Below are 56396 nucleotides of genomic sequence, written 5' to 3' on the forward strand. Positions count from 1 at the left end.
GTTCACCCGCGACCTGCGTGGAGGCAGAAATATGCCGACCATCAGTACGGCTGAGGCCAACTTTTGCCCCCGAGGTTGCCGCATTGAGGGCCCGCTGGAAGTCGATATCTTTCGCCTTGTACCCTGGCGTATTGGCATTGGCGAGGTTACTTGCCAGCGTTTCGGCGCGTTTGGCACGTACGCCAACGGTATGCTGGTGAACACCTAATGCTTTATCAAAAGAAATGGACATATCTGCCTCCCAAAATCGTTACCGAATAGGAAGCAAAGGGTGTGCCAAAAGTTATAAACGAGGGAAATTAGGAGGTTGGCGATGGGCGATGGGCGATGGGCGATGGGCGATGGGCGATGGGCGAGCCAGATTGTTTACAAGAGCCTGACCATCCAAGCTCTTGCTTCTTCTCTGGGCTCTTCCTCTAGCCTCTAGCCTCTAGCCTCTAGCCAGTTTTACTTAAGCTTGTAGATAATCCCCGGGTTGCAGCGGATCATCTCGAATTTATCTGTCAGGCCCGTCAGTGACTCTGATGCCCCCAGCAGCAAATATCCTCCAGGGTTCAGGCTGGCTGCCATTTGGTTGAGTACCTTGGCTTTCATCTCCGGCGAGAAGTAGATCAGCACATTGCGGCAGAAGATCACATCAAACTTGCCTAGCAACGCATAGCTGTCTTTCAGGTTCTGCGGGCGGAAGTTGACCATCCGCTTGACCTTGTCATTCACTTTTAGGCGGCCATCACCGTTGTCCTCAAAAAACATCCGGCGACGCTCCATCGACAACCCCCGGCTGAGTGCCAAGTTGTCGTAGGCCCCTGAACGGCAAGTATCCAGCATAGTCTGTGAAATATCGGTCGCCGTGATCTGTACACTGCTTGCCAGCATTCCCGGCCTGCGGCTCTGGGTTTCCAGTACCGTCATGGCTATGGAATATGGCTCTTGCCCCGAAGAGCTGGCAGAGGACCAAATTTTGATTGGCCGCTTATTGGCAGCTAGCTCCGGCAGGATACGCTCTGCCAACACCGTGTAAGGATAGGTATCACGGAACCACAATGTTTCATTGGTTGTCATGGCATCGACCGCCGCGACACGCAATTCCCGGTTCCGGCCCGCAACCACCACCTGCAATAGTTCAGATAATGAAGATAATGAATACTGACTGACTAAAGGACTGAGCCGGCTTCTTACCAAGTACTGTTTACTGTCACCCAATACAATTCCGCACTGGGCTTCCAGGAAACGGCAAAATTCGCGGTATTCCTGATCGTTTATTGTTATCGCTGTCATCTACTGCTCTAGTATGATTTTCTTGTGCTCGAGTCTGTTTATAATGGCATTGCCTATTTAGGCATAGCGGCTTTTACTGCTGCGCCAAGCTCATCAGGGTTAAACTTAGGAATGAAGGCATTGGCTCCAACTCGCTCTACCATAGCCTGGTTGAACACCCCGCTGAGAGAGGTGTGCAGGATAACATGCAAGTCTTTCAGTTTTGGATCGTTACGGATTTCTGCGGTCAGGGTATATCCATCCATTTCCGGCATTTCGATATCCGAAATCACCAGCGCCAGTTGTTTGTAGATATCCCCTTCCTGGGCCATCTCTCTGAGCTTGATAATGGCTTCTTTGCCATCTTTAACCAACACACATTCACAACCAATAGCCTCAATCGCACGCTGGACCTGCTTGCGGGCAACACTGGAGTCGTCGGCGACCAATACGCGCTTGATGTCTGGCATGTCTTCAATCAACTCTTCCAATACCGTGCCGGTGATATTGGTATTGACCGGTGAGATCTCATCGAGAATTTTCTCTACATCCAGAATTTCAACCAGTTCATTATCAATTTCAGTTACTGCTGTCAGATAGTTCGCCTTACCCGCTCCTTTTGGCGGCGGCAGGATTGACTCCCAGTTCATGTTGATAATGCGCTCTACCGAGGAGACCAAGAAACCCTGAATCGAACGGTTGAACTCAGAAATAATCACAAAGCAATTGTCGAGATCGTCAATTGGACGGCCACCGGTTGCCAGGCTCATATCAATCACGGAAATTGTTTGCCCGCGAATATGTGCGATCCCCTTCACCAAAGGGTGCAAGTTAGGCATGGTTGTCAGCTTCGGACACTGAAGCACTTCCTTGACCTTAAATACATTGATGCCATAACGTTGACGTCGATTGAGCCTGAATGTTAGCAACTCTAGCCTGTTTTGACCGACCAGCTGGGTACGTTGATTCACCGAATCTAATATCCCCGACATATGAAGACGTCTCCTTGTTGATTGTTTTTATAATTTGATACGTGTTTACTAGAGAAACCAAAGGGTAAATCACATATCATAGCAAGTTAAAGCTGCTTTATTAAAATACCTGCGGTAAGACACAGTATCCCATTGTGACTGGCGACATTAAAGAGATAATTACGTGCTTAGCTACTCGCTTAACATCCACCTAATTTGTTTTATCGGCCTGCAGCTGTTTTTCTTTAGCAGCATCAGCCTCGCGTCAGCTAGCCAAGATACAAACCAGGATCTCACCCAACCAGCTCCTGCCAATATGGCACCAGAGGCAATCAGCCAAGCCGCGCAAGATCACGTCACCGAGTTAACCCGCGAGGCAAACGGCACCTTCACTATCACAGCACCAAACCTCGATAACCGGCTCCGCCTACCTCAATGCCCCGAACCTCTGTCGACCGACATCCCCAACAAAAATTCACTGAGTGGTACGGTTTCTGTTTTGGTTCGTTGCGAGCCTCTTAATTGGCAACTTTACGTCCCCGTGCGCGTCCAGCAGGTGCTTGAGCGGGTTGTTGCCAAAGCGCCGCTTCCCAGAGGGTCCGTGATCTCCGCAGCCGACATCACTGTCGAGCAAGTGGAACTGAGGCGGCAACGCGGTGCCTCTTTTGCCAGCCCAGAGCAGCTGATTGGCTCCAAAGTAAAGCGCCCCGTCCGGCTTGGGGAAATCATCTTGGCCAGCGACATCTGCCTGGTGTGCAGAAATGATGCCGTTCTTATCAAGGCCGGCAATGACGGTTTGTCTATTATTACCGAAGGCAAAGCCTTATCTGATGGCTCGCTGGGCGAGCAAATCAGAGTGCAGAATAATCGCTCGAAAAAGGTCATTACCGGAGTCGTCAGTGCTGTCGGTGAAGTGACGGTTCGCTATTGATACGAAATTACCGAAATTTTACGTACAATACCTAAAGGTTTTGCTATCGTTGTCGATAATACAGTAGCTATAGAGCCTAACTGCATGTTCAAGGAGTTTCTAATGCCTACTATCAATAACATACGCACTAACCAGCCATTAACCACTGGCGGGAATGTATCCAACGCCGAGGCTGGCAAAAGCAAACCGGCATCTGATGCTAAAACCAATACAGCCGAATCTGATTCCGTCTCCTTGAGCAGCCAAGGCCAATCTGTGGGTCAGATCCACCAGCAGCTGGCGACCCAGGAAGCTTTCGACACTGAAAAAGTGAACGCCATCAAAGAAGCGATTGCCAATGGCTCTTATGTCATTGATGCCGACAAACTAGCGGCTAATATGATCAAATTAGAAGATGAATTGAAAGGCCTTTAAGGAACAAGTGAGAGAGTATGTCTACGTCTATAGAGCAGCTTCTTGAACAGCAACAGGTAAACCTTACCTCTCTCACCGCATTGCTCGCGCAAGAGCAAAAAGCAATTGTCGAACGCAAGTCCGAGCAAATTCTTGAATGCGCTCAGAAAAAATCATCATTGATCGACAGTATCAAGCTCGTCGACCACCAATTATCTGTTCATCCAGAGCAAACTAGGCTCGCTGAGGACGGCGATCTGGCTCAAAAAGTCTCAGCCTTAAGGGCTCTTGCTGACGACTGCCAATCCACCAATGAAGTGAACGGCGAAGCCTTGATGCGCGCCCAGCTGAGCTTCCATAAACTGAATAATTTATTGCAGCAGAGCCGCGGCAAGCATCAAATGACCTACACCAGCGAGGGAATAACCCAGAATACTCGTACTCTGGGGACTGATCTAAAAGCGTAAAAAAACCGTCTTGTCGATTTATCCTGCCTAGAACATCACTTCTTGGCTTTGGGGAACCGAATACACTTCAACACTCCCTTTCAAGCGCTCCATCCGATTGAGATCAAGCTGCATTTCAGTCACATAGTTATCGCCAATCGGATAACTGCGGATCACTTCAGCACCACGGATACTTCCATCAACAGAGCTATCGTTAGTTTCATAATTCAACTGCTGATCATCCATCTCGGCCCGGGCTGTAATACGGATGCCGTAAATCTGCTCCGTCAACTCACGGTAAGCATCGAGCTTTGACGCCCGCATGGCACGCATGCGTTTTTCTTCTATGCTCTTCCCTGGCTGCTCGCTAATGGACGCATAGCCAACAGCGGTAATAATGTCTGTATTGCGCGTTTCAACCAAAGGCTGACAGCCGACAAGAAAAGCTAAAACAAACAGGCACCAATAACGCATTTTTACTCCTAAGGCTTAATTACTACTGTATTTCTATCATGGGACAGGGTCTCATCACGAATGATCCAGCCATTGTCCATCCGCATTCTGTTAAGACTGTCAAGATCGCGACCAATCCTGTCGGCAGGTAGGAATCCTTGCGCCGAGGCTATCACCACACGAGAGCGGATACCAATAATCCGGGCATTGACCAGCACACCGGCCGATTGGCGAAGCATAGTACCTGCCAGTACATAATCGACAGGCTGCTCGGATGATAACTGTTGCCAGTCACGGCTAAGGGCAAAGTCACCATCCGGGGTCACTTTGATACCACCTGTGACTTTGTAATCAACCACGGTATAACCACGCTGCTGCATTTGGTAAATCAGACCTTCCGAGACCGTATTACCCAACCAGTTCGTCTCGTCCATGTCCTGAAGGTCAACAAATGAAGTCACGGCCAGAGGTGTACGAGCAGTCAGATACTGATTCGACTCAATCAGCTTGTCAGCCATTCCCTGGATGAAAAAATCCATGGTATGGCGAGGCATTTCATCCAAACTATGTCGGCTACCGGTATAAGGCTCTTTACCGTTATAAATGGGAGAATAGGCACAAGAAGTTACCAACATTGCCATCAATACAATTACCCATTTTTTCATAATATACAGCTCCAATTGAAGAGAGACTTCAGACCCATAGCTTGTTATCGTAGATTCAAACAAAAACTTTATTGGTAAACACAAAAATTCAGGAATGCTCTTTGCATTATCCTTGGAATACTATGAAAGTCGCCATTCAATCTCACCATTGATAGTGGCACACTCGCTTCAATTCGTAAGCATCCAACGTAGAGTTTTAAAGCAATTTTTATACCGAAAGTGGACGAAATGATAAAAAAGATCCTCCTTACCCTCAGCAGCATCTGGCTACTGCTTGCCTTACCGGCAAGTGCCGCATGGTATGAAGTCACAGGCTCTGCTGTTGTGCTGCAAAGTGAATCACAAGCCCGCCAGACCGCGCTGGAAGATGCCGTGTTACAGGTTATCCGATATGCCGGAGCCGATCTTTCCTCATTCAACCGCGTCAAACCCTACCTGAAGAACAAACAGGATCATTACCAGTTCAGTGGCAGTGAATTACGTCAAATTACTGTCACCAAAACCAGAAAGAAAAGCGGCAGCCTTTATCTAACAGCCCAAATCGAAGTATTTCCGTCGGCAAGAACTTGCCACAAGGTACAATACAAAAAAGGCCTGCTGTTGGGTGAATTTGATATCCGCTCCCCCCAACACGCCTCGCTAGGTGGGATTTACCAGCTAGGGGACAATTTCACGTCCGTGCTGAAACGCCAATTGGAAACCCGCTCGCAAAGTTTCGTGGTTTCCGGTACCACCCGTGTCCAAATCAACCCGGGTTATCCTAGCCAAATGGTTATGCTCGCGGAAGATCATGATGCCCAGTACATCATCAGCGGTCAGATCACCGATTTAACCTCGACACTCGATCAAAAGTTGTTACGCAGCGATACGATCAATCGGCAATTTGCTGCCGAACTCCAACTTATGGACGGCAAAACCGGTGAAGTACTGATGCAAAACCAATATCGAGAAGTGGCAAACTGGCCATTTTCCCGCACCAGCCAAGTTGACACCGGCAGTGCCCGGTTCTGGCAGTCAGCATATGGCCAGGCTGTTCAGCGTGTTAGTCAAAACATGATGCTGGATCTGGAAAGCACGCTGGCTTGCCGTACCAACTTACCGGAAGTGGTTCGCCATTATGGCAATACCATCCATATCAACCAAGGTCGCAAGCATGGCGTGAAACAAGGTGATCAACTGGCGCTATGGCACAGTGCTGGCTTTATTGATCAAAACGGGATCCCAAGAAACCGTATGGTTCAAACCGACATCACCTTGGTTGTCGACCGGATATACGAAAAATCTGCCGAGCTCAGCATTGAACAGCCGGAGCTTGCCAGCAGCATCCAACCTGGTGATTTGCTAACCAAACAGATTGAAGATTGAGAGTAATCACTTAATTTATTGGTATTTTTTTGTATAATGGCGAAACCAAGCAGTGCTTGCTGCTCCCTTAGCTCAGCTGGATAGAGCGTCCCCCTCCTAAGGGGAAGGCCACAGGTTCGACTCCTGTAGGGAGCGCCATATTTCAAGGCCCAGTTATCATCAGGTAACTGGGCCTTTTTCATTAAAGATGAAAAAGCTAAAAACGAAAAAACCTCGCCTAGGCGAGGTTCTTTGAATTTGGTGGAGCTAGGCGGGATCGAACCGCCGACCTCTTGCATGCCATGCAAGCGCTCTCCCAGCTGAGCTATAGCCCCAAATTGTGAAAATGATAATAAAAACTTAGCTAAATCATGTCAATAGATGACTTTTTCTGTTTGTCATTAATATCATGATTCCGTGATTTTCGTCACACCACCAACCCGGGGCTATCTACGCGTCCAACCATCCAGCCAATACCGCCCAGCTAACGCCTGTACTTTTATAGCGATACCGATTTAATGCTGTCGAAGCTCAACCACATTTAGCAGACAGAAAAATGTATTAAATCTGATACATTCTATAAATTTTGAAGCGCGTAGATTGGCGCGTAGCCTGAAAGACGATACCTGTCTCGTGATGTCCGTTAGACTAAATCCGATGACAACAAACAGCCAAATCGATAAATGCCACATAAAATCAGATATTTAAAATAAACCCTAACAGCATGATAGAGTTAAAAAACTCCATCAGTATCTCCAATCTTCCTCACACAAAGCAAAGCACCATACCGCTCTTATTAATATTTGAAAAATATGATCTTAACCTACTATCAAATGGTAGATATACATGACAAGCAAGAAGTAACGAGACATACATCACATGCGTTTTATTAAGAAGGAGAGCGCAATGAAGAAAATCACCACATTTTTTGCTGCGATGATGCTTGCTGCCAGTTTCAGTTCAGGCGCGTTTACCCTAGCCGGAACAGATGCTGACTTACCAGAAGATGCTGTTAAACAGTGTGCAACAGCTAAAAGCTTCTGGGTCTGTATTGATAACTATAAGCAGATGAACAAAAAATAAAAAAAACGGAAGAGTTCTACTCTTCCGTTTCGTTCTCTAATTCCGATAGACCGGTATTAGCTGTTCGCTTCACGCTCAGCGATGAAGGCCAGTGCCATCCTGATTCGAGCAGCGACGCGCTCTTTACCAATCAGCTGCATCACAGCATCTACAGATGGTGATTGACCTTGGCCGGTAACAGATACACGTAGTGGCATACCCACTTTACCCATACCTAGCTCAAGCTCTTCACACGTTTCTTTGATCACGTTATGAAGGTTTTCAGTCGTCCACTCTTCAAGCGCTTCTACTTTAGCAAGTGCCAACTCTAGCGCACCTTTAGCCACTGGGCGCAGGTGTTTCTTCGCCGCACCGGCTTCAAACTCGCTAAAGTCTTGATAGAAGTAACGCGACTGCTCTGCAAGCTCAATCAGAGTATTACAGCGCTCACCGACCAGCTTGATCACATCCGTCACCGCCGGGCCTTGAGAAGAATCGATTTCTTTCTGATCCAAGTGCCACTGCAAGTACTTGGCAACATACTCAGGCTCTGCCGTCTTGATGTAGTGGTTGTTCAACCATAGTAGCTTGTCAGTATTGAACGCAGACGCTGACTTGCTGATTGAGTCAAGGCTGAACAGCTTGATCATTTCTTCTAGTGAGAAGATTTCCTGATCGCCGTGAGACCAACCCAAACGAACCAAATAGTTCAGCAGTGCTTGTGGCAAGTAGCCTTCGTCACGGTACTGCATCACGCTTACCGCACCATGGCGCTTAGACAATTTGGCACCATCATCACCCAAGATCATTGCACAGTGGGCAAACTCTGGGACTGGTGCACCCAGTGCTTGGTAGATATTGATCTGGCGAGGAGTGTTGTTGATGTGATCTTCACCACGTACAACCTGCGTAATCCCCATATCCCAGTCGTCAACAACCACACAGAAGTTGTACGTCGGGCTACCATCAGTACGGCGGATGATCAGATCATCCAACTCGCTGTTGGCGATTTCGATACGGCCACGTACGTGATCGTCAAATACAACCGTACCTTCTTTCGGGTTACGGAAACGGATAACAAACGGCGAATCTTCAGTCGCTGCTGCATTTGCCGCCACAACTTTCGGGTGGTTGGCATCGTAGCGTGGTTTTACACCTGCAGCCATTTGCTCTTCACGGATTTCGTCCAGCAGCTCTTTCGGGCAGTAACACTTATAGGCTTTATCTTCTGCCATCAACTGGTCAATAAGCTGGTTGTAACGATCAAAACGCTTGGTCTGGTAGTATGGGCCTTCGTCCCAGTTCAAACCCAACCATTCCATACCTTCAAGAATGGCATCGATCGCTTCCTGTGTAGAGCGCTCAAGGTCAGTATCTTCGATACGAAGAACAAATTCGCCACCCATGTGTTTAGCAAATAACCAAGAATATAGAGCCGTACGAGCACCACCAACGTGCAAAAAGCCTGTTGGGCTCGGTGCAAAGCGAGTTTTAACCGTCATTGAACAATACCTAATTAATGAAGGAGTATGCAGTGGATTCACTGCGATCAGAGGCGGGTATTTTACCACTGTCTGGTAAATCTACAATGACCCGTCAACAATCAGTCAATCTTTAAGGATTAACAGCGCGACCTAAGGCTCTCACTAACTAGTTTGAAGACATAGATAGCAATTAGTCCTTCAGGTTTTTCATCGCCCACAACATGAACTCTTGCTGTTCTTGTGCACTTAACTGTGAAAATGATCCTTGCAATATGTTCATTCGAGAGCTGCTATTGGTAACCGACATTGGCTGAGACTCACCTGAAGCAACCTTATTTGCCGTTGACGTTGAGACAGTTGAAGTAGTTGAGACAGACGAAACAGCGGCTATGGCATCAGCTCGTTGGTTATACGCCACCAACTCATTCTGGTAGTCCCTAAGATTCTGAAGTCCACCAGCGGTAAGCTTGTCGATGGAAAAATCAACCGATCTGTTTGCGTCGTTGACTAAAGTAAAGGACGGTGAGCGCTCAAAGGCTTTGGCATCAGCTATGGTTCTTAATTTTGGATAACTAAGCTCAAGCGGGCGATCAGAAGCCTCAAAACGGATGATAAAGGCTGGGGAGTTATATTTCCGATGCTTGGCATCTTCAGAGACCAGTTGCCCTACTTTGAAGAGTAGTTGGTTTGTTCCCTCCTCAATAAGCAATAGATTGTTGCCGGACTCAGCAGAAGCATCCTCGGCATCCGCCGAGTTTAAAATCAGTGGTTGGATTTCGCTCTGTAATGAGATCGTGGTTTCTGCATTGACACTCATAGCTCCGAATAGCAGGCTAGCAACTACAAATTTGTATAGTGGTTTCATTGTTCATCTCCCAATACGCACAATCAGCAAAAGGGCGAACACTTCGCCCTTAATCATTTTTCATCGTTATCTTAACTAGCAATTAGAAGTAGTACTCAACGCCAACAGATAGTTCATCATAGTCTGCTGACTTCCAACGCGTTTCCGAATCTACACCCAACGCTCCATCACCAAAGTCAAGGGTACGGGCACGGAAGTAGATCACAGCTGATGGGTCGACAAAGTACATGGCCTGTGCAGAAATAACATCATCAGAGGTATTCTTAATAGTCTTGCCATCCACTTCTAAGTCAAAGTTGGCAGCATAGCCGAGCTTGAACTGCCAATCATTGATGTTATACATCAAGCCAGCTGAGACACCGTCTTGTTTTTCATCTCGACCAGTCGCTGCAGAAGCTTCCATATATTTGTACTGTGCGAAGAAAGAGATACCGTTGTCAAACCAACCTTGGATACCGGCCAAGTAGGTATCGTTGTCCCAAGACGTACCTTCAGACTCGATATTACGGTTACCTTCATACGCTAAGTCAAACTGGACCGGACCGACTTTGTAATGAGCCGCCAAACCACCCCAGTAATCATCGCCTTCGCCTAGGCCAGCTTTGTCACCAGCACCAACTGCAACGTCGAAAGTCAGGGAGTCAGCATATAGAGGCGAGTCCCAGCGAATAGTATTCGACTGGCGGTCTTGATACTTGGCACCACCAATTGCCCCCCCCCAGTCCCATACGTCACCTAGGCCAGGGTTAGATGCAGGCCAGTCGACCAACTCATATAGCGGTGTTAGCACACGTCCGAAACGCACCTGACCAAGGCCGTCACTTTCAAACCCGACAAACGTGTCACGCTCACCAAGGCCGGCACCTTCACCACCGAAGCTTGGATCGACATAGCCGCCTTCGATTTGCCAAATGAACTTAGGGCCGAAATTTTTAAACTGCTTCGAACCACGGAAGCCAATACGTGACTCGTTGTTCAACTGCATGCCTCCAAGCTCATCATCCGTCGCAGAATTGCCACTGTCGTAATCACGGTATGCCGCCTGAACCGCAATAATGCCGTAAACTTCATATTTGGCATCTGACTCACTTGCCTGTGCCGGTACGGCAGCAACAGCTGCTGACATGATTGCAGCACTTAAAAGGGTACGCTTGAAAATCTTATCCATGAAAAACTCCTAATATTATAGCTGTTTAAGCAAAACCTCCTCAGTTGGCCGCCGAAGGAAGGGTTGCTCGAATTTCTATCATTTATTGTTCACGAATAAGGCTATCGGCTTTTTTCTCAGCGTGAAGATAGGTCAAGAAAAAACATGACCAGCTTCAAAATCGCACTTATAAAAAAACAGAAAAAACCATTAAAATCAATTAGATGACCAAAAATCCTAAAATTAACTCTAGCGCAGACAAAACGGAAAAGTGTGCACTTGTTCTCACATTAAAGTGAAAACCATCACGCAATTGACACTCCCTTAGATTTTTTTACAAAGTATTGTAATTAGTCACCTTTATTGACATCAAAAGGGTGATCCCGCTCTCACATCACCTCCCTGACTGAACTTTACCTGAGAAGCAGATTTAAGGGCTTTTGACGTTTTTGTCGAAGGAACTTTAGTTTTGTTTTTCTCACAACATAAATCAGCCACTATTCGCACAAACTCCCTCCCGCTAAACACACTGCAATAAAGGCTTTAATATTCATTAAAATCAGAATGTTAAAACCAAAACTTATTTACAGGTATTTATTCGTTGTGACTGAGCTCTTATTAACACCACGGCATCAGAAAATATGCTTCTATGCGCGGCAATCACCAAGTAAAATCGTGGTGCAAAATATCTTTTAGCTTGGACGTGCTACTGCTGGTAGCTATCAGGGAGAGAAAATGAAATTAAAGAGATTAGCCTTAGCTGTAGCCATGTTGTCACCGCTATCTTTTCAAACGTTAGCGGCTGTCAATCTCGATCTACCGGCCAACATTCGCCTATTGGCCGTCAATGAGGAAGAAGCGAACAAGGGATGGGATAGCTTTCTGAAGTCATCTGCAGAGAGTATCCGCCTGGAAGATGGACAAAACCAGATAGTCTACCAAATCGATCACTACTTTTATAAAGGTGACAAACAAAGCGAACGCTTCCGCTCCGGCCCTTTTATCCTGACTTTCGAGGCCAAAGATAAAGATTTGGTTTTCTCCATTCCGGATTTTCATGATGTTGTTCATGCCGAGGGATACGAAAAATCCCCGACACCGGTATTAAAGCGCAAAAGCGGGAGCGACTACCCCTTCAAACACGACAAGCTGGCGCTGCAGGGGCTTTCGATCAATCATGATTACGCCGAATATGTCCAGGCTTACAATAAAACAGGTGGGATCGCAGCGCTGGCCGCTGCTGGAGCAGTAATCTCTCAAGCCTCGGCACCAGCAAAGACAGCGCAGGTACAACAAACGGCAAAGCCAAACGCCCAAGCCGACCGCCCGGTGGCAGCCAAGGCACAACCAGCAACGGACACACACCAGCAACAGTCCGAACTTGCAGCAGAAAACTTGAAGTTCTGGTTCAACCAAGCCGACGAACAGACCCGCAAAGAGTTTATTAATTGGGCCATCAACAACCTCTGATCTCGCAGACCTCGTCACCATGGATAAAGAAGGGCTTGCCCTTCTTTTTTCTACTAAGACCCACCTAAATAAGTATTTGACCAACTATTTATTGTATTTATTGGCCCCCTCTTTCCGGCAAGAATCTTCCAAAAAAAAGCGGGAGCCGAAGGCTCCCGCAACAAAAAGGCTGTATCAGATTTGAATCCGATTAGAAACCGTATTCTAGACCCACTCGAACAACAAATGTTTCTGTCTGCTTGCCTTCAGACTTGATATCACGCTGGGCAAGACGTAGGTAAGGAACGAAACCGTTGTGAACATACATCAGCTGGCCAGAGACGATACTATCCTCATCACCCTGCTTCACACCCGCCGTTTTAGATTCCAAGTTTTCGGTATAGCCGACCTTCACACCCCATGGACCATTCCAGTACTGACCGATCACTACCCATGAATCCTGCTCGGACTTGTCACCCCCCTTCACGTCGCTCTCACCGGACTTGTATGCCGCCGCCAGACCGAAGCCTGCTGGTAGTGAAGCTTCAAAACCTACAAGGTAACCGAAGGTATCAGCAAACTGTGCATCAACTGCCGCTGTCTGGTAGTTATCGCCAGTGCTTATAGAGTTACCCGCGCCATCTGTACAGCCTGTATCCGATGCACAGATTTCCCAGGAAGCATCAGCGCCGTCTTTAACCTTACGATCGGTTTCAGATTCGAAGGCAGCATGTAGCGTCACCATGTCAGCTACACGGTAGTGCGCAGCCGCGCCGTACCAGTTGTTGCCGTCGACAGACTTGTCGCCGCGGCCAGTTGCCACGTTGAAGTTAAAACCGCTGAAGTTTGGTGAGTCGTAGCGAGCCATGTCGCCGTGACGGTCACGGTTAAACTTCACATCGCCGCCCCAGTCCCATGATGCGCCCAAACCTGGGTTAGCATAAGGCCAGTCGATAACTTCGTACATTGGCGTCAGCATACGGCCAAAGCGTACTTTACCCCAGTCACCCTGAACACCTACGAAGGTATCGCGGTTACCCAACGTACCGCCTTTGCCATCTTCGCCGACGTAACCGGACTCAACCTGCATAAAGATATTGACGTTGTCGAACATATCTTTGCCAGCACGGAAACCGATGCGTGACTCGTTCTCGTAGTCGTAACCGGTGTATTTATCTTCTTTCGCACCAGTCGCAATAGTTTTTTCTTCAGCGTCATAGTTAACGATAGAGATAGCAGCAACGCCGTAGACTTCGACATTGAATTCATTGTTCTCGCCAATCTGGTATGCATTTGCAGACATAGACATCATTGCTGCAGCTGCAACTGCAGTACCTAATACTGAACGCTTGAACATCTTTTCCATGGAAAACTCCTAAAAATACTAGCTGTGTTTACTTGTGCCCAGAAGGTTGGCCGCCGAGGGCAACAAGTAACTCTCCCAATATGCGAACTGCTCAACTGCAGCCCGCTATATTTTTTTAACTTCGATTGAACTATTTTTTTCAACCTCTGTCCTTCTTCCCCTTTAAGACTACTTTCACATCAAAAAACATCAAACAGAACTTAATTTATTGTTTAAAAAATATGACTCAGTGCAAACTTTCTGGCGATTAGTGATCCGGATCAAATCGCACCCTAAACAGACACCATCAAAACAAAAACACAATAAAAACAACAATATATACTTACAAATTCATTAGAAACTAATAGTTACCCTATCAAAGCCTCCATTGCCACAAGAATGTTTTTAGCATTTTTTTGCCAAATACATACTTATTTACACCGATGAATTCGCATCAAAAAATAACAACCAGTCATTTTACAGTCGCAAAAAAAAAGGCTCTAAAGACATTGCTTTAGAGCCATTATCGTTAATTTCGTCAATAAATTATATTTTGACGTTTTTGACGTTTTTACCGAGCCATGAAATCAATAAGCTGTTGCTCGTCCCAAATTTCAATGCCAAGCTCTTGAGCTTTAGTAAGTTTTGACCCAGCCGCCTCACCCGCAACCAGTAGATCGGTCTTCTTAGATACACTGCCCGTCACTTTCGCACCCAGATTTTGCAGTGCGGCTTTGGCATCCGAGCGAGTTAATTGTGACAAGCTGCCTGTTAGCACGACCGTTTTACCATCAAGGGGTAGCTCAGCAGCATCATCGCGCTTTTCAATTGCCGGCCAGTGAATACCAACCTCAATAAGATCTTTAATCACCGTCAGGTTGTGCTCCTCGCGGAAGAAGTTGTAGACATGTGCCGCAACAATCTCGCCAACGTCCTGTACTGCCACCAGCTGCTCTTTGCTCGCCGCTTCAATGGCAGGCAAGGACTCGAAATGCATCGCAAGGTTTGCTGCAGTCGCCTCACCCACCTCACGGATACCCAATGAATAAAGGAAGCGAGGTAACGTAGTCAGTTTTGATGAAGACAGTGAGTCCACCAGCTTTTGCGCTGACTTTGGTCCCATTCTTTCCAAGACGGTTAAGACACCCGCTGATAACTTGAACAGATCTGCAGGTGTCGCCACCATTTCACGATCAACAAGTTGCTCAATGATTTTTTCGCCACAGCCGTCAACATCCAACGCTTTACGAGACACAAAGTGCTTCAGTGCTTCTTTGCGCTGCGCCTGACAGAACAGTCCGCCAGAACAACGAGCCACCGCTTCACCCTCAACACGCTCAACTTTGGACTCACACACCGGGCATGCTTCTGGGAATACAATGGGCTTGGCATCCGCTGGGCGGCGAGACTCAACCACAGAAGCTATCTGTGGGATCACATCACCGGCACGGCGGATAATCACCGTATCTCCCACCATCACACCTAGGCGGGCAATTTCATCGGCGTTGTGCAGTGTGGCGTTGCTTACCGTCACACCGCCAACAAAGACAGGTTCCAGTTTTGCAACCGGGGTAATCGCTCCGGTACGGCCAACCTGGAACTCGACATTGTTTAGCGTCGTCAGCTCTTCCTGGGCGGGGAACTTATAGGCAATCGCCCAACGCGGGGCCCGTGCAACAAAGCCTAGCTGCTGTTGGATGGCAATATCATCGACTTTAATTACCACCCCATCAATTTCATAAGGTAAAGACTCACGCTTTTCACCAATTTCCTGATGGTAAGCGATCACTTCATCCATGCTGGCCAACTGGCGGATTTCCGGACACATAGGCAGCCCCCATCCTTTAAGCTGAACCAGGCGATCATATTGACCCGGGGCAAGCTCCAATCCTTCAACGACACCCACCGAGTAAGCGTAAAAACTCAAAGGTCGAGTCGCAGTAATTTTAGAGTCGAGCTGACGCAAACTTCCTGCCGCTGCATTACGCGGGTTGGCAAACGTCTTTTCACCTTTTTTCAAGGCTTTCTCATTCAACGATTCAAAGCCTTTTTTCGGCATAAAGACTTCACCGCGCACTTCAAGGCGAGAAGGCCAGCCTTCACCGCGAAGCTTTAACGGGATAGAGCGAATGGTTCGCACATTCTCGGTAATATTTTCACCCGTTGTACCATCCCCCCGGGTCGCGGCTTGAGCCAGAACACCATTTTCGTACATCAGGCTCACCGCCAAACCATCCAGCTTCGGCTCGCAGCAGTAAGCGAGAGATGACTCAGACAGCAGGCGATCCAACATTCGCTTTTCGAACGCATGAAGATCATCGTCATTGAATGCATTGTCCAGTGACAACATTGGAATTTCATGGGTGATCTGGGTAAAACCGTCCAGCGGTTTGCCACCCACTCGCTGGCTCGGTGAGTCAACGGTCACTAGCTCTGGGTTTTCCGCCTCAATCGCCAGCAGCTGCTGCATCATTCGGTCATATTCCACATCCGGTATTTCCGGATTGTCTTCTACGTAATAGCGGTGACCGTGATAGGCAAGAAGTTCGCGCAACTCATCGAGCTGCTGCTGAATGTCGTGGCTCATATGTGTACCTGTACTGATACCAAGCAAAGTGCCCTAGGGCCGCTTGGAGAGGGTATAAAAAACAAGGCCCCTTATACCTATATGTATAAAGGGCCAATTTGTGTTCGTTAGACGCTACAAAAGTTAGCTTACAGTATAGCGCTGTGCTTTGTCGCGATAGCCGCTGATGCGGTGCGGTGTGATAAGGTTTCGCTCATGATCGAGCACATCACCACCTAAACTGTCTGCAATACGCTGGACAGTTTGCAGCATTAAATTGAAGTTCTGATCGGCACGGCCAATCTCGCATGGCAGCATCAGATAAAATGCTACGCCCGGAGTTTCAAAGCTTTCACTACCGCCTTCAGGGAAGTGGGCCGGGTGAACCATGTTGGTTACCGTAAAGATTGCAGGCCCTGTTCCCGCCGCATCGGCATGGCGGTGATACACCGAGTTTTCACCAAAGATCAGATGGTTTTGCTCAAAAGCGTTAAACAGCCGGCTGCCACGGAACATCTCACCATTACGGGCATGGACATTCAGTACCAGGTAATCTGGCGGTAGTACTTCTTGCTCGGCGGGCTGCTCTGGCTCTTCAACCAGCAAAGTTTGCTCCATAACTGGCGCTGCAGCTGGAGCAGTAACAACCTCTTCAGGTTTTTCAGACTCTTCAGGCTTACCCTTTTCATCTGCCTCAACCTTGTTGGCAGGATCAGTTATCGCAGACTCGGTAGCAGAAACAACTGGCTCTGCACTTTCAAGTTCGGCTTCAGCTGCTTGAATAGGCTCCTCCAGCGTAACCTGCTCTGCAGTGGCAACATTCAACACAGGCTCAACCTTCTCGGTCACCTTCACTGCTGGCTCTGGAGTGACCGCTTTGGGTGCCGTCTGCTCTTTAGCTTGTGCTTGCGGCTCTGATACTCGCTCAGATTCTGGAACCGTTTTTGGCTCAGCCACAAGTTGCTTGGCAACTTCCTGCTGATCGATGGCTACTAATACAGGCTCTGGCGCATCGACTGCCGTCATCGCCTCTGAGCTCGGGGCGCTTTGCCCTTGAGTAGGAGCAATGTCTTTCATTGCAGGACCGTCCAACAACGGATCAGCATCCAATTTTGCACCAAAGTGCAATTCGGGTTCTTTCCTTTCATGACGAGGTGCTTCAACCGGTGCAGTTTCGGAGCCCACGACCCTGACACTGCCCACACCATCCTTATCAAAACCTTCCGAATCTCGGGAGGACTTGTCCAACTTACCCAGTGGCTTCTCACCAAACTTTGCAGGCTTTTCCTTTCTACTGCTCCATAGGCCATGAAGCAATAATCCTGCAATGGCAAGCGCACCGACAATAATAAGAACCAGACGCAATTCCTGCATACGAATACTCTGAATTAACTTGTAACCCACTACCGGGTAAATCAACATCTAGATTACAGCCACTGATCGCCAGTGGGTAACCTCTACTACTTAGCTTGGTACTTTTTTATCATAGCCACTCATCTAACAATGACAAAAAAGTGCAAATTAAAAAGCCAACGACAGCCCTTCACTGAAGTAGTGTACATCAGTCATTATGGACTTAACTTTACTCTAATGTATCAAAACTCAAATCAGAATGAGAAGGTGAAAGTCGTTATTCGTGCAAGATAGTGCTGCCGAGCACAAAAATGAACAAGCTTTGACCATTTTTGCCGTCTTCCGACCGGTCCCGAGCGGCGTTAATTTGCTTATAGCTATTAATCACCGTTACTATCAAGCCAAGAATGATTACGTCTTTAACCCTTTTTCGACTTGCCAAGGAGCCTTTATGCAATCTACCCGGCAGCCCCGCCCCCAGCTAACAGCCCCATTAAGTGGTGCCGGCTATTTCTTGCGAGGCATTTCACTTGCGACCCAACCCGGAACGCGTCGCTTTGTCCTCTTCCCGTTATTAATCAACATTGTGCTGTTTGGCACCGCCTTCAGCTTGGTGCTTAGCCAACTGGGCACCTGGATTGACGGCTGGATGAACCAGCTGCCAAGCTGGCTTGATTGGCTGTCTTATCTGCTGTGGCCACTGCTTGCTATCGCGACTTTGGTCACTTTCTCCTACTTATTCAGCACCATTGCCAACTGGATTGCCGCGCCATTCAATGGCCTGCTCGCCGAGCACCTAGAAGCGAAACTGACAGGTCAAAAGGCTCCTGATACTGGAATCACCGGGGTGATGAAAGATCTACCTCGGATCATGCACCGCGAATGGATCAAGCTGAAATACTACCTGCCAAAAGCGATTGGCCTATTCATCCTACTGTGGATCCCGGCCATTGGTCAGACCGTAGGCCCAGTGCTTTGGTTTTTGTTCAGTGCTTGGATGATGAGTATCCAGTACGCCGACTACCCGTTTGACAATCACAAGGTTCCGTTCCCTGCTATGCGAGATGCGCTAAAGACCAAGCGTGGCACCTCGCTGAGCTTCGGCAGCCTGGTTATGCTTTGCACCATGACCCCAATCCTCAACCTGTTCGTGATGCCAGTGGCTGTGTGTGGCGCGACGGCGATGTGGGTCGATCACTACCGCGAGCAGCATAAGGCTTATTGATCCGGCAATAGGCTATCGGCCATAGGCGAGCGGGAGGAAGTCGCTCGTCTACCCATAGACTATAATTTCCCCCTCCAAACGACTTGCCCATACTATGCTCTTTGCTCTTCCTATCGCCCAGAGCCGCTCTCGCCTATAGCCGTAATATTAAGGTATTCACCCCACTCACCGCTCACTCTGCTTGAAACTTGTTCGGCGATACCAACAGTCCCATATAACAATAAGATATAACCACAAATTACTTTGCAAACCTCGTTTAAGAGTTATGCTTAACGTGTCTTATGTTTTTAAACGCGTTACGAAGGAACGACAACAATGAGCAAGATCTACGAAGATAACTCCCTGACAATTGGTAATACTCCCCTCGTTCGCCTTAACCGAGTAAGTAAAGGAAACGTCCTGGCTAAGGTTGAATCCCGTAACCCGAGCTTCAGCGTTAAATGTCGTATCGGCGCCAACATGATTTGGGATGCCGAGAAGAAGGGTATTTTGAAAGAAGGTGTTGAGCTTGTTGAACCAACAAGTGGCAACACAGGTATTGCTCTTGCGTTTGTTGCTTCAGCCCGTGGCTACAAGCTGACCCTTACCATGCCAGAGAGCATGAGTCTGGAGCGTCGTAAGCTACTAAAAGCATTGGGTGCAAACCTTGTTCTGACCGAAGCGCCAAAAGGCATGAAAGGTGCTATCGAAAAGGCAGAAGAAATCGTCGCGTCTAACCCAGACAAGTACTTACTACTTCAGCAGTTTAACAACCCTGCCAACCCTGAAATTCACGAGAAGACAACAGGCCCAGAAATATGGGATGCCACAGACGGTGAAATTGATGTCTTCGTCTCAGGTGTAGGAACCGGTGGTACGCTGACAGGCGTAAGCCGATACATCAAACAGCAAAAAGGCAAAGCAATTACAACCGTTGCAGTAGAGCCTACAGAGTCACCGGTAATCACCCAGGCGCTAAATGGCGATGAAATCAAACCAGCTCCGCACAAAATCCAAGGTATCGGAGCTGGCTTTATTCCTGGCAACCTAGATCTTGAATTAATTGACGAAGTTGAGCGTGTTAGCTCAGAAGATGCGATTGATATGGCCCGTCGCCTAATGGAGGAAGAGGGTATCCTTGCAGGTATTTCTTCTGGCGCGGCAGTAGTCGCAGCAAATCGCATTGCAGAGCGCCCAGAATTTGCAGGTAAAAATATCGTTGTTGTGCTACCAAGTTCAGGTGAGCGTTACCTGTCATCGGCACTGTTTGCTGGTATCTTTACAGAAAAAGAAACCCAACAGTGATCACACTTTGAGATGTTGACGTAACGATTGTTACCCAAAAGCCTCCCATTGGGGGGCTTTTTTGTTGCATTTTGACCGTAGCTTTAATATAAATCGGTTGTGTTTTATTTCTAGCTTCAAAATAAAGCGGTCGAAAAATGGACGGCTGGAGGTTAGAACAGGGAGAAAAGTCACAAAAAATTGACTTGGATTAATCTCAAACACCGAACTGTTGGGTAGTTTATAATCCCAGATAGCGAGCTTAGCATAAACAGGTTAAGCTTACTTTCAGTTACGTTAATATTAAATAAATAATATCTATATCGGGGTGAAAAATGTATCAGAAGCAAGTTGAGATCACTGCAGAAAACGGTCTACACACTCGTCCAGCTGCTCAGTTCGTTAAAGAAGCTAAAGGCTTCGACGCTGACATCACAGTGACTTCAAACGGCAAAAGCGCAAGCGCTAAGAGCCTATTCAAGCTTCAGACTCTAGGTCTAGTAAAAGGCACAGTAGTAACTATCGCTGCTGAAGGTGCTCAGGCTCAACAGGCTGTTGACCACCTAGTTGCTCTAATGGACGAACTGCACTAATCCGCAGTCTGTTTATTACTTCCCCTAGTTTTAAGTCAATTTAAGGTAAGGCTATGATTTCAGGTATCCTGGCATCTCCTGGTATTGCTTTCGGTAAAGCACTACTACTGCAGGAAGAAGAGATTGTTCTAAACAAAGCTCCTGTCGCTGCAGACCAAATCGAGAACGAAATTCAGCGTTTCTTCGATGCTCGAAAAAAATCTTCTGAGCAACTAGAAGTTATCAAAGAAAAAGCACGTGCAACCTTCGGTGAAGAGAAGGAAGCCATCTTTGAAGGCCACATCATGCTGCTGGAAGATGAAGAGCTTGAAGAAGAAATCATAGCCTTCATTAAAGACAACAATGCTTCTGCAGATCTTGCAATTCACTCTATCATCGAAGAGCAAGCTTCTACTCTAGAATCATTGGATGATGAATACCTAAAAGAGCGCGCAACGGACATCCGTGATATCGGTAACCGCTTTGTGAAAAACGCACTGGGTATCAGCATCGTAAACCTAAGTGCGATCAACGAAGAAGTTATCCTGGTTGCTAACGACCTGACGCCTTCTGAAACCGCGCAAATCAACCTAGATTACGTTCTTGGCTTCATCACTGATATCGGTGGCCGTACGTCGCACACCTCTATCATGGCGCGTTCTCTAGAGCTACCTGCAATCGTAGGTACTAACGACATCACAGCTCAGGTTAAGAACGGTGACATGCTGATTCTTGATGCAATCAACAACACGATTGTTATCAACCCATCTGAAGCTGAACTAACCAAATTCAAAGCGATCCGTGACGCGCACGTTGCCGAAAAAGAAGAACTGGCTAAGCTAAAAGACCTGCCAGCTATCACGCTTGACGGCAAGCAAGTGGAAGTTTGCGGTAACATCGGTACCGTTAAAGACTGTGACGGCGTTAACCGCAACGGTGGTGAGGGTGTTGGCCTTTACCGTACCGAATTCCTGTTCATGGACCGCGACGCGCTTCCTACCGAGGAAGAGCAGTACGCAGCTTACAAAGAAGTTGCGGAAGCAATGCACGGCGAGCCAGTGATCATCCGTACTATGGATATCGGTGGTGACAAAGATCTACCGTACATGGATCTGCCACAAGAAATGAACCCATTCCTAGGCTGGCGTGCGGTTCGTATCAGCCTTGACCGTCGCGAAATCCTACGTGACCAGCTACGCGGTATCCTACGTGCATCTGCACACGGTAAGATCCGTATCATGTTCCCGATGATTATCTCTGTTGAGGAAATCCGCGAACTGAAAGCTGCGATTGAAGAGTACAAAGCTGAGCTTCGTGCTGAGGGCCACGCGTTCGACGAAAACATCGAAATCGGTGTTATGGTTGAAACCCCTGCAGCAGCAGCAATCGCTCACCACCTGGCAAAAGAAGTTGAGTTCTTTAGTATTGGTACTAACGACTTAACCCAGTATACTCTTGCTGTTGACCGTGGTAATGAGCTGATTTCTCACCTTTACAACCCACTATCACCTGCTGTCCTAACTGTGATCAAGCAAGTTATCGACGCTTCTCACAAAGAAGGCAAGTGGACAGGTATGTGTGGCGAGCTAGCGGGTGATGAACGTGCAACCCTACTACTACTAGGTATGGGTCTGGACGAATTCAGCATGAGTGGAATTTCGATTCCTCGCGTTAAGAAGATTATCCGCAACGCTAACTTTGCTGATGTTAAAGCAATGGCTGAGCAGGCGCTTGCTATGCCTACTGCTGCTGAAATTGAAGCTCACGTAGAAAAATTCATCGCAGAAAAGACCATCTGCTAATATAGCTGCAGATAGAATAAAAACGCTTAGGAGCAACGATATGGGTCTGTTTGACAAACTTAAGAAGCTGGTTTCTGATGACAACACTGAAGCTGGTGCTATCGAAATCATCGCACCACTTTCTGGTGAAATCGTAAACATCGAAGATGTGCCAGATGTTGTTTTCGCAGAGAAAATCGTTGGTGACGGTATCGCTATCAAACCTGCTGGCAACAAAATGGTTGCACCAGTAAACGGTACTATTGGCAAGATCTTCGAAACTAACCACGCTTTCTCTATCGAGTCTGACGACGGCATCGAGCTATTCGTTCACTTCGGTATCGACACTGTTGAACTGAAAGGTGAAGGCTTCACTCGCATCGCTGAAGAAGGCCAAACTGTTAAAGTTGGTGATACTATCATCGAATTCGATCTAGCTCTTCTAGAAGAGAAAGCGAAATCAACTCTGACTCCAGTTGTTATCTCTAACATGGACGAAATCAAAGAGCTGAACAAACTTTCTGGCGCAACAACTGTGGGTGAAACTCCAGTTCTTCGCATCAAGAAGTAAGATTGTCACAATCTTTGCCAAAAGCGCTGCCCCCGGGCGGCGCTTTTTGTTTATCTGGCGATTGGCGATTGGCGATTGGCGATTGGCGATTGGCGATTGGCGATTGGCGATTGGCGATTGGCGATTCAATAAGTCTAGCTTTAAGTAACTAGAGTCAATAAAAAAGGAGGTAATGTAAGCATTCCCTCCTCCTTTCAAATTTCCCAGCGCCAAGCTCTTACCAATAGCCTAGCGCCTATGGCCTTTGGCCGCTTTACAACGAATTCAGCATCTCAACCGATGGTGCGAAGAAGTAAGCACCGGTTACCGCGGTAGTGAAGCGCAGAAGCTGATCGGTTTTGCCGTCTGTGTGGCCGTACATGCTCTCTAGCATCGCTTTGAAGTTATGCTGGGTGTGACAGTAGGCAATGAACAGCAAACCGTGGTCGCCGCTTACAGAGCCGTATGGCAGGCTGTGGCGAACAATCTTCAGGCCCTTGCCCTCTTCCTTAATATCGACGCGGCCAACGTGAGAAGCAGCCGGGACATCTTCCAGCTCTACAGAATCTGGCTTGGTGCGGCCAACCACTTTTTCCTGAGCCTGGATGTTCAAGCGGTTCCAAGCCGGCAGGTTATGGACAAAACGCTGCAGCATAACAAAACTACCACCAGCAAAATCACCGTCTTTGATCAGGGCAACATCCTGGCGAGCTTCCAGCGTTTTCGGATTCTCTGTGCCATCAATAAAGTCTGTCATATCACGAGAATCAAGGTACTTGAACCCGTAGGTCTCATCCATGATTTCTACATGCTCGGCGATTGGCGAGATGAACTGGCGCAGTAGATAGAAATTCAAGTCATGGCGGCTTGAATTAAGATGAAGCAACACATCGCCACCAGTTGCAGGCGCCGTGACCTGGCCCTCACCTAGCGGGGCAAAATCATCAAACTCTGCCGGCATACCTTTTTCTAGCGATGTCCAAAACGTCTTGCCAAACGCGATACTCGCACGTAGCTCGGCACCCGGCTGTTGACTGTTGATCTCTTCAACCAAGGTATGGACTTGCTGACAGCGCTCTACAAGTGCCTTGTTATCACCTGTTGCCTTCATGACAACATATAATGCAAATGGTCCTGCTTCAGGCAAAATCAAAGGTTGTGCCGTAGCCATATTTTTCTCCTAGTTTATTATCATTGCTTTACCAGCGTTATACCGCCTAAAGTATATCGATAATACAGCACGGAAAATTGATCATTGTCAGCAGAGTGGGGTTACATAACTCAAATCAATGTGTGTCTCATAGTGATTTTCAATAACTTTAGCTACCACTCCGAGCACATTTCCGCCTCATTGCCGTCGTTACTGAACGAAATAGACGCTGAAAAATGCTGAAATGTTCAACTTGTGTCTATTTTGACCTGCTAAGCTGGATTAAAATTTATACAAACACAACACATTAGCTGATACCAATAACAAGGATTAGATCATGGAGACAGGTTCATCATCATTTCCGACCAAAGATGTGGCAGGTTCCCTCTATCAAGCCAAGCAGACGCAGAAACTGGTAGATATCCACCAAAACAGTGCAAACAAATTTGAGGACGATCCGAAAAAAGATCCTGACACTGTGGTGATTTCAGCCGACAACAAAGCCCAGACCCAGGAAGATCGCCTGATCATCAAAAAGAAAGTGGCTGATGCGATTAACGAACACCGGCCAAAACCTGATTTCTACAGCCAGAGCATCACCCCAGATCCTGGAACAGGCAGTGGCAATGTCCTTGATACCTCGGTGTAACGCTTAGACCCAGCCGTAAATACCAAAAAGCCCGCATTTTGTGCGGGCTTTAAACATTGAGAGGCAATAACAACTTTATACCGATGTCACTTCCACCTGAAGCTTCACTTGCTGGTCGCCGTTGTTATCCAAACCTTCAAACATGGTTGGCGCATTCAATCCAGTGGATAGCGTTGGAGACACCAGCGTCCGCCAGCCACCATCATCTAAACGCTCCTGGACTTTGAACGCAATTTTCACTTCTTCCGCCGAGACTTCCAGTAACTCTGCGCTACCGACCAGCTCGCGGCTGCTTTCTTCGCTGTCGATGTTACTACCGAAAAAGACAGTTTCTTCTCCAGGCAACAGTGACAGCGATGTATTCACCGACTGAGTGCTGCCAGATGCGCCAGTCAGTTCGAAATTCACATCTAGTAGCCAATCGGCCATGGCTAACGGGCTTAGCAGTGCGCTGAACAGCACCAACCCTTTACCCCAATCATTCATCGTACTTACCTCTCTACGGGCTTGTCCACAAATGTATTTCTGACCCTGGAGCTTCTCAGCAGGTACCCTCCAAGCCAGAACGTCAGCAGCAGGCTGACTGCCCGGGTCCAGCTGAAGGCCCCGTGGGTCAACATCAGCTGATACATTTGCAAAACACAATCTGTGGCATAGCTCAGCATCAGGATCCCTTTCCCATGCAGCCATACAAAATTAATTAGTTTTTTATTCTTGTGTCGGTATCCGGCCATCCACATATAGATAAGTGCCGGAAGGCCTATCAACATTGCCAGATAAAGGTTTTCTCGCAATGGATACAAAATTTCCAAGACCTGGGCACCTTGCTGGCGGCTTGCACCAGCCATGACAAAAATGACCCAACCTTTGGCACTGAACAACCAGCACAGCCACAACATGGCAGAAGGTTTCAACAAGCCATGCTTGTCATAGGCGTCTATCGGATATATCACTTACTGTCCCCGTTTCTCACTGCTGCTTATGCAATGGAGGTTTACCCTTGCTATTTCAACAGCCAGTATTACGTTTGGCTGCGTTGGGCATAATTCTATCTTCGGGAGCCGATATAACAACACTGTTCAGTACTAGGCACACCTTAATCTATCTGGTCTCAACTACCAGCCAAAGTGGTAAATTCTGTGGTTCAACGCACTGTTTGGGTGTTCGTCTTGTCGGAATGATCACGTTTTGTGGGATGAGATTGACGAAATTTCTAGTTTTCTTACAAAAGTCACATCAAGAATAATTATGCGCAAATGCTAATGCTTTAGTGGAATAACCATTAATATTCATTATGTTAACGGATATAACCACAAAACACCCTCTGTTCACTTTCTGTTCATATGATGTAAGATTCCTACCTCTTTTGAAGGAGGTAAATTACAGCAATGTGCCAATGACGCTTGTCACGGTATAATCTGGCTGTATGAGTGATGTAGAGGACAAATGATGGCCATCAAGAAGAGTCAAGGGACACCTTCCCCGGAAACCCAAGCTGAAGCAATGAAGATAGCCCGTTCGACACAGAAGCCGGGACAGACCAAAGAGCAAACCAAACTGATCGCCCAGGGGATCCAGCACGGTATTGAACAATACAAGAAACAGCAAAAGGCCAAAGCCCGCGAGCGGGACAAGCTACGCAAAAAGCAGGCAAGAGGTAGAACACAAGACATCGAGCAAACCGCAGCAGACGCGCCAGCGGTAGAACAAGTGGTTGTCAGCAGACAGCATTGGCTACCTTGGCTGTTGCTTATCGTTTCTTGGGCAGGCTTTATTGGCTTTGTTCAATTCAATTAACTCTCATAGGGAGTCAAGGATGATCCAACCACAAGGTTTTCGTTTTATTCCTCTCGCAGTGCTTCTCACTGTGGTAACAGGCTGTGGCAGCCCAGACTCAACCTACCGTGACACGGTTAGAGTGAACCAAATCTGCGGTGAGAAGCCGAACTGCGTCAGTACGCTAGATAACCGTAGGGAGCATGCCCTGGCACCTTTTACGCTCAGTCAAAAAGGCCTGGCGCAATGGGCGCATATCGAACAACTGGCACTCACCCTACCAGGCGCCTCCCTTGCCAAAAAGACCGATGACTATTTTCATATCGAGTGCACCAGCAAAGTCTTCCGCTTTGTTGATGATTTTGAGGTGCAGCGGCAATCAGGCCAACTGACCGTCCGCTCGGAATCCCGCACTGGCTATTCCGATTTCGGTGTCAACCGTGAGCGCGCCGAGGCATTCAGGCAACTGTTGGCACAAGAAGGATATCTGATGGATGGCAAGTAGTTACAACAGTAGCTACACCACAACAATTTATTGAAAGTAATTCTCATTTAGATCTAAAATAAAAGCAGTTGCTTGATGGAAGATCGTTATGAGTATCGCCAGTTATTTGTTGTTCGGTATCTTGGGGCTCCTTATCATGCTCATCATTCAAGGGGTAGAAGCTGTTGTAATGGCTCCTGAAGCTTCCTCAGGGCTCATTTTATGGTTACTGCTAGATGGTATCTGGTTAACCTTGATTGCCATCGGTCTATACCAATGGTGTAAAAGCAAACCGCACAAGCATTAAAAAAGCCATGCAACAGATGCATGGCTTTGTTTATACCGGCGAACTGAACGCTGCCGCTAGATATTTTTGTCCTTGCCCAGCGACAATAGCCAGACACAAATCACAGCTACCGCAGCAAAACCAGACAGGATGATAACAGGCATGGCCGCATAGCCCAGTACATGCCAGAAGATTGATTCTAATGTACTCATTGTTGCTCCTTATCTGAGGCTTACTGCCAGCCTTCAATGCCCGACATATCAGGCAATTTGTGGGCAATGCCCTTGTGGCAATCTACACAGGTCTTGTCGCCCGATGCGAGCGCCGTCGAGTGCTGCTTGGCACTGCGGCTACCCTGCTCGGAAAAGTCCATGTATTCGAATTCGTGGCAGTTACGGCACTCCTGCGAATCATTTTCTTTCATCCGGTGCCACTCGCGGTTGGCCAGGTGACTCCGACGTGCCTCGAACTTCTCCTGAGTGTCAATGGTTCCCATTGCATGGGCCACCAGCTCTTTCGAAGCCTGTACCTTACGCACAATTTTGTCTGTCCAGTTGTGGGGGACGTGACAGTCAGAACAGATTGCACGTACGCCAGAGCGGTTGGCATAGTGGACCGTTTCTCGGATTTCTTTGACAATCGGTGCATGGCAGCCAGCACAGAACTCTTCGGTGTTGGTTGCTTCCATACCGGTGTTAAATGCGCCCCAGAACAGCAAGCCGCCCATAAAGCCCATGAACAAGACCAGGCCGACAGCCACTTTACTCGGCGAGGAGAACCTACGCCAAAATGCTTTCAATAGTTTCATCTTATAGCCCCTTTAGCACTGATGGCTATAATTAGCGCAACGCATCAACACGCTGGAAATCATTTTCAACCAATGGCTTAGCATCAGCCTGTGGTACGTGACACTGCAAGCAGAAATAGCGTGCCGGTGACACATCAGACAGCACCTGGCCTTCACGCGGCGACTGGTAGTGCGTTACGCTGATCTTGGTGGCACCCATTTCATTGGCGTTTTTCCAGCTATGGCAAGCCAGGCACTTGTTAGCATTTTTCGATACTTCGTAGTTACGGATCGTGTGCGGTACCAAAGGTGGCTGGTAAACATAATCGCTGTCGATCGTACCCTGATCACGCGGGTAACGCTTCATTGGGTCCGCCGCACGGGTCGCTTCCAGCTCGCTGGCACCACGCAGTGACTCAAGACCACCGATACCACCTGGGTTGTGCAGCTCTTCTGCACTGTGCACAGCACCAGCCAGCATCATGCCAAATGCCATTACTGCTAGAACTAATCGTTTCATTGTTTTCTCCGCCTTCAGGCTAAATTTGGTAAAGGCAGGGCTGTCCAGCAAGCGACCAGACAACCAAGCTCTTCAATTTAATGCTATTTATACTTTGGTGATCTTCACAGGGCACTTCTTGAAGTCGGTCTGCTTGGATAGCGGATCGGTTGCATCAAGAATCAACTTGTTCACCAAAATACGGGCATCAAAGAATGGAATGAATACTAAGCCCGCAGGTGGACGGTTACGGCCACGGGTCTCTACGCGGCAGCGCACTTCACCACGGCGAGAAGCAACCAGTACTTCATCACCACGACGCAGGCCACGAGACTCAGCATCATCTGGGTGGATGTAACAAAGGGCATCCGGTACCGCTTTGTAAAGCTCTGGAACACGACGCGTCATGGTGCCAGTGTGCCAGTGCTCTAGAACACGGCCGGTTGACATCCATAGGTCATATTCTTCATCTGGCACCTCCGGTGCTGGCTCGAACGGGGCAAAGATAATGTTTGCTTTGCCGTCTTTATGGCCGTAGAAACGGAAGCCTTCACCAGCCGGTACGTAAGAGTCATGGCCTTCCGCGAAACGCCACTGGGTCTCTTTGCCATCAACAACCGGCCAACGCAGGCCGCGTACCTGATGGTAAGTATCGTAAGGTGCCAAGTCGTGTGCTTTACCGCGACCGAATGCCGCATATTCTTCGAACAGGCCTTTCTGCACGTAGAAGCCTTGCGCTTTGGCGTCATCGTTCAATGGCTGGGTTTCAGACATCGGGAATTTATCGACCTGGCCGTTACGGAACAGGATGTCGTACATGGTTTTGCCACGATACTGTGGTGCTTTTGCCAGTAGCTCTTCGCCCCACACTTCCTCGACCTTGAATCGCTTGGAGAATTCCATGATCTGCCAAAGGTCAGACTTAGACTCGCCTTGGGTTTCAACCTGCTGGTACCATGCTTGGGTGCGGCGCTCGGCGTTACCGTAGGCGCCTTCTTTTTCTACCCACATAGCGGTTGGTAGAACAAGATCAGCTGCTTGTGCTGTTGCCGTTGGGTATGGGTCTGAACAAACAATGAAGTTCTCTGGGTTACGGTAACCCGGCAGACGCTCTTCGTTGATGTTCGGGCCAGCCTGCATGTTGTTGTTACACATTACCCAGTAGGCATTCATCTTGCCGTCTTTGAGCATACGGTCGTGCAGTACCGCGTGGTAACCCGGCTTAGGCGGGATCGTCCCTTCTGGCAGTTTCCAAATTTTCTCTGCAACTGCACGGTGCTTAGGATTCGCCACGACCATGTCGGCTGGCAGACGGTGAGCAAAGGTACCCACCTCACGCGCTGTACCACAAGCCGATGGCTGACCCGTTAGCGAGAATGGGCTGTTACCAGGCTGCGAGATCTTACCGGTTAGCAGGTGGATGTTGTAAACCAAGCTGTTCATCCACACACCACGGGTGTGCTGGTTCATACCCATGGTCCACAGTGACATCACCTTGGTATTTGGATCAGCGTACTGCTTCGCTAGCTCGATCAGCTTCTCTTGTGGTACACCCGACATTTCAGACGCTTTCTCGACCGTGTACTCGGCCACAGAGGCTTTGTACTCTTCGAACGTCATCGCGTGCATGGCACCAGAGTTGGCGTTCTTCGCTTTCTGCTGGCGGGGATCTTCGTCACGCAAGCCGTAACCGATATCGGTATCAGCACGCTTGAAGTTAGTGTGCTTGTTCACGAAATCCCAGTTAACTGCATCATTCTGGATGATGTAGTTGGCAATAAAGTTACCAATCGCCAGGTCGGTCTGCGGCTCGAAGATCATGCCGTTGTCAGCCAACTCGAACGAGCGGTGGTAGTAAGTCGACAGTACGTTTACTTTAACGTGTGGGTTGCTCAGGCGGCGATCAGTCAAACGGGTCCACAATACTGGGTGCATCTCCGCCATGTTCGAGCCCCAAAGCACGAACGAGTCTGCATTTTCGAAGTCATCGTAACAGCCCATCGGCTCATCGATACCGAAGGTACGCATGAAGCCAACAACCGCAGAAGCCATACAGTGACGGGCGTTCGGATCGATGTTGTTAGAACGGAAACCTGCTTTCATCATTTTCGATGCAGCATAGCCTTCCATTACTGTCCACTGGCCCGAGCCAAACATACCTACGCCAGAAGGACCGTGCTTCTTCAGCGCTTCTTTCCACTTCTCGGCCATCACGTCGAACGCCTTATCCCAAGATACAGGCTGGAAGTCGCCGTCTTTATGGAACTTGCCGTCTTTCATGCGCAGCATCGGTGTCTGTAGACGATCCTTGCCGTACATGATTTTCGACAGGAAATAGCCTTTGATGCAGTTCAGGCCTTTGTTTACAGCAGCCTCTGGGTCCCCCTGAGTCGCGACCACACGGCCATTCTGCGTACCGACCAGTACTGAACAACCCGTACCACAAAAACGACAAGGCGCTTTATCCCACTTAATTTTGGTTTCGTCAGAACTAACGATTAAGTTAGTTGCTGATGCTGGCAGCGAGATCCCCGCTACGGCTGCTGCCGATGCAGCGGCGTTTGCTTTCACAAACGCACGTCTTGTCATTTTCATGAATCTTCCTCAGATTGCGAGTCGAAGTGTTCGATTTGGTGATACACTAAAAACGTGGTTAAAACGTGTTCTAAGTTATTGATTTTATCTATGGTGTCAGTCACGTAGCCCTGGTTTTCGGTTTCCAGAACCACAACAACCTTCCCTTCTTCACTGTCGCCGTAAATTTCTGCATTCGGCATTGCTGCGATCTGCTCTTTGACAGAGGCCAGATACTCTGGCTTTACATGAACAACCAAGCTGGAAATGTGTACTTCTTGTAATGCCATCGCTAATTCTCTTCGTTATCGTGATCCACCATGGCGATCGCCGATGCCGGGCATACCGACACACATGCGCCACATCCTGTGCAAACTGAGGTATCCAGTTCAGGGCGGGCAACACCGCCCAATTGCAGTTTGAACCGAATCGCCATCACCCCGCAGGCATCGCCACAGCTTCGGCACTCAATATTCTGGTGGGCCAGGCAACCCTCATTAACCTGTGCCACCAAAGGCCATGGCTGCTCTGACTGCGGCTGAAACAACGGCTCGGGACAGGCCTCTGCACAGCGGTAGCAGAATGTGCACTCACCACGCTGAAAGTCGACAGCAGGAAAACCTCCGTCGCCTTTGGCAATAATCTGTGTTTCACATGCATTGATACACTTGTTGCACCGGGTACAGGTGTCGGTGAAGGTTTCTTCATCGACTACCCAGGGCATTCGCTGCAGGTCAGGCTTGCGACGCCGCGTCAACAACCGACGACGGGAACGATCAAACATTGACTCAATCCTTCGTAAAATATTATTAATAAATAGTGATTACGGGCAGCAGCTTGGCTATAAAGCAAGGTGTACCAATAAACCGCTTAAATGAATTACAACAAATATTCACAAGCTGTCATTTTTTTACACGACAAGTGTAAATCCCGTAATAAATGCTTAAATACCTAGTAAGGGCTAATTAGGGGCTAAATTTGTCTTGGATCAATAAATTCAAATGCGCGCCCTCTCACTATAAAAAAGCCAAGTTTTCTATCTGGTGGCTAGCATTTATCTCAATTGCATTGAAAATCACCATTCCATTACTTAAATATAGACCAGACATAAACAGAAAAACGTTTTCTCTTTATCTTTAAGATAGCGATTTAAAAGGAAAATCTGTGAAAAACAGGCCGCTCAAACCCGTCACCACAACGATTGCCAGGGCTATGCTCGCAATCTTGCTTCTTTCTGTGGTTACCACCAGCTTTGCCCTGCTTACCCTTGCATCTAGCTTGAACGATGCCGAGGCGGTCAATGTGTCCGGTTCATTGCGCATGCAGAGCTACCGACTGGCCTACGATATCGAGACTCAATCCCCCCACCTGGAAGCCCACTTGGATATGTTCGAAAAGTCCTTGTTCTCGCCATCCATGGCAGCATTGGAGCACTGGACGGTTCCGACCAATATCAAGATGCATTACTACAACCTGATCGGCCGCTGGGAAGATTTGCACCCCTTGCTGCATGATGGCAATGAACGGCTTTTTCTCAGCGAAGTGGCTAATTTTGTCGACCGGATCGACCAATTTGTCTTCGAATTACAAGAATTTTCGATCATCAAACTTCAGGTATTGTCAGTGGTTGGCGGGCTGGGACTGAGCCTGATCCTTATCGCTGCGCTGTTCACCATTCACTTTACCCAACGCAAGATCGTCACCCCGCTCAACCAAATGGTCACGGCTAGCGAACAGATACAAGAAGGAAAATTCGACCTCACCCTTGATGTAAAAAGTGACAACGAATTAGGTATTTTGGCCGGTACCTTTACCACCATGGCGACGGAGCTCGGCAAGCTATACCGCAACTTGGAAATGAAAGTTGATGAAAAAACCCGTCGCCTGCGCCAAGCCAATGACTCACTACAAGTACTCTATGATTGCTCACAAGAGCTCTCGCAAAGCCGCCTGAGTACCAAGAACTTCGCAGTCATGCTAGACACCCTGCTTGATATCGAGGGGCTGACCGCCGCCAAGCTAATTATTGAAGAGAACAGCGGCAACAATACCGAAATCACCGCAGGCGAGCCCTCGGGCAATAACTGGCATTACCATGATCTAGATCTCGATGGCCAGGTACTCGGTCAACTGTGGTGGCAAGACACCCTGCCTTGCCCCGATAAAAGCTTGATAGAGAACATTTCCCGTACCTTAGCCCGGGGGATCTTCTTCAATCGGGCACAAAAGCAGTCGGAGCAATTATTATTGATGGAAGAGCGTGCTACGATTGCACGTGAACTTCACGATTCTTTGGCACAATCACTGTCTTATCTCAAAATCCAAGTTACCCTGCTAAAAAGGCAACTTGGCCAAGGTGAGCAGCAACAGGCCATGGCGATCATCAGTGATATTGATCAAGGCCTATCAGGCGCTTACACCCAGCTAAGAGAGCTATTGGGTACTTTCCGCCTGACTATCAAAGAAGCAAATTTTGGTGAAGCACTGGTAGAGATGCTAAAACCATTGGAAGAGCAGAGTAACGCTTTGCTGATTATTGATAACCAACTTTCATCACTGAGTTTGGATGCCCACCATCAGGTGCACTTACTGCAATTGATCAGGGAAGCAACTCTAAACGCAATCAAGCATGCGCAGGCAGACGAAATCATCATTACCTGCCGGCAAGAGTTAGATACGGTCACAATTACTATCAGCGATGACGGAATAGGTTTTAACCCGGCCGATGAAAAGCTCAATCATTATGGCCTAGCAATTATGACCGAGCGGGCATCACGCCTTCACGGTACACTGGAAATAAATACAACCAAGGGCACTGGCTGCGAAGTCACCCTTCAATTTCAGCCCGAATCCCAAGGATAACAATATGACGTGTTGGAAAATTATGATTGTCGATGATCACCCATTAATGCGCAGGGGGATCAGCCAGCTTCTCAGCTTTGAAAGCGACTTCGAGATGGTTGGCGAAGCCAGCAACGGTGCCGATGCCGTTCTGCTCGCCCAGGAGAAGGAACCCGACTTGATCCTGCTTGACCTCAACATGAAAGGCATGTCGGGTCTTGATACCCTCAATGCAATGCGCGCCGAAGGGATCCAGGCCCGAATTGTCGTATTAACCGTTTCCGATAGCCGCTCCGACGTTAAGGCCTTGGTCAACGCCGGCGCCGATGGCTACCTGCTAAAAGATACCGAGCCGGATCAGCTTATTGCCCTGCTTAAACAAGCGATGTGTGGCGGACAGGCTTTCAGTGATCTGGTACGTGAGTACCTGGCAGACAGCGCTGAGCAAGACTCCCTACTCGACTCTCTGACCGACCGTGAAATGCAGATCCTAAAAGAAGTGGCTAAGGGTTATCGCAACAAGCAGATTGCCGACAACCTGTTCATTTCAGAAGCAACCGTAAAGGTCCACATGAAGAGCTTGCTGAAAAAACTGCAGGTAAAATCAAGAACTGCCGCCACAGTGCTTTATCTGGAATCACAAGGTCAGTAATGGGAAAAGCCGGGACTTTGGCCGCTTTACTGTCGGCAATGGTATTGGCGGGGTGCAGTACCTCGCCCCTATTAGCAGACGCGAGTAACGTGGCTTTGACATGGGATGCCAATGACATACACAACACCTGTAAAAGGCGTGGAACGCTTATCGGCTCTCAGGGGAGTTGGTATAACTATTGGCTAATCAGTGACAGGGATCTGACTCAGGGCGCGCTCAACCAACTGCGCAACCAGGCTGCTGAGCTAGGAGCCAATACGGTTTCATTGTATAGCCCGCCAGACTTTTCGACGTCCGTGACGTTAATTGGCAATGCCTATTATTGCGAATAGCACAGATATAAAAAAACCGCACTCTGCGGTTTTTTTTTTAACTCGAGACGGAAGAGATAATATCCCTTTCTTTCGATTCAACCCAGTGAACATCAAAGGGTCCCCAGTCGCTTAGCTGATAATAGCCATCATTGTGACGCTTACCATCTTGGACAAAGGCCAATTCAATGCCAAACCCCGGCAGGGCTTTAAGCACATCCTGAATGGTACGACGTGGCCAACCGGTAATTTCAATCAGCTTAGGAACATTGGGACGATCAAGCTGCTCCACAAGCAAAGCAAGATAAAGACGACGGGCAAAAACCGGATTCAATTCCATTGAGACCTCCATAATTTGAGGTTTTTATTATTCCGACTTCTGCCTGCAGGGTGTTGAGTTTGATCAATATGAGGGAGGATTTCCCTGTTTTGGTCGTTATTTTCGGTGATCGCGGTCGCAAAATTTAGGAACGTGTCATTTGAGAAACAAAAAAGACATGTTTAAACAACAACTTGAAATATCACACAAAAATAAATCTCTAGCCAAATTGTAGGCGCAAATGATTAATGCGCCCACTGTGAACTCAGGCCCTAAACTAGAAAGTGTAACCGGCGGTTACCATAAACACCCATGGGTCAATATCGGTGCTGATCTTCTGGGGCTCGCCACCAGCCTTGAACTTCACATCAGTGCCGATATCGGCATACCACACCGAAGCACCGAAGAACCAGTTATCCTTCACCTGGTAATCGATACCTACATTGGCGGCAAGGCCCCATGAATCTTCCAATTTAAGATCACTCAACTGGGCACTTTTACCGGTACCATTAAAATCTTCATTGAAGAAAGTGGTGTAGTTGAGACCAGCACCGACATACGGGCGGAATTTGCTACTGCTGTCCATAAAATAGTACTGAAGCATCAGTGTCGGTGGCAGGTGTTCAACGTCTGCAATTTTACCGACACCGTTTAGCGAAACACTGTGCCTGAACGGGGTTGCCGCCAGCAGCTCAACACTGATGTTGTCTGTCAGCATATATCCCACAGTAATACCCAGCTGGGTATTTGAATCGATGCCAAACTCACCGAGACCAAGTACATCATCACTGCTTTCGTTCGGAACCACCGTTGCCGTACCGGCACGGACCAAGATGTCACCTTGCTTGTGTGCCATAGCCTGAGGGGCAACCATCATTGCGGCCAGGGTAGCGACGGCACATAGATTCTTTTTCATTATTATTGACTCCATTCCTTTTGAATCCCGACATGGGGAAAAATTGGGCTTCACGTTAAGCGGTTCAAAATGTAACCATTTAGAAACACAACAGTATTGATTGAAATCAATTTATAAAAATTAGTGATAACAAATAACTTTTGATACAGATCAATTACTTAAAACAGCTGCTTTGCACGAAAGATGTGTGTAGCAAAAAATGTTTCCAACCCTACCCAAAAACATTTAAATGGCTCGCAGAAATAGCTGTCCATCAATAGCCATCACGACAGCAAAAAGGACTTTTTTGTTACTGATAATTATGCACTGACAGGCTTATCAAATGCTCATTCGCGTAGTTTGTCTCCTATACTTTGGGCAAACCCACCTTCCCCTAAAGGCACCGCCATGACCCCTGCTTTCTGGTGCATTATCACCATGATATTGATTAACTATTTACTGGCAGGCGTCGGCGGCTGGTTAACCGTCCGCCAAACCGGCAAGCTTGATATCAACCAACCGCGAATCCAAGACCGAGAGCTCACTGGTGCCGCCTCACGGGTAAAAGCTGCCCAGGCCAACGGTTGGGAAATCCTGACAGTATTCTCGAGCTGTGTGTTCATCGCCCACTTGGCAGGGGTACCCGCCCATGAATCCGCCCTCCCCGCGTATCTGTTTATCATCAGCCGGGTGCTTTACTTCATTTGCTATGCCTTTAGGCTCAGCCCATGGCGAACTATCGTATTCGTGATCGGGATCCTGGCCAATATCTGGCTGATTAAACTGGCTATACACTATGGCGGCTGAAGCCGTTGCACCCCATGGCTATTCCCGCTATAAAGGGAGACCAAGTTCACAAAATAAGTCAGCCAGAATAACTATGAGTACAATTGCTTACGGCATCAAAAATTGCGACACCATCAAGAAAATGAAGAAGTGGCTAGAAGCCGAAAACATTGAATACACCTTCCATGACTACCGTGCCGATGGCCTTGACCGTGGCATGCTAGAGCAGTTTGAGGCCGAGCTAGGCTGGGAAGCCATGGTCAACAAGCGCGGAACGACATACCGCCAGCTGAGCGACGAGCAAAAAGCCGGTCTTGATCAGCAAAGCGCAATCGAATTGATGCTGGAGCACCCGGCAATGATCAAGCGCCCGCTGTTGGTTCACAATAACAGCTACCATCTGGGCTTCAAGCCAGCCCAGTACCAAGAAATCTTCCAAACGAATTAAGAAAGGATACAAGGATGTCAGATAGCCCGGTTCTCGCCCTGGCGAAAGACTTTATCAGCCGCCAGTCAGTGACCCCTGAAGATGCTGGCTGCCAGGACGTGATGATCGAGCGCCTGGAAAAGCTCGGTTTTAACATCGAAACCATGGTGTTCGAAGATACCACCAACCTCTGGGCCCGCCGCGGCACGGAAGCTCCGCTGTTTGTTTTTGCCGGCCATACCGATGTGGTACCAGCCGGTAGCCTTGATAAGTGGCATACCGCCCCCTTCGAGCCAACCATCATCGACGGCTACCTTCATGGCCGCGGCGCAGCCGATATGAAAGGCTCGCTGGCCTGCATGATTGTGGCGATTGAGCGATTCCTTGCCGAAAACCCTGATCACAAAGGCTCTATCGCTTTGTTGATCACCTCGGACGAAGAAGGCCCGTTCATCAACGGTACGACCCGTGTGATTGATACACTGGAAGCCCGTAATGAAAAAATCGACATGTGTATTGTCGGTGAACCATCAAGCACCCATGCTGTGGGCGATGTGGTGAAGAACGGCCGCCGTGGTTCGATTACCGGTGATGTCAATATCAAGGGCACCCAGGGTCATGTCGCCTACCCTCACCTGGCCGATAACCCGGTTCACCGTGCTATGCCGGCACTGGCCGAACTGGCCGCGACAACGTGGGACAACGGCAATGCCTACTTCCCACCGACCAGCTTCCAGATAGCCAACCTGTCTGCCGGCACTGGCGCATCGAACGTGATCCCGGGCGAGTTCCACGTCCAGTTCAACTTCCGCTTCAGCACCGAGTTGACCGCCGATGATATCAAGCGCAAGGTTCACTCGGTACTCGATGCCCACGGCCTTGATTACGACCTGGCCTGGACTTTCAGCGGCCACCCGTTCCTGACCGACGAAGGAAGCTTGCTTGATGCCGTCGTGGAGTCTATCGAGGAAGTGAACCACAAAAAACCGGAGCTACTGACTACAGGCGGTACCTCCGATGGCCGTTTCATAGCCCGTACCGGTGCGCAAGTTATCGAGCTCGGCCCTGTCAATGCAACCATCCACAAAGTGAATGAGTGTGTGAAAGTCGCTGATCTGGAAAAGCTGACCGACATGTACCAGAAAGTGATGGAAAAAGTCCTTTAATGGTTAGCCACCCAAGCCAAGCCCGGCAGCACACTGCCGGGCAACTGACCGGGCAAGAGACCAGTCATCTGGTCTCTGTCAATCCTGATGGCGGGCATCCTTTTGTCCACCAGCAAATGCTACCCGCCTTTGAGGCATTAAAAGAAGCAGCCAACAAGGCTGGCTTTGATCTCCAGATTGCCAGCGCCTTTCGTCCGTTCGAGCGCCAGCTGCTAATTTGGAACAACAAGTATTCCGGCAAACGGCCGCTGCTTGACAGCAACAGCCAACCGATTGACCCAAGCTCCCTTACTGAGCTTGAAAAAATCCACGCGATAATGCGTTGGTCAGCCCTGCCCGGCGCAAGTCGCCACCATTGGGGCACCGATATTGATGTCTATGCGGCAAACTGCTTGCCGGAAGGCGTGCAACTACAGCTTGAGCCATGGGAGTACCAAACCGGAGGCCACCAAGCCGAGTTCAGCCAATGGCTCAGTAGCAATATGGCACGCTTTGGCTTCTACCTGCCCTATGCAGAAGATCGCCATGGCGTCGCATGCGAACCCTGGCATATCAGCTACTTCCCGGTTAGCAAATATTTACTTTTACAGCTCACACCAGACCTGCTCAAGCGCACACTTAGCCAATTTGAGCTTGAAGGAAAGTCGCACATCCTGGAAAACCTTGATAGTCTCTATAGTAGGTACATAGAGAATATCTGTGAGGTGTAAATGGAATGGCTACTCAACCCGTGGGTTATCAGCATCATCGTCGTCAGCGTGGTGGTCAGTAACATTGCGGCGCTGAAATACACCGCAAACATGAAATTTGGCTACAAGGACAAAGTCAAATACATGTACGACAAAAACAAGCGCGAACAAGAACTTGATGAGCTGATCGAAAAGCAAGCAGCTAATGACGAAGACCAAGACTTAAAAAAACTCAAAGATCAGGCATAAAAAAACGAGAGCATCACGATGCTCTCGTTTTTTTATATCTAAATCAGTCTGACTCAAAGCTATTCGGAGCAATGAGTTCTAAGTCAGGTTATCTAGAACAAAGAGCAAGCGCGGAGTTTACGGATGTAAATGAGCACTTCCGATGCAGGTATCGCATTAACTGGCGACGATAAATCAATTAAGCTCGAGGGAGATAGTCTGCGATACCCACCCACTTATAGCTCGTCAGCTCTTCCAGTCCCATCGGACCACGAGCATGCAACTTCTGAGTCGATACCGCCACCTCTGCACCTAGGCCAAACTGTGCGCCATCGGTGAAGCGCGTTGACGCATTCACATAAACTGCCGCAGAACCTGCTGCATTAACAAAACGCTCTGCCGCCATCAAATCATTAGTCATGATCGCATCAGAGTGGCTGGCGTTATGCTTGCGCATATGGGCAATTGCCTCTTCCACATCTTTAACGATCTTGATACCTAGCGTGAAGCTCAACCATTCAGTGTCAAAGTCCCCTTCAGCGACACGGCGCAGGCTTGCCGCTTTACCTTCAAGCAGCTCGTAGGCATTCTCGTCAGCAACCATATCCACATTGCTGGCATTCAGGCGTTCCGCCAAACGAGGCAAGAAGGCTTCTGCCACTTGCTCGTTAACCAACAGAGTATCCAGAGCATTACAGGCCGATGGGCGCTGTACCTTGGCGTTCTCCACCACATCAAGGGTACGAGACAGATCTGCCGTTGCATCTACATACACATGGCTGATACCAAATCCACCGATGATCACCGGAATCGTGCTGTTTTCCTTACACATCTTGTGCAAGCCAGCACCACCACGCGGGATGATCATATCGACATACTGATCCATCTTCAGCAACTGGGAAACCAGCTCACGGTCTGGTTTTTCAATATACTGTACCGAGGCCGTAGGCAGCCCTGCTTTCTCTAGCGCTACCTGGATCACTTTGACCAGTTCCATATTTGAATGGAACGTCTCGCGGCCACCGCGCAGAATACTGGCGTTACCCGTTTTCAGGCACAACGCAGCAATATCAATGGTGACATTCGGACGCGCTTCATAAATCACCCCCACGACACCAAGAGGGACACGGCGGCGGCTCAGGCGCATACCGTTTTCCAGTACCTTGCTATCTAGCTCGGCACCAACCGGATCATTTAGGCTGATCACATTGCGTACGTCGTTGGCGATACCGGCCAAACGGTCGGCATTGAGCAAGAGGCGGTCTACCAAAGCATCGGTCATACCTGCATCTTTTGCCGCTGCAATATCTTTGGCGTTGGCAGCCAGAATGACGTCTTGGTTGGCTTCCAGCTCATCGGCAATCACCGCCAATGCACGGTTTTTCTGTTCGGTTGCTGCCGTTGCCAGTTCAAAAGCAGCCTGCTGCGCCGCTTGGCCCATCAGTTCAAGATTCATGTTCTTTTCCCTTACGTTTCAATAGGTGTTAGATGACTACCAAGTCGTCACGGTGTACAGCAACAGGGCCATATTCATAACCCAACACCTGATAAATATCCTGGCTGTGTTTGCCGGCAATTTTCGCCAAATCTTTACTCGAGTAACGGCTTATACCCCGTGCCAGCAGCTCCCCCTGAGCATTGAAAACCCGAGCCACTTCACCACGCTCGAACTCACCTTTTACTTCGGTGATCCCTTTCGATAGCAAGCTACTGCCCCGCTGTTGTACTGCCGCCGCTGCACCTTGGTCGATCACAATATCACCCGCTGGCGGGGGACCAGCCAAGATCCAACGCTTACGGCTTTCAAGCGGTGATTCCAGTGGCAAGAAGCGTGTGCCGACCGAAATGCCTTGGGCCAGATCAGCCACCACATCCGGGCGACTCCCTGCAGCGATAATCACTTCGATACCAGCACGGCGGGCAACATCCGCAGCCTGCAACTTAGTGGCCATACCGCCAGTACCAAGTCCACCAACACTGCCACCGGCAATCTTGCGCAAGGTTTCGTCGATGGTATGAACCTCGCGGATCAGCTCTGCCTCAGGGTTATTACGCGGATCGGCAGTAAACAGGCCCGGCTGATCGGTCAACAGCAGCAGCTTATCGGCACCAGCCAAAATACCCACCAAAGCCGACAAGTTGTCGTTATCACCCACTTTGATTTCAGTCGTCGCAACCGCATCGTTTTCGTTAACAACCGGGATAATGCCGTTATCCAACAGGGCGACAAGCATATCGCGGGCATTGAGGTAACGCTCACGGTCGTCTAGGTCAGCACGGGTCAGCAGCATCTGCCCCACGTGCAGGCCATAGATACCGAACAGGCTTTCCCACTCTTGGATCAGGCGGCTCTGGCCAACCGCAGCCAGCAGCTGCTTGCTCGCCATGTTTTTGGGCAGCTCGGGGTATCCTAAATGTTCGCGGCCGGCGGCAATCGCGCCTGAAGTTACAATAATGACCTTGTGGCCCTGCCGACGCAGTTGTGCGCACTGGCGAACCAACTCAACCATATGGGCACGATCCAGCTTTAGCGTACCGCCAGTCAATACGCTGGTACCCAGCTTGACCACGATAGTCTGTGAACTGTGCCTAACCTCTTGGTTTTGAGACCCATCTTTGGAGTCTGCGGTTACCAAGCCCTTGTTTTGCTCATTTAGGATATTTGTCTCTGCCATGGGGATAAAACAAAAAGAAAAGTAGAATGATGTTGTATCAATACCCTTTATAAATCACAAGAAAAATGCGCCAATCAGGCGCATTTTTCTTCATTTAACGTAAGGCTGGAAATCAGGCTACGCTACCAAGCTCTGGCTCCTTGAGCACTTTGGAAGGAGATAATGTCAACTCGAACTCATCTTGCAGCAAACCTTCTAATTTCGGATAAAAATCTTCTAACGTTTGCTGTACCGCTTTCTCATGTTTGGCGGGTACCGGATCTTTGACCCATTCGCCAGCACCGTCATAACGACCGAAGCCATAATGATATTCAAAGCCTTCGTTATTGGCTTCCATGATAAACCACCAGCCCCAGAATTCGCGCTCTTCGGGTGCCTTTTTGGCGCTGACACAGCTCGACAGGCAGTCAAAGAAAAAATGCCCTTCAGAAGACAGAGGCTGACGCAAGTAGGGTCCCAAGGCCGTCAGCTTAGTCATCAAACGCCCGTGCGGCGGGAAAGTTTTTTCTGTCGTCATAATCATCTCCATCCCTAGCAATAAATTACCTAATCCATTTAAGCTGTAAACCGCTCATTTGGCAACAATTTATTTACAACTAATGACACTGCCTACTCTGCTAGCTTTTCCTTCAGCCAATCAACCACCGTTGTCATGGCACGGTGGTAACCATCGTGCAGCGGCTTATCCGGCAAGGTGATCGCCTTTCCACCACGGCTCGACATCGCAATAAGCTGGTTATCAAACTCCGAGCAAACAGGATCACTTTTCAGGCCAATTCCCAGCATCGGCACATCAATCTTACGGCGGCCCAGCAAGCCCTGGTGTTTGAGTGACCACGCAGGAAGGTGGGACACCAGGCTGGCCTTCGACACCCCATGCTTGCCAAGGCGCGATGCAATCATATCAAGGTACATCCGTGGCATCGCATCCAGCCGCTTAGGATCGGCCAAACCACTGTGAATAATACCTCCGATGCTGATACAGGTTTTCAGGCGAGTCGGCTCAAGGAAACCAAGCCTTATCGCAGCATTGCCGCCAAATCGAAGGCCCAACATGGCAACCCGGGTGTGATCAACCCAAGGCACATCTTTCACCTGCTGCAACAAGGCTTGGTGCAAGCGACTGGTGTCTTCCGTCAAAGACCATTGGCTACTGTGACCGACAGACGGCATATCTAAAGTAATCATCGCAAAGCCGGCAGGCCCGAGGTATTTTTGGTACAGGCGAAGCAGATCAGACTGAAGGGTATCCAGGCCGCCGCTGACGATTACCGTCGGCAATAACTTGTCGGTACAAGGCAGGTGAATGAAAGCCTGGAAGGTTTTATTTTCGTATTTGACATCAATGGTACGCATCTGGTGCGGCATATTGTCCATGGCATCGCGATAGGCTTGATTCGCTTGCAATTCAGCCTGGGCTGCCAAATCATCTCCTTTCAGGTGGGGATAAGCCGCGATACTGTAATACATACTGGCGGTAATGAGTTGCTCGGCCGCCTTTTCCTTTTCACCTTGATCCAATAAAGCGCGTGCCGCTTTATGGTACATCCCCCCCGACTGGCACCACTCATATACCCAGTTGCCCGGCTTGTAGCCAATAACGGTATCGAGCAAATCATCGCGGGTACGCGGGGCTTCGGAGTTGGCGATTCTTGCCAGAATAGCCTCAAGTTCAATCGGATCGATGCCCTGCCAGATCCACTGCGGACGGCGCATCACCCGGTACCAGCCGATCTCGGTATCGCCATCCAGCGCATTGTGGATTGGGGCATCGACAACATGTGCCAACTTCACCAGGCTCGATGTTTCTTTGGACGTTTGCCTTGGGGCAAAGAGCTTTTCGGAAAGATTGGTTTTGGACGGTTCAGACACGTTCTGCTCCATATCGGTTCACACATACCTACTATGCAGGCCCGAGCACTTCCGGTCTATAGCAAAAGCACGTTATTCCGGTTGGCCTTGGGGATGTGCTTATTGTGGTTATATTTTTGAAGTATACCACCCAACAGATACTTACTGCATGATCAGGCAGACAAATCCCACTTGTTGCAGAAGCAGTACTGAAGATATTCAGGAGTCAGCTATGCTTTTACTTACCTATCAGTACTTCATACGGTGGTAAGTATGCGATATGCCCTATGTCTTTGTGCTTCGCTTTTTTTCTCTTCGTCAGTCCTCGCTTTTGGTAGCGGTGGCTCCCTGGGGGGCAACCCCGGAGAGGCATCCGGTGGCGTCAATGCCAAAACCCCACTTTGCCTTGATGTAATGGGCGAGCGAATTCCCGACAGCTACCAAACGAAATACCTACGCCAATGCAAGATAACCGGGAATACCATGGTTGATCTCATCAACTTCAACAACTATTACCGCAACAAACCCAATGGCGAATCGCTGTCGGACATTAAAGCCAAAGCCAGCTAATCTCCCGGAATTGCAGGCATAAAAAAAGGAGCCGATGGCTCCTTTTTTAGTCTTTAGTCGCTTTAAGCGATATTATTTTTTCGCGATTGGATCAACGAAAGTCACGGCCATATCCCATGGCTGCTCGATCCAAGTTTCCTGCGGGATGTCTACCACATAGTCATCAACCAGGTGCTTACCTGCAGGCTTCGCACATACCGTCACGAATTTCGCTTTCGGGTACATGTGACGGATCATTTCCGCTGTACCGCCAGTGTCCACCAGATCATCGATAACGATGAAACCTTCACCATCACCTTCAGCCTGCTTCAGTACTTTCATCTCACGCTGGTGATCGTGGTCGTAGCTTGAGATACATACTGTATCAACATAACGAATACCAAGTTCACGCGCCAAGATTGCAGATGGAACCAAGCCACCACGGCTAACGGCAATGATACCTTTCCACTGGTCTGCAGGGAGCAATTTCTCTGCTAGCTGGCGGGTATACATTTGCATGTTGTCCCAAGTGATGATGAACTTATTACTCATATCCGATGAACCTCTGAGTCAGCAGAAAACTGCTGTATGTATTTATTTACTGTTATAGAAAAATAATTTTAGCTACAAATAGGGCTGCAATAACCCAAACGCTAATATTTACATCGCGACCTTTGCCACTCATCGTTTTGACGGCAGCGTAGGTGATAAAGCCAAGGCCAATACCTTCAGCGATGGAGTATGTTAACGGCATCAGTAGGCAAACTACAACTACTGGTGCTGCTTCTGTTAAGTCACGCCAGTCAACGCTAACCAAACCAGACATCATCAGGATGGCTACGTAGAACAGGGCACCTGCTGTCGCATAGGCAGGCACCATACCTGCTAGCGGTGCAAAGAACAATGCCAACAGGAACAAAACGCCAACCGTTACAGCGGTAAGACCGGTACGGCCCCCCACAGCGACACCCGATACACTCTCAACGTAAGAAGTCGTGTTCGATGTCCCCAATACCGCACCTACAGAAGTTGCAGTACTGTCTGCCAATAGCGCACGGTTCAGGCGAGGTAGCTTGCCGTCTTTATCGATCAATTCTGCTTTCGTTGCCACACCAACCAAGGTGCCCGCAGTGTCGAACAGGTCAACGAACAAGAACGCGAACACAACCGAAATCAAACCGACTTCCAGTGCACCAGAGAAATCCATCTGCATGAAAGTCGGCGCAATGCTTGGTGGCGCCGATACAATACCGCCGTACGCCACTTCACCCACCAGCACACTGATAGCGGTGACAGCCAAAATCGCGATAAGTACCGCCGCTTTGTAACCACGGTGTACCAGGGCAATGGTCAGGAAGAAGCCCAGTGATGCCATCGCAGCCGGGAAGCTGGTGAAATCACCCACTTGTACCAGCGTTGCCGGGTTGTCGACCACAATGCCTGAGCTTTGCAGGGCGATAAACGCCAGGAACAAACCAATACCCGCCGAGATCCCGATACGCAGCGCATGAGGAATGGAGTTGATAATCCACTCACGAACTCGCAGTACACTCAGGGCAATAAAGCACAGACCCGATAGGAATACCGCCGCCAGCGCAACCTGCCATGTATGCCCCATGCCTAAAACAACACCGTAGGTGAAGAATGCATTCAGGCCCATACCCGGCGCCTGAGCCACTGGGTAGTTAGCCACAAAGCCCATGATGAAACAGCCCACAACCGCAGCCAGACAGGTCGCGACAAATACCGCGCCTTGGTCCATACCCGTCGCCGACAGCATAGATGGGTTTACAAAAATGATGTAAGCCATCGTCAAGAAGGTAGTCAGACCCGCTAGCAGCTCGGTACGGACATCGGTACCGTTCTCTTTGAGTTTAAAAAGTTTCTCAAGCATTGCTCTCGATTCCTTGGAGATATTAAGCAATTGATAGTGGTTTAAGGGATGAGCCGAAGCCGGTTTCTCGGTTTCCACACATCACGAATTTTCAAGAAATAGAAAACGATTGCGTCCCTATTTTGGGTGGCGATTATATGCTCGATAATTGTCAATTTCCAGTAAATAACGCAATTATCATCAACGAATGCGAACAACCGAATAAAAAACCGACCGAGCATCGGCAAGCAGAAATATAAACAATTAAAAACAACAACTTGCATTTTTAACAGCATGGCTACATTTTATTCAATTAATATTTTCCACCTATGCGCAAACGTTAATATCAACAATCAAATTGCATGAATTAACCGTTAACTCCAGATGTAATCGAATACACCTAAAAGGCATAAAATAACGCTATCGATAAAGCAGGGGGAGTATGAATGACAAGAGAGATTGATGAATCAAGCAGATAAAAAAAACGCCACTCCAAAAAGAAGTGGCGTCAAGAATGTAACTATAAACCGAAAAGCGGTTTTAAGAGATTCTTAAACAAAGGGGGTGAACAAAAAATTGACCACTCAGATCTGTCCGGCAATGTAGAACCGGACAAACCACAGAATTAGTAACCGAACGAGCTTGGGTATGTAAAGTTACCGGTGTATACAGCGCGGTTGTTCCAAAACTTGTTTACAGATTCAAATACTTTCATTTTTATCACCTTAACTATTAAGCAATGACTACACGTTATACGTGTTTGGCCGTCTTGGCCTGACTTAAACTCGGTTCCTTGGAGGCGATATCTCGGGCTCATCCTAGAGCAAAATTTTGTGTCGTTCGTCTTCGTTCAGAAGATGGTGCAACTATAACCCCGAAGTAATAAACTTTCAAGCATTTTCTTTAACTCCGTCACACTTTTGCCGTTATTGAGTGTTTGAACAACAAAAACTGTAATTTAATTACATCGAGCCACTTCACAATTCCACCATTTCGCGACCAAAGTGTAACGACTACCCTCTTGAACAATTACATAGTTACAACATACCTTATTCAACAGCATGCAAACCAATAATAACAAGGTAGGGGTACATCATGGCGGCATTTTCATCACTGAGAAAAATCACTATAAGTAAGCGACTCTATTTATTGAGCTTTGTTGTGACTGTATTGACGCTTTTGCCGCTGGTACTGTTTATTGCCAATTACCAAGCCAATATCATGGAAGAAAAAAGGCTCAAAACCCGCCACCTAGTCGAAAGTGCCCATAGCCTGATCGGCTATTACCACTCCCTTGAGCAACAAGGCTCCCTGTCCCGAACCAAAGCCCAACAACAAGCAGTGACAGCACTTGCTGCATTACGCTACGAAGATAAAGACTACTTCTGGGTCAATGACATGACCCCGACTATGGTCATGCATCCTTTTAAGCCTTCTCTCAATGGCCAGCGTTTGGACAACTTCAAGGATCCCAACGGGACGGCCCTGTTTGTTGAAATGGCCAATATTGTCCGCCAGCAGGGCCAGGGATTTGTCGATTACTATTGGGAGAAGCCCGGTTTCAGCACGCCGGTTGAAAAAATCTCCTACGTCAAAGGCTTTGCTCCCTGGGAATGGATTGTCGGCTCGGGGATCTATGTGGATGATGTCACTGCCCTCTTTTATAGCGAGCTTAAACAGTTCAGTGTTTTCCTTCTCAGTGCTTTGGCATTGAGTGGCTTGTTAGCCTGGATTATCTCCCGCTCTATCACCCTCCCCTGCCACGAAACGGCGCAAGCCATGCGTGATATCGCCAAGGGAGACGGGGATTTAACCCAGCGCTTGCCATGCCAAGGCGATGACGAACTCAGCCAACTGGCCCGCTCGTTCAATACCTTCGCCAGCCACCTATCCGATATGCTGCGAGATATCGCTCCAGTCAGCGACCAAATCAGTGCAGCGGCGAGCCAGCTCAACAGTGTTGCCACCCAGACAGCCAATAGCGCCAACCAAGCCTACCGGGGCATCGACAGCGTGGCTGCCGCCATGAACCAGCTACATGCCAATAACCAGGATGTTGCCCAATCAGCCCAACAAGCTGCCGAGGCAGCCGATCAAGCCCAGCAATTTAGCAGCAACAGTATTGCCGTGGTTTCAACTTCCTCGCGAGAAATGCATGCACTACTTAGCTTGCTGGATGAAGCCAACCACAGCGCCCAGGCCCTTGAGAAAGACTCACAGACTATCGGCTCAGTATTAGATGTGATCCGTGGTATCGCCGAGCAGACCAACTTGCTGGCCCTCAATGCGGCAATTGAGGCTGCCCGTGCGGGTGAGCAAGGCCGAGGTTTTGCCGTCGTGGCTGATGAAGTCAGGACGCTTGCGACGAGAACCCAGTCAAGCACCAACGAGATAGAAACGATCATTGCCAGCCTGCAGGGAAAGGCTAACAGTGTCAGTGGCGCGCTGGTCAAGACCCGCGAACAATCGTCCAGCACCGCCGAGCATGCTGACGAAGTCGCCCAGACTCTTGGGGCGATTGGCAAGCAAATCACCACGATACTGACTCTCAACCAGCATATTGCCGAAGCCAGTGACCAGCAGTCACAGGCCGCCGAGGCAATTAACCAAAGCCTGCATCAGTTGACCGAGCATAGCCACCAAACGGTTGAAAATGGCGAGCATATTGCAGCTGCCAGCAACCAATTACTTGCAAACGGGCAGAGCTTGGAGAACCATGTCAGCCACTTTAAGATTTAGCTGTTACCGTTTCGGGCACAGTGGTATCCTTGAGGTTAATCGCGATAGTTAATTGTTCTGAATAACTTTGCAATATAGTTAATTTTCAGCTAACTCATCGCCAATAACCAAAAGTTTATAAAGGAGACTGCTGTGTCAGAAATCAGTCAACTGTCACCTCAACCAGTGTGGCAATTCTTCGATCAGATCTGCTCTATCCCACACCCTTCCAAGCATGAAGAAGCGCTTGCCCAGCACATCATCCAGTTCGCACAAGGCGAAGGCCTTGAAGTACGCCGTGATGCTGTCGGTAACGTCTTTATCAAAAAACCTGCAACGCCAGGCATGGAAGATCGCAAGGGTGTTGTTCTTCAGGCCCACATCGATATGGTGCCGCAGAAGAACGAAGATACCGACCATGATTTCCTGACCGATCCTATCCAGCCGTACATCGACGGTGAGTGGGTGACCGCTAAAGGCACCACTCTGGGTGCTGACAATGGCATGGGTATGGCAGCATGTCTTGCTGTACTGGCTTCAAAAGACGTTGAGCATGGTCCGCTGGAAGTACTGCTGACCATTGACGAGGAAGCCGGTATGACAGGTGCTTTCGGTCTTGAAGAAGGCTGGCTGGAAGGTGATATCCTGCTGAATACCGACTCAGAGCAGGAAGGCGAAGTCTACATGGGCTGTGCCGGCGGTGTTGACGGTTCACTGGCTCTTGATATCCAGCGTGAAGCAACACCTGCGGATTTCCAAGCAGTTAAACTGGTTGTTAAGGGGCTGAAAGGCGGCCACTCTGGTTGTGATATCCATACTGGCCGTGGTAATGCCAACAAGATCCTAGGTCGCTTCCTGTTCGGCCATGCCGAAGAACTTGGCCTGCGCCTAACTTCTCTAACTGGTGGTAGCCTGCGCAACGCGATCCCACGCGAAGCAAGCGCAGTTGTTACCCTGCCTGCTGCCAACGTTGATAAGCTGAACGAGCTATTCGCCTATTACCAAGAGCTGCTTGTGGCTGAGCTTGGCCGTGTAGAAACAGACATCAACCTTTTCACTGAAACTGCAGAGCTTCCAGCTGATGTGCTAGTTGCCGCTGACCAGCAGCGCTTCATCAACATGCTGAATGCAACGCCTAACGGTGTGATCCGCATGAGTGATGACATCGAAGGTGTGGTTGAAACCTCACTGAACGTGGGTGTGATCACCACAGAAGCTGACAAAATCACGGTACTTTGCCTGATCCGCTCACTGATCGACTCTGGCCGCAGCAATGTCGAAGGCATGCTCAAAGCCGTTGCTTCGCTTGCTGGCGCAAGCTGTGAGTTCTCTGGTACTTACCCAGGCTGGAAACCAGACGCTGATTCTGAAGTCATGCACCTGTTCCGCGAAACGTACGAGAACATCTACGGCCGCGTACCGAACATCATGGTGATCCACGCCGGTCTTGAGTGTGGTCTGTTCAAGAAGCCATACCCGAACATGGATATGATTTCCTTCGGCCCGACCATCAAGTTCCCGCACTCGCCAGACGAGAAAGTCCAGATCGAAACTGTTGCCCTGTTCTGGGAGCAAATGGTCGCGATCCTGAAGAATATTCCGGTGAAGGGTTAATTTCCGATAACCAAGTATGACAAAAGCAGGCTCCGGCCTGCTTTTTTGATCGAGTAATCCATTCTGTGGTTCTGTGGTTCTGTGGTTCTGTGGTTCTGTGGTTCTGTAAGGATGCTCCCCGAAAGAAACTTTGCTATAAAACTATTGCTCTAAGCAAGATATCCCTACCAGAGCCTACTTACTAAATGGCATTGTTGCTATTTTTCAAGAATTCCGCTTTAAATCCATAGAACCTTAGGGCCATAGCAACACAGTGCCGTTATTCAAAACAACGAAAGCTGCTGCGCCCGGGTGCCAAGCTCCAAACCGACACTGATACCAATCAGGCGGATCTCCCTATCCTGCTGGCGAGTCAGGGCTTCTTTGAGTAAACCTTCGAACTGCGCTTTATCCAATTTAGGCTGGGTATGCTCTACCGTGGTTTGCTGGAAGTCGGCGAATTTCACCTTCACCCCCTGCTTGGCGATATTAAGCTCAGGACGTACTCGCTTGAGCCGCTTTTCCAGCTCGGGGAATAAGCGCTCTATCACCTCCCAGCATTGCTCGTAGGTACTGATATTTTGCGAGAACGTACGTTCAACCCCAACTGATTTGCGCTCCCGCTCGACCACCACTTCCCGCTCATCAATACCATGGGCACGCGACCATAGCGACTGACCGAATTTGCCAAACTGCTGCAACAGCAAGTGCCTGTCGTATTGCTGCACATCTTTGCCGAGATACAAACCTTTATCATGTAACTTTTGGATGGTGACCTTGCCGACACCGGGGATCTTCTCGAGTTTCAAGTCTGCGACGAAAGCGGGGATCTGATCAGGCGTCACGACATATTGCCCATCGGGCTTGTTGAGATCCGAGGCTATCTTGGCAATGAACTTAACCGGGGCAATGCCGGCAGATGCCGTGAGGTTGAGCTCTTCTCGGATAGCCCGGCGGATGTCTTCAGCAATCAATGTGGCCGAGCCATGGCACAGCTCGCAATCGGTAACATCAAGGTAAGCTTCATCAAGGGAAAGCGGTTCGATCTTATCGGTATAGCGCTGGAAGATCTCACGGATCTGGCCAGAGACTTCTTTGTAGACGCTCATCCGGCCGGAGACCAAAGTCAGGTGAGGACAAAGTTGCATTGCTCTACCCGTCGGCATGGCCGAGCGCACCCCGTATTTTCGCGCTAGGTAGTTACAGGTACTGATCACCCCACGCTGCTCGGAGCGACCACCAATGGCAATAGGGATATCCCGCAGGTCAGGGTTATCACGCATCTCAACCGCCGCAAAGAAGCAATCCATGTCGACATGGATGATCTTTTTCTGCGCCTTGCCAGGCTTTGAGGGTGACAACAGAGACATTAGAATGGCTACCTGATTACTGTTTTTTTATACAGTAACATTATAGAGGCTACGGCAGGCACTGTGAAGCCTAACAAAAAGCCCGGCATGGTTAGTGCCGGGCTTGGAATTCAGTTAGCAAGTGCTCGCTGATCAGATAATTTGGTTTTTCTTCCATTCAGCTGCACGGGCTTCACGCGCTTCGCGCTTGAGGCGAGCATCACACGGCTCTGGACAGTCACACTCTTTGGCAATGCCGATCCCGTCAAGACCACCACAGCTGCCGCTGACGCTTTTGCGCTGGAAGATGTAGCCAACAGCCATCGCAGTGATGACCAGCAAAAACACAGCAAAGGTAGTTACATAGATAACCATTGTTCAATCTCTACTTTTGATTCATGTAAGGGGCAAAAGCATCCGAGGCATATTCCTTGAAGCCTTGCTCTGTTTTCACAACCAACAGCAATGGGATCTGCTCTTGGTTTGCCAACGCCAGCGCCTTTTCTTCTCCCATCACAGAGAACGCCGTTGCCAAAGCGTCTGACGTCATGCTTGATGGGTGCAGTACTGTTACCGATACTACATGGTTGGAAATCGGCATACCACTGTTCGGATCGATAAGGTGCGAGTAACGTACACCGTCTTCTTCGAAGTAATTGCGGTAGTCACCCGATGTCGCAACAGCCATATCACCTGGCTCAATCACTTCCTGAATCGCCCGGCTACCGTCTTCGGTGGGCTTTTCAATCGCGATGCGCCAAGGCACACCTTCCAGGTTATTGCCTTGCAGGCTGATTTCACCACCGATCTCAACCAGGTAATCCGCCACGCCTAGATCATCAAAGTAATCGGCGACCACGTCAACCCCAAATCCCTTGGCAATCGAGGACAGATCGACATACAGATCGGGGATATCCTTGATCAGGCTGTTGCCTTCAACAGTCAGGTGGTGAATACCCACTATCTTGCGACGCTCAGCCAGCTCTTGCTCGGTCGGTGTTTTCTCAGGGCGCGCTTCTGGGCCGAAGCTCCACAAGTTGACAATCGGGCCCACTGTCACATCCAGAGCCCCGTCTGTCAGTTTGGCTAGGCGGATAGCCTCAGTCACTACCTTGGCGGTATCTGCCGACACTTCAAACGGTTCGCTCGAGCGCGACTGGTTAAATTGGCTGAGCTCGGAATGCTTACGGTATGTCGACATCTGGTCGTTAACAAGCTCTAGTCGACGGTCAATTTCTGCCTGGATATCCGTGGCAGGCGGTAAGCCTTCCTGCTTAATCAACTTAATTGAATAGTAGGTCCCCATGGTCGAACCGTTAAGGTGGATCATCTCTCGCTGATCACTACAGGCCGACAGGGTAAAAACCATCGCAAGCATCAGCAATGCGCGGTGCAGTAACGTCTTCATCCAACTACTCCCCAAATGAAAGACAGTCATTGTTATTTGTTATGGGTAAGCGCTATATATAAAAACCATATATTACATACCGTTATTATGCGCTTATTACGAAAAAAGGCTGACCCCTGTTGGGATCAGCCAGTTTTTCAATGTGCGGCTAATTAGCCACCGAAGTCATCCAGTAGGATGTTTTCGTCTTCAACACCAAGATCTTTCAGCATGCCGATAACCGCTGCGTTCATCATTGGTGGACCACACATGTAGTACTCACAATCTTCTGGCGCTTCGTGATCTTTCAAGTAGTTCTCGTAGATCACGTTGTGGATGAAGCCTGTGTAACCGTCCCAGTTATCTTCTGGTAGTGGATCAGACAGGGCAACGTGCCACTCGAAGTTCTCGTTGTCAGCCGCTAGCGTATCGAAATCTTCTACGTAGAACATTTCACGCTTAGAACGCGCACCGTACCAGTAAGTCATCTTACGCTTAGATTTCAAGCGTAGAAGCTGGTCGAAGATGTGCGAACGCATTGGTGCCATACCAGCACCACCACCGATGAATACCATTTCGTTGTCAGTTTCTTTCGCGAAGAACTCACCGAATGGACCAGAGATAGTACACTTGTCACCAGCCTTAAGCGACCAGATGTAAGATGACATTACGCCAGGTGGTACATCTGGGTTGTTAGGCGGCGGCGTTGCAATACGTACGTTCAGCTTGATGATGCCTTTCTCTTCTGGGTATGACGCCATAGAGTATGCACGGATTGAGTGCTCTTTTACGATAGACTCGTAACGGAACAGGTTGAACTTGTCCCAGTCTTCACGGTATTCGTCAGGAATATCGAAATCAGAGTACTTAATGTGGTGCGGTTCAGCTTCGATCTGGATGTAACCACCCGCGCGGAACGGTACTTCTTCACCTTCAGGGATCTGAAGTACAAGCTCTTTGATGAAGGTTGCTTCGTTATCGTTAGAGATAACTGTACATTCCCACTTCTTCACGCCAAAGATTTCTTCTGGAAGCTCGATGTCCATGTCAGATTTCACGTTAACCTGACACGCTAGACGCTCGCCTTCACGTGCTTCACCTTTAGTGATGTGGTCAAGCTCTGTTGGCAGGATATCACCGCCACCAGATTTAACTTTTACGCGACACTGGCCACAAGAACCACCGCCACCACAAGCAGATGAAACGAAGATGCCGCTTGCTGAAAGTGCATTAAGCAGTTTGCTACCGGCAGCGGTTGTAATCGCTTTTTCCGGATCGCCATTTACTGAGATAGTAATGTCACCTGATGGTACCAGCTTAGATTTAGCGAATAGGATCACTAGAACTAGAGCCAGGATAATCAGGGTGAACATGACTACGCCAAGAATAATATCCATTGATTATTCCTTTTATCCTGATTACAGCTGAACGCCGGAGAAGGACATGAAGCCCAACGCCATAAGGCCAACGGTGATGAATGTAATACCTAGGCCACGTAGACCTGGAGGTACGTCTGAGTACTTCATCTTCTCGCGGATACCCGCAAGAGCAACGATTGCTAGCATCCAACCGATACCAGAACCAAGACCGTATACTACAGATTCAGCGAAGTTATAATCACGCTGTACCATGAAAGATACACCACCGAAGATCGCACAGTTTACTGTGATCAATGGTAGGAAAATACCTAGCGCGTTGTATAGCGGCGGGAAGAAGCGGTCCAGAACCATTTCCAGGATCTGTACCAGTGCCGCGATAACACCGATGAACGTAATAAAGTTCAGGAAGCTAAGGTCAACGCCTGAAACAATGGCGCCGTCTTTTAGCAGTAGGTTGTAGATCAGGTTGTTCACAGGAACAGCGATCGTTAGTACAACGATTACCGCTACACCCAGACCGAAAGAAGTTTTCACTTTTTTCGATACGGCTAGGAATGTACACATACCTAGGAAGAACGACAGTGCCAAGTTCTCGATAAAGATCGAACGAACTAGAAGGCTTAGATAATGTTCCATGTTCCCCTTACTCCTTCGCTTCGACTTGTTCTGGACGGATGATACGGATAGCCCAGATCATGAAACCAATCAGGAAGAACGCTGATGGTGCTAGGATCATCATACCGTTTGGCTGGTACCAACCACCGTCAGATACTAGCGGCAGGATTTCCACGCCGAATAGTTTGCCTGAACCGAATAGTTCACGGAAGAAAGCTACAGTGATAAGTACGAAGCCGTAACCAAGACCGTTACCGATACCGTCAACAAGTGATGGTAGAGGCTCAGACTTCATTGCGTATGCTTCAGCACGACCCATAACGATACAGTTCGTGATGATCAGACCAACGAATACAGAAAGCTGCTTAGAAATATCGTAAACAAACGCTTTTAGTACCTGGTCAACCACGATTACCAACGATGCGATGATCGCCATCTGTACGATGATACGTACGCTGTTTGGAATGTGGTTACGGATCAGGGATACGAACAAGTTAGAGAATGCACAAACGAATGTTACCGCTAGGGTCATTACGAATGCTGTCTCTAGTTTGGTGGTTACTGCTAGTGCAGAACAAACACCAAGGATCTGAAGCGCGATCGGGTTGTTGTCGATAAACGGCGCAAACAGAATCTTCTTCATTTCTTTAGTATCAGCCATTGTTTAGGCCTCCTTCACGAACTTTAGCCAGGAATGGACCAAAGCCCATGTCACCCAACCAGAAGTCGAAGGTGTGCTGAACACCATTTGCAGTTAGGGTTGCAC

The 56396-nt window shown here is 48.8% G+C and carries 61 protein-coding genes and 2 tRNA genes (2 of these 63 cut by a window edge); 27 read left to right on the top strand and 36 right to left on the bottom strand.

The annotated features are described in order from the left end of the window. The 3 genes from flgB to R2X38_RS19280 all read right to left on the bottom strand — a co-directional run. Positions 1–232, bottom strand: partial view of a flagellar basal body rod protein FlgB gene (gene flgB / locus R2X38_RS19270; protein ID WP_317523971.1) — the 5' portion only. Its footprint begins 164 nt before the window's first position; 232 of the gene's 396 nt are visible here — the first part of the coding sequence; it begins with the start codon at positions 230–232; its stop codon lies off the left edge, out of view. A 215-nt stretch (positions 233–447) separates the two neighbouring features. Next, positions 448–1278: a protein-glutamate O-methyltransferase gene (locus R2X38_RS19275; protein ID WP_317523972.1), complete on the bottom strand. Its 831-nt coding sequence runs from the start codon at positions 1276–1278 to the stop codon at positions 448–450. A gap of 53 nt (positions 1279–1331) precedes the next feature. After that, on the bottom strand, positions 1332–2249 hold the full coding sequence (locus tag R2X38_RS19280) for a chemotaxis protein CheV (protein WP_317523974.1): 918 nt from the start codon (positions 2247–2249) through the stop codon (positions 1332–1334). Between the two features lie 163 nt (positions 2250–2412). On the opposite strand from R2X38_RS19280, the gene flgA reads away from it, so the two are divergent. From flgA to R2X38_RS19295, 3 genes are all read left to right on the top strand, one after another. Further along, positions 2413–3159 carry a flagellar basal body P-ring formation chaperone FlgA gene (gene flgA, locus R2X38_RS19285; protein WP_317523975.1) on the top strand — a complete coding sequence of 249 codons (747 nt, stop codon included), beginning with the start codon at positions 2413–2415 and terminating at the stop codon, positions 3157–3159. Positions 3160–3261: 102 nt separating this feature from the next. After that, positions 3262–3573, top strand: coding sequence for a flagellar biosynthesis anti-sigma factor FlgM (flgM, locus tag R2X38_RS19290; RefSeq protein ID WP_317523976.1), 312 nt, complete (start codon positions 3262–3264; stop codon positions 3571–3573). A 17-nt stretch (positions 3574–3590) separates the two neighbouring features. Beyond that, positions 3591–4019 carry a flagella synthesis protein FlgN gene (locus tag R2X38_RS19295; RefSeq protein ID WP_317523977.1) on the top strand — a complete coding sequence of 143 codons (429 nt, stop codon included), beginning with the start codon at positions 3591–3593 and terminating at the stop codon, positions 4017–4019. A gap of 27 nt (positions 4020–4046) precedes the next feature. Here the strand turns inward: R2X38_RS19295 and R2X38_RS19300 are convergent, their stop codons facing one another. Further along, the gene (locus tag R2X38_RS19300) at positions 4047–4472 is read right to left on the bottom strand and encodes an LPP20 family lipoprotein (protein ID WP_317523978.1); all 426 of its coding nucleotides are present in this window, start codon (positions 4470–4472) and stop codon (positions 4047–4049) included. Positions 4473–4480: 8 nt separating this feature from the next. Beyond that, entirely contained in the window at positions 4481–5116 is a 636-nt protein-coding gene (locus R2X38_RS19305; protein WP_317523979.1) for a FlgO family outer membrane protein, read from the bottom strand. 228 nt (positions 5117–5344) lie between these two features. Between R2X38_RS19305 and R2X38_RS19310 the strand changes: the two genes are divergently transcribed. Together R2X38_RS19310 and R2X38_RS19315 are read left to right on the top strand one after the other, a co-directional pair. Next, positions 5345–6481 (top strand): flagellar assembly protein FlgT, encoded by a 1137-nt coding sequence (locus tag R2X38_RS19310; RefSeq protein WP_317523980.1) that lies wholly within the window; start codon positions 5345–5347, stop codon positions 6479–6481. A 61-nt stretch (positions 6482–6542) separates the two neighbouring features. Then, positions 6543–6619: transfer RNA gene (locus R2X38_RS19315), tRNA-Arg, on the top strand. Positions 6620–6719: 100 nt separating this feature from the next. Here R2X38_RS19315 and R2X38_RS19320 read toward each other — a convergent pair. Then, positions 6720–6795: transfer RNA gene (locus R2X38_RS19320), tRNA-Ala, on the bottom strand. A 571-nt stretch (positions 6796–7366) separates the two neighbouring features. On the opposite strand from R2X38_RS19320, the gene R2X38_RS19325 reads away from it, so the two are divergent. Then, positions 7367–7543, top strand: coding sequence for a hypothetical protein (locus tag R2X38_RS19325; RefSeq protein ID WP_317523981.1), 177 nt, complete (start codon positions 7367–7369; stop codon positions 7541–7543). A gap of 56 nt (positions 7544–7599) precedes the next feature. Here the strand turns inward: R2X38_RS19325 and gltX are convergent, their stop codons facing one another. The 3 genes from gltX to R2X38_RS19340 all read right to left on the bottom strand — a co-directional run bounded on the left by gltX (position 7600) and on the right by R2X38_RS19340 (position 10997). Next, positions 7600–9024: a glutamate--tRNA ligase gene (gene gltX / locus R2X38_RS19330; protein WP_317523982.1), complete on the bottom strand. Its 1425-nt coding sequence runs from the start codon at positions 9022–9024 to the stop codon at positions 7600–7602. A gap of 172 nt (positions 9025–9196) precedes the next feature. After that, positions 9197–9871: a DUF2057 domain-containing protein gene (locus R2X38_RS19335; protein ID WP_317523983.1), complete on the bottom strand. Its 675-nt coding sequence runs from the start codon at positions 9869–9871 to the stop codon at positions 9197–9199. Between the two features lie 82 nt (positions 9872–9953). Next, positions 9954–10997, bottom strand: coding sequence for a porin (locus R2X38_RS19340; protein ID WP_317524042.1), 1044 nt, complete (start codon positions 10995–10997; stop codon positions 9954–9956). Positions 10998–11753: 756 nt separating this feature from the next. Here R2X38_RS19340 and R2X38_RS19345 point away from each other — a divergent pair. Next, positions 11754–12488, top strand: a complete 735-nt coding sequence (locus R2X38_RS19345) for a DUF2057 domain-containing protein (protein ID WP_317523984.1) — start codon at positions 11754–11756, stop codon at positions 12486–12488. A gap of 190 nt (positions 12489–12678) precedes the next feature. On the opposite strand, the gene R2X38_RS19350 is transcribed toward R2X38_RS19345, so the two are convergent. The 3 genes from R2X38_RS19350 to zipA form a co-directional block, all read right to left on the bottom strand. Continuing rightward, complete coding sequence (locus tag R2X38_RS19350) at positions 12679–13833, bottom strand: porin (protein WP_317523985.1); 1155 nt, start codon at positions 13831–13833, stop codon at positions 12679–12681. 550 nt (positions 13834–14383) lie between these two features. Beyond that, positions 14384–16399, bottom strand: coding sequence for an NAD-dependent DNA ligase LigA (gene ligA / locus R2X38_RS19355; protein WP_317523986.1), 2016 nt, complete (start codon positions 16397–16399; stop codon positions 14384–14386). A gap of 123 nt (positions 16400–16522) precedes the next feature. Continuing rightward, positions 16523–17800 (bottom strand): cell division protein ZipA, encoded by a 1278-nt coding sequence (zipA, locus tag R2X38_RS19360; RefSeq protein ID WP_317523987.1) that lies wholly within the window; start codon positions 17798–17800, stop codon positions 16523–16525. Between the two features lie 382 nt (positions 17801–18182). On the opposite strand from zipA, the gene cysZ reads away from it, so the two are divergent. The 5 genes from cysZ (at position 18183) to crr (ending at position 23143) form a co-directional block, all read left to right on the top strand. Next, positions 18183–18956, top strand: a complete 774-nt coding sequence (cysZ, locus tag R2X38_RS19365) for a sulfate transporter CysZ (RefSeq protein WP_317523989.1) — start codon at positions 18183–18185, stop codon at positions 18954–18956. A gap of 315 nt (positions 18957–19271) precedes the next feature. Continuing rightward, a complete protein-coding gene (gene cysK / locus R2X38_RS19370; protein WP_317523990.1) occupies positions 19272–20240 on the top strand; it encodes a cysteine synthase A in 969 nt (322 codons plus the stop codon). Between the two features lie 314 nt (positions 20241–20554). After that, positions 20555–20812 (top strand): phosphocarrier protein Hpr, encoded by a 258-nt coding sequence (ptsH, locus tag R2X38_RS19375; RefSeq protein WP_317523991.1) that lies wholly within the window; start codon positions 20555–20557, stop codon positions 20810–20812. A 53-nt stretch (positions 20813–20865) separates the two neighbouring features. Continuing rightward, complete coding sequence (ptsI, locus tag R2X38_RS19380; RefSeq protein ID WP_317523992.1) at positions 20866–22593, top strand: phosphoenolpyruvate-protein phosphotransferase PtsI; 1728 nt, start codon at positions 20866–20868, stop codon at positions 22591–22593. Between the two features lie 40 nt (positions 22594–22633). Further along, positions 22634–23143 (top strand): PTS glucose transporter subunit IIA, encoded by a 510-nt coding sequence (gene crr, locus R2X38_RS19385; protein WP_039460662.1) that lies wholly within the window; start codon positions 22634–22636, stop codon positions 23141–23143. A gap of 253 nt (positions 23144–23396) precedes the next feature. Here the strand turns inward: crr and R2X38_RS19390 are convergent, their stop codons facing one another. Next, complete coding sequence (locus tag R2X38_RS19390) at positions 23397–24293, bottom strand: Dyp-type peroxidase (RefSeq protein WP_317523994.1); 897 nt, start codon at positions 24291–24293, stop codon at positions 23397–23399. Positions 24294–24609: 316 nt separating this feature from the next. On the opposite strand from R2X38_RS19390, the gene R2X38_RS19395 reads away from it, so the two are divergent. Next, complete coding sequence (locus tag R2X38_RS19395; RefSeq protein WP_317523995.1) at positions 24610–24921, top strand: hypothetical protein; 312 nt, start codon at positions 24610–24612, stop codon at positions 24919–24921. A 75-nt stretch (positions 24922–24996) separates the two neighbouring features. Here R2X38_RS19395 and R2X38_RS19400 read toward each other — a convergent pair whose 3' ends face one another. Both R2X38_RS19400 and R2X38_RS19405 read right to left on the bottom strand, forming a co-directional pair. Further along, entirely contained in the window at positions 24997–25407 is a 411-nt protein-coding gene (locus R2X38_RS19400) for a hypothetical protein (RefSeq protein WP_317523996.1), read from the bottom strand. A 5-nt stretch (positions 25408–25412) separates the two neighbouring features. Then, positions 25413–25874, bottom strand: a complete 462-nt coding sequence (locus R2X38_RS19405) for a DUF2919 domain-containing protein (protein WP_317523997.1) — start codon at positions 25872–25874, stop codon at positions 25413–25415. 496 nt (positions 25875–26370) lie between these two features. Between R2X38_RS19405 and R2X38_RS19410 the strand changes: the two genes are divergently transcribed. From R2X38_RS19410 to R2X38_RS19420, 3 genes are all read left to right on the top strand, one after another. Beyond that, the gene (locus tag R2X38_RS19410) at positions 26371–26718 is read left to right on the top strand and encodes a DUF2956 domain-containing protein (RefSeq protein WP_317523998.1); all 348 of its coding nucleotides are present in this window, start codon (positions 26371–26373) and stop codon (positions 26716–26718) included. Between the two features lie 19 nt (positions 26719–26737). After that, positions 26738–27202, top strand: coding sequence for a DUF1499 domain-containing protein (locus tag R2X38_RS19415; protein WP_317524000.1), 465 nt, complete (start codon positions 26738–26740; stop codon positions 27200–27202). A gap of 88 nt (positions 27203–27290) precedes the next feature. Next, the gene (locus tag R2X38_RS19420) at positions 27291–27488 is read left to right on the top strand and encodes a hypothetical protein (RefSeq protein ID WP_317524002.1); all 198 of its coding nucleotides are present in this window, start codon (positions 27291–27293) and stop codon (positions 27486–27488) included. A gap of 56 nt (positions 27489–27544) precedes the next feature. On the opposite strand, the gene R2X38_RS19425 is transcribed toward R2X38_RS19420, so the two are convergent. The 6 genes from R2X38_RS19425 to napF all read right to left on the bottom strand — a co-directional run bounded on the left by R2X38_RS19425 (position 27545) and on the right by napF (position 32111). Next, positions 27545–27679 carry a TIGR02808 family protein gene (locus tag R2X38_RS19425; RefSeq protein ID WP_107299272.1) on the bottom strand — a complete coding sequence of 45 codons (135 nt, stop codon included), beginning with the start codon at positions 27677–27679 and terminating at the stop codon, positions 27545–27547. Positions 27680–27699: 20 nt separating this feature from the next. Next, on the bottom strand, positions 27700–28275 hold the full coding sequence (locus R2X38_RS19430; protein ID WP_317524003.1) for a NapC/NirT family cytochrome c: 576 nt from the start codon (positions 28273–28275) through the stop codon (positions 27700–27702). 31 nt (positions 28276–28306) lie between these two features. Next, positions 28307–28750 carry a nitrate reductase cytochrome c-type subunit gene (locus tag R2X38_RS19435; protein WP_411185580.1) on the bottom strand — a complete coding sequence of 148 codons (444 nt, stop codon included), beginning with the start codon at positions 28748–28750 and terminating at the stop codon, positions 28307–28309. A gap of 111 nt (positions 28751–28861) precedes the next feature. Continuing rightward, positions 28862–31348, bottom strand: coding sequence for a periplasmic nitrate reductase subunit alpha (gene napA, locus R2X38_RS19440; protein ID WP_317524004.1), 2487 nt, complete (start codon positions 31346–31348; stop codon positions 28862–28864). Further along, positions 31345–31617 (bottom strand): chaperone NapD, encoded by a 273-nt coding sequence (locus tag R2X38_RS19445; RefSeq protein ID WP_317524005.1) that lies wholly within the window; start codon positions 31615–31617, stop codon positions 31345–31347. The genes napA and R2X38_RS19445 overlap by 4 nt, the downstream gene beginning before the upstream one ends. A gap of 2 nt (positions 31618–31619) precedes the next feature. Beyond that, positions 31620–32111, bottom strand: a complete 492-nt coding sequence (gene napF, locus R2X38_RS19450) for a ferredoxin-type protein NapF (protein WP_317524006.1) — start codon at positions 32109–32111, stop codon at positions 31620–31622. A 380-nt stretch (positions 32112–32491) separates the two neighbouring features. Between napF and narQ the strand changes: the two genes are divergently transcribed. Genes narQ through R2X38_RS19465 form a run of 3 tightly spaced genes read left to right on the top strand, consistent with a single transcriptional unit; the run spans position 32492 to position 35152 of the window. Next, positions 32492–34189 carry a nitrate/nitrite two-component system sensor histidine kinase NarQ gene (narQ, locus tag R2X38_RS19455; RefSeq protein ID WP_317524007.1) on the top strand — a complete coding sequence of 566 codons (1698 nt, stop codon included), beginning with the start codon at positions 32492–32494 and terminating at the stop codon, positions 34187–34189. A gap of 4 nt (positions 34190–34193) precedes the next feature. Continuing rightward, positions 34194–34820 (top strand): response regulator, encoded by a 627-nt coding sequence (locus R2X38_RS19460; RefSeq protein ID WP_317524008.1) that lies wholly within the window; start codon positions 34194–34196, stop codon positions 34818–34820. Further along, positions 34820–35152, top strand: coding sequence for a DUF4156 domain-containing protein (locus tag R2X38_RS19465; RefSeq protein ID WP_317524009.1), 333 nt, complete (start codon positions 34820–34822; stop codon positions 35150–35152). Before R2X38_RS19460 ends, R2X38_RS19465 begins: the two co-directional genes overlap by 1 nt. Before the next feature lie 37 nt (positions 35153–35189). Here R2X38_RS19465 and R2X38_RS19470 read toward each other — a convergent pair whose 3' ends face one another. Then, positions 35190–35471 carry a helix-turn-helix domain-containing protein gene (locus R2X38_RS19470; protein ID WP_317524010.1) on the bottom strand — a complete coding sequence of 94 codons (282 nt, stop codon included), beginning with the start codon at positions 35469–35471 and terminating at the stop codon, positions 35190–35192. Positions 35472–35727: 256 nt separating this feature from the next. Continuing rightward, complete coding sequence (ompW, locus tag R2X38_RS19475) at positions 35728–36366, bottom strand: outer membrane protein OmpW (protein WP_317524011.1); 639 nt, start codon at positions 36364–36366, stop codon at positions 35728–35730. Positions 36367–36753: 387 nt separating this feature from the next. Here ompW and R2X38_RS19480 point away from each other — a divergent pair, with 387 nt between their 5' ends. The 5 genes from R2X38_RS19480 to R2X38_RS19500 all read left to right on the top strand — a co-directional run bounded on the left by R2X38_RS19480 (position 36754) and on the right by R2X38_RS19500 (position 39662). Beyond that, positions 36754–37152 (top strand): MAPEG family protein, encoded by a 399-nt coding sequence (locus R2X38_RS19480; protein WP_317524012.1) that lies wholly within the window; start codon positions 36754–36756, stop codon positions 37150–37152. 73 nt (positions 37153–37225) lie between these two features. Beyond that, complete coding sequence (locus R2X38_RS19485) at positions 37226–37579, top strand: ArsC family reductase (protein WP_039460641.1); 354 nt, start codon at positions 37226–37228, stop codon at positions 37577–37579. Positions 37580–37593: 14 nt separating this feature from the next. Then, positions 37594–38724, top strand: a complete 1131-nt coding sequence (dapE, locus tag R2X38_RS19490; RefSeq protein WP_317524013.1) for a succinyl-diaminopimelate desuccinylase — start codon at positions 37594–37596, stop codon at positions 38722–38724. Next, positions 38724–39434, top strand: coding sequence for a M15 family metallopeptidase (locus R2X38_RS19495; RefSeq protein WP_317524014.1), 711 nt, complete (start codon positions 38724–38726; stop codon positions 39432–39434). The genes dapE and R2X38_RS19495 overlap by 1 nt, the downstream gene beginning before the upstream one ends. Then, complete coding sequence (locus tag R2X38_RS19500; protein ID WP_317524015.1) at positions 39435–39662, top strand: DUF2897 family protein; 228 nt, start codon at positions 39435–39437, stop codon at positions 39660–39662. A gap of 178 nt (positions 39663–39840) precedes the next feature. Here the strand turns inward: R2X38_RS19500 and R2X38_RS19505 are convergent, their stop codons facing one another. The 4 genes from R2X38_RS19505 to frsA all read right to left on the bottom strand — a co-directional run bounded on the left by R2X38_RS19505 (position 39841) and on the right by frsA (position 44188). Next, on the bottom strand, positions 39841–41097 hold the full coding sequence (locus R2X38_RS19505) for a glutamate-5-semialdehyde dehydrogenase (RefSeq protein WP_317524016.1): 1257 nt from the start codon (positions 41095–41097) through the stop codon (positions 39841–39843). Positions 41098–41125: 28 nt separating this feature from the next. Continuing rightward, on the bottom strand, positions 41126–42316 hold the full coding sequence (gene proB, locus R2X38_RS19510; RefSeq protein WP_317524017.1) for a glutamate 5-kinase: 1191 nt from the start codon (positions 42314–42316) through the stop codon (positions 41126–41128). Positions 42317–42428: 112 nt separating this feature from the next. Further along, positions 42429–42833, bottom strand: coding sequence for a sigma factor-binding protein Crl (crl, locus tag R2X38_RS19515; RefSeq protein ID WP_317524018.1), 405 nt, complete (start codon positions 42831–42833; stop codon positions 42429–42431). A 92-nt stretch (positions 42834–42925) separates the two neighbouring features. Further along, positions 42926–44188 carry an esterase FrsA gene (gene frsA, locus R2X38_RS19520; RefSeq protein ID WP_317524019.1) on the bottom strand — a complete coding sequence of 421 codons (1263 nt, stop codon included), beginning with the start codon at positions 44186–44188 and terminating at the stop codon, positions 42926–42928. 252 nt (positions 44189–44440) lie between these two features. On the opposite strand from frsA, the gene R2X38_RS19525 reads away from it, so the two are divergent. Then, positions 44441–44737, top strand: coding sequence for a hypothetical protein (locus R2X38_RS19525; protein WP_317524020.1), 297 nt, complete (start codon positions 44441–44443; stop codon positions 44735–44737). Positions 44738–44809: 72 nt separating this feature from the next. Here the strand turns inward: R2X38_RS19525 and gpt are convergent, their stop codons facing one another. Beyond that, positions 44810–45268, bottom strand: coding sequence for a xanthine phosphoribosyltransferase (gene gpt, locus R2X38_RS19530; RefSeq protein WP_107299254.1), 459 nt, complete (start codon positions 45266–45268; stop codon positions 44810–44812). Positions 45269–45320: 52 nt separating this feature from the next. Continuing rightward, a complete protein-coding gene (locus R2X38_RS19535; RefSeq protein WP_317524021.1) occupies positions 45321–46610 on the bottom strand; it encodes an NCS2 family permease in 1290 nt (429 codons plus the stop codon). Between the two features lie 1074 nt (positions 46611–47684). Here R2X38_RS19535 and R2X38_RS19540 point away from each other — a divergent pair. Both R2X38_RS19540 and R2X38_RS19545 read left to right on the top strand, forming a co-directional pair. Next, on the top strand, positions 47685–49328 hold the full coding sequence (locus tag R2X38_RS19540; RefSeq protein ID WP_317524022.1) for a methyl-accepting chemotaxis protein: 1644 nt from the start codon (positions 47685–47687) through the stop codon (positions 49326–49328). 132 nt (positions 49329–49460) lie between these two features. Then, positions 49461–50921 carry an aminoacyl-histidine dipeptidase gene (locus tag R2X38_RS19545; RefSeq protein WP_317524023.1) on the top strand — a complete coding sequence of 487 codons (1461 nt, stop codon included), beginning with the start codon at positions 49461–49463 and terminating at the stop codon, positions 50919–50921. Between the two features lie 263 nt (positions 50922–51184). On the opposite strand, the gene dinB is transcribed toward R2X38_RS19545, so the two are convergent. The 7 genes from dinB to R2X38_RS19580 all read right to left on the bottom strand — a co-directional run. After that, positions 51185–52270, bottom strand: coding sequence for a DNA polymerase IV (gene dinB, locus R2X38_RS19550; protein ID WP_317524024.1), 1086 nt, complete (start codon positions 52268–52270; stop codon positions 51185–51187). Positions 52271–52402: 132 nt separating this feature from the next. Beyond that, positions 52403–52624, bottom strand: a complete 222-nt coding sequence (nqrM, locus tag R2X38_RS19555; protein WP_039460617.1) for a (Na+)-NQR maturation NqrM — start codon at positions 52622–52624, stop codon at positions 52403–52405. Positions 52625–52634: 10 nt separating this feature from the next. Beyond that, positions 52635–53645, bottom strand: coding sequence for an FAD:protein FMN transferase (locus R2X38_RS19560; RefSeq protein ID WP_411185582.1), 1011 nt, complete (start codon positions 53643–53645; stop codon positions 52635–52637). Between the two features lie 164 nt (positions 53646–53809). Further along, the gene (gene nqrF, locus R2X38_RS19565) at positions 53810–55033 is read right to left on the bottom strand and encodes an NADH:ubiquinone reductase (Na(+)-transporting) subunit F (protein ID WP_317524025.1); all 1224 of its coding nucleotides are present in this window, start codon (positions 55031–55033) and stop codon (positions 53810–53812) included. A gap of 21 nt (positions 55034–55054) precedes the next feature. Then, on the bottom strand, positions 55055–55651 hold the full coding sequence (gene nqrE / locus R2X38_RS19570) for an NADH:ubiquinone reductase (Na(+)-transporting) subunit E (RefSeq protein WP_039460611.1): 597 nt from the start codon (positions 55649–55651) through the stop codon (positions 55055–55057). Positions 55652–55658: 7 nt separating this feature from the next. Next, positions 55659–56291, bottom strand: a complete 633-nt coding sequence (locus tag R2X38_RS19575; RefSeq protein ID WP_187462226.1) for an NADH:ubiquinone reductase (Na(+)-transporting) subunit D — start codon at positions 56289–56291, stop codon at positions 55659–55661. Further along, positions 56284–56396 carry the 3' portion of a Na(+)-translocating NADH-quinone reductase subunit C gene (locus tag R2X38_RS19580; protein WP_317524026.1) on the bottom strand. Its footprint extends 682 nt past the window's final position, so the window shows 113 of its 795 coding nt (coding positions 683–795); its start codon lies beyond the right edge, outside the window; its stop codon occupies positions 56284–56286. The genes R2X38_RS19575 and R2X38_RS19580 overlap by 8 nt, the downstream gene beginning before the upstream one ends.

The organism is Photobacterium rosenbergii (assembly GCF_033022775.1).
GTDB classification, from domain to species: Bacteria; Pseudomonadota; Gammaproteobacteria; order Enterobacterales; family Vibrionaceae; genus Photobacterium; species Photobacterium rosenbergii_A.

What these genes read in the sequence shown, in the direction of transcription:
- R2X38_RS19275 (WP_317523972.1), bottom strand. Translation starts at nt 1,278, where the DNA reads ATGACAGCGATAACAATAAACGATCAGGAATACCGCGAATTTTGCCGT.
- R2X38_RS19280 (WP_317523974.1), bottom strand. Translation starts at nt 2,249, where the DNA reads ATGTCGGGGATATTAGATTCGGTGAATCAACGTACCCAGCTGGTCGGT.
- flgM (WP_317523976.1), top strand. Translation starts at nt 3,262, where the DNA reads ATGCCTACTATCAATAACATACGCACTAACCAGCCATTAACCACTGGC.
- R2X38_RS19295 (WP_317523977.1), top strand. Translation starts at nt 3,591, where the DNA reads ATGTCTACGTCTATAGAGCAGCTTCTTGAACAGCAACAGGTAAACCTT.
- R2X38_RS19300 (WP_317523978.1), bottom strand. Translation starts at nt 4,472, where the DNA reads ATGCGTTATTGGTGCCTGTTTGTTTTAGCTTTTCTTGTCGGCTGTCAG.
- R2X38_RS19305 (WP_317523979.1), bottom strand. Translation starts at nt 5,116, where the DNA reads ATGAAAAAATGGGTAATTGTATTGATGGCAATGTTGGTAACTTCTTGT.
- R2X38_RS19310 (WP_317523980.1), top strand. Translation starts at nt 5,345, where the DNA reads ATGATAAAAAAGATCCTCCTTACCCTCAGCAGCATCTGGCTACTGCTT.
- R2X38_RS19325 (WP_317523981.1), top strand. Translation starts at nt 7,367, where the DNA reads ATGAAGAAAATCACCACATTTTTTGCTGCGATGATGCTTGCTGCCAGT.
- gltX (WP_317523982.1), bottom strand. Translation starts at nt 9,024, where the DNA reads ATGACGGTTAAAACTCGCTTTGCACCGAGCCCAACAGGCTTTTTGCAC.
- R2X38_RS19335 (WP_317523983.1), bottom strand. Translation starts at nt 9,871, where the DNA reads ATGAAACCACTATACAAATTTGTAGTTGCTAGCCTGCTATTCGGAGCT.
- R2X38_RS19340 (WP_317524042.1), bottom strand. Translation starts at nt 10,997, where the DNA reads ATGTCAGCAGCTGTTGCTGCCGTACCGGCACAGGCAAGTGAGTCAGAT.
- R2X38_RS19345 (WP_317523984.1), top strand. Translation starts at nt 11,754, where the DNA reads ATGAAATTAAAGAGATTAGCCTTAGCTGTAGCCATGTTGTCACCGCTA.
- R2X38_RS19350 (WP_317523985.1), bottom strand. Translation starts at nt 13,833, where the DNA reads ATGGAAAAGATGTTCAAGCGTTCAGTATTAGGTACTGCAGTTGCAGCT.
- ligA (WP_317523986.1), bottom strand. Translation starts at nt 16,399, where the DNA reads ATGAGCCACGACATTCAGCAGCAGCTCGATGAGTTGCGCGAACTTCTT.
- zipA (WP_317523987.1), bottom strand. Translation starts at nt 17,800, where the DNA reads ATGTTGATTTACCCGGTAGTGGGTTACAAGTTAATTCAGAGTATTCGT.
- cysZ (WP_317523989.1), top strand. Translation starts at nt 18,183, where the DNA reads ATGCAATCTACCCGGCAGCCCCGCCCCCAGCTAACAGCCCCATTAAGT.
- cysK (WP_317523990.1), top strand. Translation starts at nt 19,272, where the DNA reads ATGAGCAAGATCTACGAAGATAACTCCCTGACAATTGGTAATACTCCC.
- ptsH (WP_317523991.1), top strand. Translation starts at nt 20,555, where the DNA reads ATGTATCAGAAGCAAGTTGAGATCACTGCAGAAAACGGTCTACACACT.
- ptsI (WP_317523992.1), top strand. Translation starts at nt 20,866, where the DNA reads ATGATTTCAGGTATCCTGGCATCTCCTGGTATTGCTTTCGGTAAAGCA.
- crr (WP_039460662.1), top strand. Translation starts at nt 22,634, where the DNA reads ATGGGTCTGTTTGACAAACTTAAGAAGCTGGTTTCTGATGACAACACT.
- R2X38_RS19390 (WP_317523994.1), bottom strand. Translation starts at nt 24,293, where the DNA reads ATGGCTACGGCACAACCTTTGATTTTGCCTGAAGCAGGACCATTTGCA.
- R2X38_RS19395 (WP_317523995.1), top strand. Translation starts at nt 24,610, where the DNA reads ATGGAGACAGGTTCATCATCATTTCCGACCAAAGATGTGGCAGGTTCC.
- R2X38_RS19400 (WP_317523996.1), bottom strand. Translation starts at nt 25,407, where the DNA reads ATGAATGATTGGGGTAAAGGGTTGGTGCTGTTCAGCGCACTGCTAAGC.
- R2X38_RS19410 (WP_317523998.1), top strand. Translation starts at nt 26,371, where the DNA reads ATGGCCATCAAGAAGAGTCAAGGGACACCTTCCCCGGAAACCCAAGCT.
- R2X38_RS19415 (WP_317524000.1), top strand. Translation starts at nt 26,738, where the DNA reads ATGATCCAACCACAAGGTTTTCGTTTTATTCCTCTCGCAGTGCTTCTC.
- R2X38_RS19420 (WP_317524002.1), top strand. Translation starts at nt 27,291, where the DNA reads ATGAGTATCGCCAGTTATTTGTTGTTCGGTATCTTGGGGCTCCTTATC.
- R2X38_RS19425 (WP_107299272.1), bottom strand. Translation starts at nt 27,679, where the DNA reads ATGAGTACATTAGAATCAATCTTCTGGCATGTACTGGGCTATGCGGCC.
- R2X38_RS19430 (WP_317524003.1), bottom strand. Translation starts at nt 28,275, where the DNA reads ATGAAACTATTGAAAGCATTTTGGCGTAGGTTCTCCTCGCCGAGTAAA.
- R2X38_RS19435 (WP_411185580.1), bottom strand. Translation starts at nt 28,750, where the DNA reads ATGGCATTTGGCATGATGCTGGCTGGTGCTGTGCACAGTGCAGAAGAG.
- napA (WP_317524004.1), bottom strand. Translation starts at nt 31,348, where the DNA reads ATGAAAATGACAAGACGTGCGTTTGTGAAAGCAAACGCCGCTGCATCG.
- R2X38_RS19445 (WP_317524005.1), bottom strand. Translation starts at nt 31,617, where the DNA reads ATGGCATTACAAGAAGTACACATTTCCAGCTTGGTTGTTCATGTAAAG.
- napF (WP_317524006.1), bottom strand. Translation starts at nt 32,111, where the DNA reads ATGTTTGATCGTTCCCGTCGTCGGTTGTTGACGCGGCGTCGCAAGCCT.
- R2X38_RS19460 (WP_317524008.1), top strand. Translation starts at nt 34,194, where the DNA reads ATGACGTGTTGGAAAATTATGATTGTCGATGATCACCCATTAATGCGC.
- R2X38_RS19465 (WP_317524009.1), top strand. Translation starts at nt 34,820, where the DNA reads ATGGGAAAAGCCGGGACTTTGGCCGCTTTACTGTCGGCAATGGTATTG.
- R2X38_RS19470 (WP_317524010.1), bottom strand. Translation starts at nt 35,471, where the DNA reads ATGGAATTGAATCCGGTTTTTGCCCGTCGTCTTTATCTTGCTTTGCTT.
- ompW (WP_317524011.1), bottom strand. Translation starts at nt 36,366, where the DNA reads ATGAAAAAGAATCTATGTGCCGTCGCTACCCTGGCCGCAATGATGGTT.
- R2X38_RS19480 (WP_317524012.1), top strand. Translation starts at nt 36,754, where the DNA reads ATGACCCCTGCTTTCTGGTGCATTATCACCATGATATTGATTAACTAT.
- R2X38_RS19485 (WP_039460641.1), top strand. Translation starts at nt 37,226, where the DNA reads ATGAGTACAATTGCTTACGGCATCAAAAATTGCGACACCATCAAGAAA.
- dapE (WP_317524013.1), top strand. Translation starts at nt 37,594, where the DNA reads ATGTCAGATAGCCCGGTTCTCGCCCTGGCGAAAGACTTTATCAGCCGC.
- R2X38_RS19495 (WP_317524014.1), top strand. Translation starts at nt 38,724, where the DNA reads ATGGTTAGCCACCCAAGCCAAGCCCGGCAGCACACTGCCGGGCAACTG.
- R2X38_RS19500 (WP_317524015.1), top strand. Translation starts at nt 39,435, where the DNA reads ATGGAATGGCTACTCAACCCGTGGGTTATCAGCATCATCGTCGTCAGC.
- R2X38_RS19505 (WP_317524016.1), bottom strand. Translation starts at nt 41,097, where the DNA reads ATGAATCTTGAACTGATGGGCCAAGCGGCGCAGCAGGCTGCTTTTGAA.
- proB (WP_317524017.1), bottom strand. Translation starts at nt 42,316, where the DNA reads ATGGCAGAGACAAATATCCTAAATGAGCAAAACAAGGGCTTGGTAACC.
- crl (WP_317524018.1), bottom strand. Translation starts at nt 42,833, where the DNA reads ATGACGACAGAAAAAACTTTCCCGCCGCACGGGCGTTTGATGACTAAG.
- R2X38_RS19525 (WP_317524020.1), top strand. Translation starts at nt 44,441, where the DNA reads ATGCGATATGCCCTATGTCTTTGTGCTTCGCTTTTTTTCTCTTCGTCA.
- gpt (WP_107299254.1), bottom strand. Translation starts at nt 45,268, where the DNA reads ATGAGTAATAAGTTCATCATCACTTGGGACAACATGCAAATGTATACC.
- R2X38_RS19535 (WP_317524021.1), bottom strand. Translation starts at nt 46,610, where the DNA reads ATGCTTGAGAAACTTTTTAAACTCAAAGAGAACGGTACCGATGTCCGT.
- R2X38_RS19540 (WP_317524022.1), top strand. Translation starts at nt 47,685, where the DNA reads ATGGCGGCATTTTCATCACTGAGAAAAATCACTATAAGTAAGCGACTC.
- dinB (WP_317524024.1), bottom strand. Translation starts at nt 52,270, where the DNA reads ATGTCTCTGTTGTCACCCTCAAAGCCTGGCAAGGCGCAGAAAAAGATC.
- nqrM (WP_039460617.1), bottom strand. Translation starts at nt 52,624, where the DNA reads ATGGTTATCTATGTAACTACCTTTGCTGTGTTTTTGCTGGTCATCACT.
- nqrF (WP_317524025.1), bottom strand. Translation starts at nt 55,033, where the DNA reads ATGGATATTATTCTTGGCGTAGTCATGTTCACCCTGATTATCCTGGCT.
- nqrE (WP_039460611.1), bottom strand. Translation starts at nt 55,651, where the DNA reads ATGGAACATTATCTAAGCCTTCTAGTTCGTTCGATCTTTATCGAGAAC.
- R2X38_RS19575 (WP_187462226.1), bottom strand. Translation starts at nt 56,291, where the DNA reads ATGGCTGATACTAAAGAAATGAAGAAGATTCTGTTTGCGCCGTTTATC.